Here is a 57,671-nt window from a genome sequence, read left to right on the forward strand (position 1 = left end):
AAATATAGTTTTTAATCAAAACGGAGGTGGTCATTTTGCTCCGGAATTAGGTGGTCATTTTGAACTGGAATCAGGTGCTCACTTTAAAACGGAATGGGGTGATCAATATAACCGGAATTTGCACTTCTAACCTCGAACCTCTACCAATAGCATGAACATGAAAACTTGGATTTCTCAAACCATTTGATTTTTTTGAAATTATTCTCGTATCTAAAGTGTCCCATTTTAGATCACTGCGTAAATCAGATTCACTTACAAATTGTTTTTTAGGAGAGTCGGTTACTGGAAAATTGTCTTTTTTCCATCCTAATGATGTTAATAATTCAGCTCTTTCAGGATTCAAATCGATATCAACAGTTTCACTTTTTTTAAGTTTACTTTCGCCTGGAATTAAAGTATTATTTATGTTTTTAAAACTGTACTTATTTTTATTTGCAAAAAAAACAACTTCTATCGTTGAAGAGGTATAATCATCTGAACTTAGTTGATCTACATCACTTAGGATTGCTAACGTCCATTTGAACGATGTCGAACCTTGGTCGATTGTTTCATCCCAAGGAATTGCAAATTCAACATATTTGCCAGCATCTAATTGCCCCTGATAAATAACTGTATATGATTTATCTACACAATTTACTATTTTATCAATATCCTCATTTATAATTCCATGCCCTAATTCATTGGTATGAAATTTAGCTTTCTCTGTTGTTGAATGAATTATTAATGATTTTGCTATTAAGGCACTAATATTTCCATTTGACTCACCAATTAATCTACCTGCAACAGACGCTACAATTGGACTCGAAAAGCTTGTTCCTGCACTCAGCACTTTGGTTGCATCTGCACTACCAATTAGGTGAATCGGATAATTATCACATCCTCCGAATGCTGACACATCCGGCTTCATTTTACCACCTTCTCTGCCTGGCCCTATACAACTATAAGGCGCACGTATTTCTTTATCTCCTGATTTTGTATAAGCTCCAACTGCTAGACAATTAACAGAATCAGAAGGAGATTGAATTCGATCATAACCAGCTACTTCACCATCATTTCCAACTGCAACACAAAATAAAACTCCATATTCATAACTCAACAGATCACATGAATAAGTAAATCGAGAAATATTATCATCTAAAATTGGTCCACAAGGACCTAGGCTTAAATTATAAACTGATATATCTCTATTTTCAGGCACTAACTTCTCTATTGCATCTATAGCTTCATATAAATCTGGATCATTAGTATCAGAAGAAAGCACTCCAAAACTTTTAACGGAAATAGAAGGCTCAATCATTACATCAGTGTTTTTATACTTATTTAACGCTCCATATAGCACAACACCAGATACTTGTGTCCCATGATTTACATAGCTGGGAATTGGGTTTCCTGAAACCGAAAATTCAGACTCAATGTAATTCTTTAAAAAGGGATTTGAAATATCGGCTCCGCCATCAATAACTCCAACTACAATAGGGGACTTTTTTCTAAATACAGGGGCTTTCGGACCATTTGTGGCTGAAAACGCTCTGTCAACACTAGGAAGTTCTCTGACTTTTAAAGGATGAATTGTTCTCAAAGGGTTATAACCTGCAATAGATTTTAAAGTTTCTCTATTCCCATCAAAGCTCACAAATGTCACCCCGCTGTGATATCGCTTATATTTTATTGATTTTTTATCAACTCCATTAGCACTAATCTTTTCTAAGAAAAGAGTCAGACTACTTTTGCTATCAATAGCAAAAGGATGCAGAACGGCTTCTAATTTTCCTTCAGTCCAATCATTTGACATACCTAAAATCTGATCATCCGAATCCAATAACCCTAAAGAGGATATTTTTCTAATATCTTCCACAAATCCTTTTGTTAACGAAGATGTGCGGGAATTCAAATGGCTTTCCAGTTTCTCTAAGCTCCCTTCTGTAGTACGGATAAAATACATTTTTGAAGTTCTATCGCCGTTATTTTTAGGCTTCCATACTCTAGATCCAATTTCTTGAATACCAAACTTTTCAGAACCATTATTATCAAACAATGAAGCAGGATAGTATGATTTTGCAGTAAATTCAGGTTGCACTACAAGACTTAAAATTACCTCATTAGGCATTCTCTGCGAATCAGACAACTTATTGATCATTGATCTAGTTGAAGAAATATCATTGAGAAGATTTTCTTTAGCATCTTCATAAGTGTATGGTACTGATTTAGTGCCAAAACCTGATTTTTTTGTTATAGGCTTTGAGTAAACTTCGCCATTATACAATATTGGTCTTCTTTTGTTGTTTTCATTTATGATTTTTTGTTTTTGAAATATGATGATTAACTCCGCTTATACTTAATCCAGTCAGTTCGGACAATTCTCTCATTGTCAAGTCGCTTCCTAACAAGTCTTTTGCTATTACGCAAAATTTTGCTCTCAATTTTTTATCATTCTGAAAGTCTTCAATTTCATTTAACAAAGAGTTTAAAGGTTTTTCATTTTTCAATATTGCTCTTCTTTTAACATTGTTAGAATACTTACATAAATCTGCTGCACTTTTATCATCGAACATTTCAGATATTGGTTTCAATATTTCCGATGATGTATTATTCTTAATCAAAAAATCTTTTAATTCATCTTCCAAAATTTTTAGCCTAAGATTCTTATCTGGTGTTGGAAACTCTAAAGTATGATCAAACCTTCTCCATATTGCTTTATCTAATAGCTCTGGATGATTTGTTGTAGCAATAAAAACCGAAGAAATTGGCCAGTCTTCAAGTTCCATTAATAATATATTCACAACTCTTTTTATTTCTCCTAAATCAGTAGAATCATCCCTCTTTTTTGCAATAGCATCAAATTCATCAAACAACAATATGGAAGCACTTTGTTTAGCATATTGCAAAACTCGTTTTAAATTTGCTCCTGTCTTCCCCATCAAACTTGATACGCTAGAAGATAAATCTAAAATGATCAAATTTTTATTAAGAATGGAAGCTATATGTTTAGCTAACATTGTCTTACCTGTACCTGGCTGTCCAACTAAAAGCAAGCTTGTTGATGGCTTAATGTTGTTTTCAATAAGAATATCTATTTTATTCCTTTCATCAATAAAACTATTGATCCTATCCATTAAAAATGCTGGAAGCACTGGCAAAGGATTTTGTTCGATATTGGGTTCGTAAATAGTTGCCATTTCCATTTTTGAATCACCGTCAGTAGGGATCGGAGCAGAACCTGCACTTCTAATATTTGCACCTCCTGTTAATGAATAAGAAGCTAAAGTATTTTTAATATTATCAAACATCTCTGGACTTTCATCTTTGACTGATCTAGCTAAACTAAGCGCAGCCAATTCGACTCTTTTTGTTTCTCCAATTAAGCCAGATTGGATTAAATCAATAATTATTTTCTTTTCAGTAGGTTTCATTTTTTATTGTTTTATCTATTAAAATACAAATACAGAAAAACAAAAGTACTTATTTTTAAGGATAAAAAAATATATTTTTTCTGTTTTTTATTTTTTCACAAAAAAACAGAAAAAAAATGAAATAGGAATTTAACCAAGACAAAACTATATCTTAATAATTAAAAGCAATTACGGTTTTCCGTAATTGCTAAATAAAATTCCGTACCGATGAAATTTCTTAAATGAAAATGTGTTTTTAATTCTTTACTATACAGTGTTTGGATTAATACATTTTTTTTCTCTCTTCTTCTTCCTCTTAATTAATGGCTTGTTAGTTTTTTTTATTCCATAAATTATATAATCATTATTAGTTAACGCTTAATTTAAATGGCATTATGAAATTTGATAATCAATATCAAATTATAATGAAACCAAAGCGTAGTAAGTTGTTAAAAAAGGTAGAAGAAAAAAGAATGAAGGAGGGAAGAGAAGCTGTTATAGTTAGATGGTTTGTAAAGGTAATTGTAGCACGTACATTAAAAGAGCTTGAAGAAAAACAAGAGAGAGGATTGAAAGATGAAACTTCAAATCTGTAAAGAAAAAACAAATCTGTTGAATGCTTTTTTAAAATGTTGCTTTAAGGTGTTCGATTCCTGTTAACTACTTTTTTTGTTTTTAATGTTTTCAGTATGTTGGAAAGTAGTTTTTGTTAAAATAACAAAAATTATGCTGTTTTATAGTTGAAAATAGAATATTTTTTGAGAATTAAATAAAAAAGGAAGGTGTTCGATACCTTCCTTTTTGTGGAGTCGCCGGGAATCGAACCCGGGTCCAAACAAGCAACTAAAGAGCTTTCTACACGTTTATTCCCTGATTGGATTTTCGATGTTGAGCCAGGTCAGGAACAACCACTCAACACTTATCTTCTTAATTTCAATCTCCACCCGAAGCTCATGGAAATCTAGGTTTATTTTTACGGTTCCCCTGTACTGACCGCCACAAACCAAGGCTTTCAAGGAGAATCCAGCTTTCCTACCTGGTAGGAACGTGGCGCAATCGTACTATAATTCGGATTATGCAGCTAAAGCGTAGTTATTTTCGCCGTGTAAAATTGTAAGATCTTATATTTACGAGCAAGGTCTCAATGCTCGACGTGCTTACTTTTCAATTCGACTTGCTGTCAAAACCAGTCGACCCCAAAAATGAGTTTGCAAATTTATACTATTTGAAGTTAGTTTTGTAATAAATCTTTCAGAAAAATAACATTATTCTTCATCCTTGAAATTAAACGGATAATCACCAAAAATTGGCGCCAGTTTACGAACGGCATAGGTATTTCGAGTCATTTTGTTCGACAACGCGATAATCGTAACATGCTCTTTCATCAAAGTAATGTACGATGAGGTATTGCCGTGCCACCAACCGTTGTGAAAATAAAAATTTTGCCCGGTTTCCCAATTGATCATTCGGATGCCTAAACCGTAATTTTTAGTTCCCTTACGCTCATTACTGTAGCCGGTATAAACTTGTTTAAGTAATGCCGGTTTTAAAAAGTCAGGTGAATTTCTGGCGCGGTCAAACTTTAAAAGATCTCGCACGGTTGAAAATATATTTTTATCCCCATAAACATTATCCAGATAATCAAAACCAATTTCTACACCATTACCTTTATAAGAAGGAACAATTTTTTTTCTGTCCTTGTCATCGTCAAAAACATAAGTGTGTTTCATTCCCAGAGGTTTGAAAATCATTTGAGACATGGCTTCTTTATACGTTAAGCCCGTAATTTTTTCAATAATTAAAGCGAGCATCGCATAGTTGGTATTGCAATAGCTAAAACGTGTTCCGGTTCTAGATTCTAAACCAATATTTTTGGTAGCCAAAATATCCAGGATATCTTTATTGGTAAGCTGATTGTGCCTGTCCCATACTGATTTGTCGCGGTCTGTGAAATAAGCATAGTTGCGCATTCCGGTACGATGGTCAAGCAACATTCTTATCGTACATTCTTCGTATGGAAAGGTTTTTAGAATCGTATTTACTTTTTGATCTAAATCGATCTTACCTGCATTTACAAGTTTCAAAACAGCAGTCGCAGTTAGAACTTTACTCACGGAAGCAATTTGTACAGGAGTTTCTGCAGTTATTTTAGTGCCTTCGTTTTTATTCGCGAAACCATTGTAACGTTCAAAAATAATCTGACCGTTTGTGGCCACCAAAAAACTCCCGTTCATACTATTGTTGGGCCAGTTTTTGTTGTAAAAGTGATTTATTCTTCCGGTTACTGAATTTATATAGGCTTGTGAAATTCTTTTTTCCGGGCCTAACGGTTTCATTTTGGGTAAAGTATCTTCTATCGTTGAAGCAGTATCTGCGGTTGTTTTTTTATCTTTTCCACAAGAACTTAAAACTAATACTAGAAGAAGTATTTGTGGTATCTTTGTTTTTTTAAGGAAGCTCATTTTCATCATTCTTTAAAAACAAATATATAGAATTCAATAGTTATGTTTTGCCGTTTTGAGATACTCCAAAACCGTTATTTAACAAAAAATTAAGGTTTTGTTTAATTAATTGATTGTTTGTCAGCTTTTAACGGTTTTTAAATATTCTAAATTGTAATTCTTCATGAAAACTTTAACTAAATTTGTTATATTTGAAACAAATAAGATGTAAAAAGTTATATTAATAATTATTTTAAACCCGTTTAAATGAAATTTGGAATCATAAAAGAAAGAAAAAACCCGCCGGACCGCAGAGTTGTTTTTGCTCCTAATGAACTTACAAGACTTAAACAGCTTTATCATGAAGCCGTAGTGGAGGTAGAGAGTTCTGATATCAGGATTTTTTCGGACATGCAGTACAAGAGTATGGGAATCACAGTTACCGAAGATGTTTCAAATTGTGATGTGTTATTTGGTGTAAAAGAGGTTCCGGTTGAGAATTTGATTCCTAATAAAGCCTATTTCTTTTTTTCGCATACGATTAAAAAACAGCCTTATAATAGAAAATTGTTGCAGGCTATTTTAGAGAAAAATATTGATTTATATGACCATGAAACTATTGTAGATGCTCATAACCGTCGTTTAATAGGTTTTGGCAGGTACGCTGGAATGGTGGGAGTTTACAATGGAATTCGCGCTTTTGGAATAAAGTTCGAGTTGTTTAAATTACCAAAAGCAGAAACGCTTGACGGAAAAGAGGCTTTAATCAAGCAGTTGAAGCGTATTACAATGCCGGCTCTAAAATTTGTTATTACCGGAACAGGTAAAGTAGGGAGTGGTGCCAAAGAAATTTTGGATGCTATAAAAATAAAAGAAATTACAGTTGATAATTATCTGACGAAGAAGTATGCGCAGGCCGTTTACGTGCAGTTGGATGTTTTGGAATATAACAAACGTATTGACGGTGAGGTTGTTGATTTTAAAGATTTCGTAGCACATCCGGAAGCGTATGTTTCAGATTTTGAAAAGTTTACGAAGGTGACGGATATTTATTTTGCGGGTCATTTTTATGCGACAGGAGCTCCGATGATTCTGACGCGTGAAATGTTGAATGCAAGCGATTGTAAGCTAAAAGTAGTTGCCGATATTTCGTGTGATGTTAATGGTCCAATTGCGTGTACTGTGCGATCTTCGACTATTGCAGAGCCTTTGTACGGTTATTTTCCTTTGGAAGATAAAGAAGTAGATGTATTTCATCCGGCGGCAGTAGTGGTAATGGCTGTTGATAATTTACCATGTGAAATTCCAAAAGATGCCAGTGAAGGTTTTGGAGAGCAATTTATGGAGCATGTGATTCCGGCTTTTTTCAACGGTGACAAGGATGGAATTTTAAAACGCGCTAAAATAACGGAGAAAGGAAAACTAACAGAAAGGTTTAGTTACCTGCAGGATTATGTAGACGGGAAATAGAACTTTGTTTCAGGTTTCAAGTTTGATGTTATATAAAAAGGAGAAAATTTAAAATTTTCTCCTTTTTATTTGTTTCAAGTTTTAACCTGAAACCTGAAACTTGAAACAAAAAAATTAAACCATCTCCTCCGGCTTCACCCAGGCGTCAAAGTCTTCCGGGCTTACGTAGCCTAAACGAACTGCTTCGTCTTTAAGAGTAGTTCCGTTTTTGTGGGCTGTTTGTGCAATTTCGGCAGCTTTGTAATAGCCAATTTTTGTATTTAAGGCGGTAACCAGCATCATCGAGTTGTCGACCAATTCTTTAATGCGTTTGTAGTTTGGTTCGATTCCTTGTGCGCAATGTTCGTCAAACGAGATGCAGGCGTCACCTAATAATCGTGCCGATTGCAGGAAGTTTGCGGCCATAACCGGTTTGAAGACATTCAGTTCATAATGCCCCTGCATTCCGCCAACTGCAATTGCCATGTCGTTTCCAATTACTTGTGCACAAACCATTGTCAATGCTTCACACTGGGTTGGGTTTACTTTTCCGGGCATGATAGACGATCCCGGTTCGTTTTCCGGAATATGAATTTCACCAATTCCTGAACGAGGTCCTGAAGCTAACATTCTCACATCGTTTGCGATTTTGTTTAGGGAAACGGCCAGTTGTTTTAAGGCTCCATGAGTTTCTACAATAGCGTCGTGTGCTGCCAGGGCTTCAAATTTGTTTTCGGCCGTCACAAAAGGATGGTTGGTAAATTTTGCAATATACTCGGCTACTTTTACATCGTATCCTTTTGGAGTGTTTAATCCGGTACCTACTGCGGTTCCCCCCAAAGCGATCTCGGATAAATGGGCGAGTGTATTTTTAAGCGCTTTTAATCCAAAAGACAATTGAGCAGCGTATCCTGAAATTTCCTGTCCAAGTGTTAAGGGGGTGGCATCCATAAGGTGGGTACGGCCAATTTTTACCACTTCCTTAAATTCGGTTGCTTTTGCAGTTAATGTCGCATGAAGTTTTTCGACTCCCGGAATGGTGGTTTCAATCACCATTTTGTAAGCTGCAATGTGCATGGCTGTAGGGAAGGTGTCGTTGGAAGATTGCGATTTGTTTACGTCGTCATTGGCTTTAATAAACGGTTCGCCTTCTCCGATATTGAATCCTTTTAAGACTTGTGCACGATTGGCTATTACCTCGTTGACATTCATGTTGCTTTGTGTTCCTGAACCGGTTTGCCAGATGACAAGAGGGAATTCGTCATTTAATTGTCCTGCTAAAATTTCATCGCAAACGGCTGCGATGGCATCTCTTTTTTCGAAAGGTAAAACGCCTAAGTCGGCATTGGCGTAAGCGGCTGCTTTTTTTAGATAAGCAAACCCTTCAATGATTTCCTGCGGCATAGACCCAGCTGCTCCAATTTTAAAGTTGTTTCTCGAACGTTCTGTTTGTGCTCCCCAATATTTGTCGGCAGGGACCTGCACTTCGCCCATCGTGTCTTTTTCTATTCTGTATTTCATTATGTGGTATGTAAAAAGTTATTTGTAAAATGTGAAATGTTGTTTGTGAAATGTAAAATGTTTGCTGAAAACTGAAATTTCTTATGAAAATGAGAGAACTAGCCCTGATGGCAGCGGCATCCTTTTGTGCCGGGGTTTGGCGCAAAAGATAGAGCGGACAGCAGGAATTAGCTTCTGAAAACTCTCATGTTCTTGTGCTTGAGATTGTTCAGTAAAAGGACGGTTATCCATAAGAAAAAAAGCTTATTTAAAATGAGTATAAATATAAGCATAAATGTTATTTCCCGAAAATTGATTTGGATTTTATTGCTAAGGAAAAATATAAGGCTTACATTTGTCCTTACATTCAAAAATTCCGGAAAACATGTTTGAATTTTCACAGTACTTAGGTTTTTTACTTTTCTTGACCATACTAACTATAGGGTTTTGGTTGATGTTTTTCTTAGTAGGTTTCGTATCTTATTGGGTTACGGGTGCTAGCTGGGAAATGTTCAAAGAGAAAAGAGCAAAGAAGAAACAAGAACAATCAATTTAATTTTAAGTTGATTTCATAAAAAAGGACCCGTTTTTACGAGTCCTTTTTTTTATGCGATAAAGTGAAGTTTTAAATTCCAAAACCCAAATTCCAAATTCAAAAAAAAATCCAAATTCCAATTAAGTTTTACAAAATTGGAATTTTTTAGTTTGGATTTTAACCTATAGTGTTATCCAGGGAATTCTCCACCGCCGTCACCATCATTTTTAGGTGCTCCCGGTTTTTCTCTGTCGCTTTTCGGTTTGTTGAAACGGTAGGTAAACGATAGATTGAATTGACGTCTACGGAACTGCATTTCGCTGTAAGATTTTTGACTTTCAAGAGTGGTATCATTTTGAAGGTAGGTGTACGATCTCATGACTCTGGAGTTAAAAATGTCACTGATATTAAAGGCAATTGTCGCTTTGTCTTTCAATACATCTTTACTGAAAGCGGTATTCATACCAAATTGGTCTAAGATTTTACCTTGTGCTGTTTTTTGCTCGCCATTGAAGGTGCCGCTTAACTGCCAGTCAATTTTGTAGGGTAACGTAACTTTTGAGCTGATTCTAGCAAACCAGGTGTTGGCCTGATTGTTAAGGTTTTGCACAATGGTTTTACCTTCGGTATCTACATAAGTGTTTTCTCCGGTTGTTTTTACATTGTAAAGGTTGAAGTTACTGTTTAGTCTCCACCATTTATACGGACTGTAGTTGAAGGTGAATTCGAAACCATATTTTTGCTCTTTTCCTAAGTTAATAGGACGGCTTAGAATAACAGGAATTCCGTCTACATTGTCTCCATTTGGAGTTCTGACAAAGCTGAAAACATCTTTTGTGTTTTCGAAATAGGCAGAAGTGCTAAAGGTTACTTTTTCCCATCTTTTGATATAGCCTACATCAAATTTATCCGTTAAGGACGGATCCAGATCGGGATTTCCCTGAAAAATATTAATGTTACTGGCGTAGTTAAGAGCCGGATTCATGAAACGTCCTCTAGGTCTTGATACACGTTTGCTGTAGCTGGCGGTAAAATTACTCTGATCTGAAATTTCATAGCTAACAAAAGCACTTGGAAACAAGTTGTTGTATTTTTTGGTATTGAAAATACTGTTGTCTAATAGGTTTACCTGAATATTAGTGTCTTCCCAACGCAAACCAAACAAATAAGAGAATTTATTAACTTTCAAACCATATTGAGCGTAAACGGCATTGATGTTTTCTTTGTATTCTAAAGTGTTTGATTTTTTTGGATCTATAACATAGTTTCCATTGATGAGGTTGGTAACGTTGTATTCGTTGTTTAAGTCTCCAAAGTTTCCTTTATATCCTGCCTCAAACTGACTTCCTTTTCCTAATGGAAGAACGTAATCTGCCTGAAGTTGTACTTGTTTTTGTACCTGATCGTTTAGCGTAGTATTAGAGGTCGGTAATGCTGTAATCATACCGTCACTGTCGTCTGTATTTCTTGAAATCGATAAATCGGCAGTAAGTTTGTGTCCTTTATCGTTGAAATTTTTGATTAAGTTCGAAGTAAATTCTACGTTTTCGCTTCCGGTGTCGGCATTGTTTAAACGAGAAGTTGTTCCTGTAAAAGCACGAGCGGCATCAAAGTTATTGTAGTTGATATAATCTTTGTCCTCACCTGAGTTTTTTTGATAATTAATGGCATTGGTCCAGAAAGTGTTTGGTGCCACTGTCCATTCCATTCCGGCTCTTGCGTTAAAGCCGTTTCTAATTCTTTTAGTGTCGCGATCTTCGTCTAAATAACCTTTTGGAGATCCATCAGCATTATAGTAGGAAGTATTGGTTAGTCCTCGACCTTCATTGGTTCTGTAGTTGTAACCCGCTGTTGTAAAATAATTGAATTTTTCGGTTTTATAATTTAAGTTGGCACTTAAACCATAAGTTTCAGGAAGTCCGGTTGAGGCGATAAAAGTTCCGTTAAATCCCTGGTTTTTTCCTTTTTTAAGAATAATATTGATGATTCCTGATCCTCCCTCTGCATCATAACGTGCCGATGGGTTGGTGATTACTTCTACTTTGTCAATAGCATCGGCTGGAAGCTGACGCAAAGCTTCGGCTACATTGATGGCGTTTGAAGGTCTTCCGTCAATTAAAATTCGGATATTGTCACTGCCTCGTAAGCTTACATTTCCTTCGGTATCTACAGAAACTGAAGGTACATTGTCTAAAACGTCACTTACAGTTCCACCTTTTACCATCATGTCCTGTCCAACGTTGTAAACCTTTTTGTCCAGTTTTATTTCAACGCTTGATTTTTCGGCACGAACGACAACTTCACTTAATTGCGCAGCATCTTCCGATAGATTAACAATACCTAAAGAAGTGTCTTCGGAAATCGTTTTTCCTTTGATTAAAGAGGATTTGAACGAAATAAATTCAACTTTTATATCGTAAGTCCCCGGTGCAACAGCCACGTCAAATTCCCCTTTTGGATTGGTGATTCCACCAGCTATAACTTTGGTGTCATTTGGTGCAGTGAACGAAATGGTAGCATACTCAAGAGGCTGTTTACTTATTTTTTCGAAAACTTTCCCGGTAACTTTTACCTTGTTTTTAGCAGGTGGCGCCTGTTGTGCATAGTTGTAGAAACTTGTAAGAAAGGATACAAGTAATACAGCAAATTTGATTTTCTTCATTGTGATTTTTGGTTTCAATTACTCTTTAGACGGCAAATGTAGCTTTTGGTTTAAAGAGAAAAATCACAAAAATATGTTAATATGGTTCTTTATAATTGATCTAAAAAAGAAGCTACCAAATCCGGATCTCTTCCAATGATTGCTTTGCCGTCTTTTACAACAATCGGGCGCTCGATTAAAATAGGATGTTCCACCATAGCGGCTATAATTTGGTCGTCGGTCAGAGACTTTCCTTTGTAATTTTCAATCCATACTTTTTCTTTAGTTCTGACCAATTGCAGGGGCTGAAGGTTTAGTTTTTCGAGTAGTTTTTTTAACTCATTAAAGTCCGGAGTTTCGGTCAGATAAGGAATGATCTGATATTCCTGCTTTGTTTCTTCAATAAAAGCCAGACAGGTTCTTGATTTTCCACAACGTGGGTTATGATAAATTTGTATCATTTTGATATATTTAAATTGCTGTAAGATAATTAAACTAAAAATAGGTATTTTAGCAGTTCCAAAAATAAGATTTAGTTACTGAATCGAATTCTCATTTTTTAAATTTTTGTAAATATGTTTTTAGAACAAGGAATTAAACCCCATAATAAGTTCTGGTTGTATCTTTTAGGATCGTTTTTTATCATTATAGCGTCATTTATTGGTCAAATTCCTTTTTCTGTTGCCGTGTTTTGTAAAAGTTACATGTCCGGGGAGCCTTTTCCTGTTGATAATGGAGCAGTAATGCGTATGTTTGAACTTAATCTGACCTTGTTTTTGGTGATGATTTCTTTTGTTTTTGCGTTTGCCGGAGTGTATTACGTGGTAAAGTATTTGCACCGTCAGACATTTTTGTCTGTTACGACTTCTAGAGCAAAGGTAGATTGGAAACGGATAAGCTTTTCTTTTTCACTATGGGCTTTGTTCTCTGTTTTGAGTTTTCTGGCGCTTTATCTGAATGCTCCTGAGAAGTTTGTTTGGAATTTTAAACTTGTCCCTTTTCTAATTTTAGTGGTGTTAGCGACGTTATTAATACCGATACAAACTTCTACCGAAGAATATGTTTTTAGAGGATACCTGATGCAAGGATTTGCTAATCTGGCTCAAAACAGATGGTTTCCGCTTCTAATGACTTCGCTGATATTTGGTACGATGCACATTTTTAATCCCGAAGTTGAAAAGATGGGCTATATAGTGATGGTGTATTATATCGGAACTGGTTTGTTTCTGGGTGTAATTACCTTGATGGATGAGGGGATGGAATTGGCGTTAGGTTTTCATGCGGCAAATAATTTAGTGGGCGCTTTGTTAGTGACTTCGGATTGGTCTGTTTTTCAAACGCATTCGCTTTTTAGAGATATCTCAGAACCTTCGGCAGGTTGGGATGTAATACTGCCAGTAGTGGTGGTTTATCCTATTTTGCTTTTTATCTTTAGCAAAAAATACAAATGGAACAATTGGAAAGAAAAATTAACGGGTAAAATAGTTGTTGTAGAATCTTCAAATTAAAACATACAGTCATGTCAAAACTAACACACAAAAATGTCCATAATTATTTTAAGTTGAATGGTTATCATTTAAATGGAAAGGATTTATGCCGCATAGGGTATAGTTACATCAAAGAAGGGGATGTGTACGAGAGAGCCATTGGTGAGTTTTTACTGGACTGGTTCGATAAAAAAGACTTTATTGAAATGACAACTTCGGGTACAACCGGGCTTCCGAAATTAGTGCGCTTAGAAAAACAGGCTATGATTCAGTCGGCTTTAGCAACGGGTGATTTTTTCGGTCTGAAGCCAGGTGACAAGGCATTGCTTTGTTTGCCAACACAGTTTATAGCCGGTAAAATGATGCTGGTTCGCAGTTTAATTTTAGGTTTGGATATTGATGTGGTATCACCTAGTACTGCGCCTTTGGCTTTAAATAAAACACAATACGATTTTGTTGCCATGGTGCCTTTACAGGTTCAGAATTCTATAGCAGGATTAAAGAATGTTAAGAAGTTAATCATTGGTGGTGCTAAAATCGACAGTGCCCTGGAAGCGCAATTACTGCCCTTAAAAACGGAGATTTACGAAACTTACGGCATGACGGAAACGATCACACATATCGCTGCTAAAAGAGTGGGAGAAAAGGCGTTCTCGATTCTTCCGAATGTGAAGATCAGCAAAGACGATCGCGATTGTCTGGTTATTCACCTGCCTTCGGTTTCTAACGAGCCTATCGTGACCAATGATTTGGTGGAATTGGTGAATGAAAACCAGTTTGTGTTTTTGGGACGAATCGATAATGTAGTGAATAGTGGAGGGGTGAAGTTGATTCCGGAGCAAATAGAAAGTAAGCTGATAGGAAAAATTAACAGTCGATTTTTTGTAACCGGAGTTCCTGATACCGTTTTGGGAGAGAAGTTAATTTTGGTGATAGAAGGAGAGAAGCAAGAGTTTGCTGCCGATTTTTTTGATGTATTGGGAAAATATGAAAAACCAAAGGAGATTGTTTTTGTCCCGAAGTTCAAAGAAAATGAGAACGGGAAACTGTTGCGTAAGCCTAGTTTGGTGTAGAAAAAATACTTCGTCGAAAGTAAGAAAAATTGGCTATATTTATAAGGTATTAACTTTAAAACCTAATAATTATGAAATTTATCTTAAATCTAACAAATGTTGAGCAATTGAGTAAGAGCGAATTAAAGCAAATTAAAGGCGGTGATTTTATTTACTATTTAAATGGCTACCAATTGCGATGTTCCAAGCAGTTAACACAACCGCCAACCTGTGGCAACATCCCGCCATATTGTTTGATTTCACCAGATATGTGTCCAAATTGATCCTTGGTAAACAGTAGAAAAAAGAAATTCCAAATTCCAATTGTATCGATTGGAATTTGGAATTTTTAATTTGGAATTTTTTTTATAGTAATTAAACCTTTCTCTCCAAAAGCGCCATATAGAATCCGTCAAATCCAGATTCTGAGGCTAGTATTTTACGATCTTTAATGAATGTAAATTGCTTTCCGATTTCGGTCTTTAAGAATTTCTCCACCTGTTCCTGATTTTCAGATGGTAAAACGGAGCAAGTAGCATAAACTAATTTCCCACCCGGTTTTACAATTTTCGAATAGCTTTCTAAAACTTCAGACTGAACTTTACGAATGTTATCGATAAACTCCGGTTGTAATTTCCATTTTGCATCAGGGTTTCTTTTTAAAACTCCTAAACCGCTACAAGGTGCATCAATTAAAACGCGGTCGGCTTTTTCATGCAACTTTTTGATCACTTTTGTAGTGTCAATAATACGGTACTCAATATTAAAAGCGCCATTTCTTTTGGCTCTCAATTTTAATTGTTTCAGTTTGCTTTCGTACAAATCCATTGCGATCAATTGCCCTTTGTTTTCCATCAACGAAGCAATGTGTAATGTTTTTCCTCCGGCTCCGGCACAGGTATCTACCACACGCATTCCTGGTTTTACATCCAGAAAACCAGCCACCAATTGTGAGTTGGCATCCTGAACTTCAAATAAACCTTGTTTAAAAGCATCTGTCAGGAATACATTGGCTCTTTCTTTTAAAACCAAAGCTTCAGGCTGATCTTTTAAATATTCGGTTTCGATATTTAAATCCATCAAGGTGTTTCTTAAGCTTTCCTTAGTACCTTTCAGCGTATTGGTTCTTAAGATAACTTTCGCAGGTTGATTTTGAGCCGCAATTTCTTTTGACCAAACAGCCTCTCCTAATTCTTTCACTCCTAATTCATCCATCCAGTCCGGAATAGATTCTCTAAAAGCTCTGGTTTTAGAAAGTTCGTCAAAACGACCTTTTATTTTTCTCTCAGGAGTTCCTTCCAATTGTCTCCAATCCGGAATAGGGTATCCTCTTAAAACAGCCCAAACCGCAAACATTCTCCATAAATTATCTCTGTCGAACGGTTCTTTAACTTCTGCAATTTCTGCGTATAATCTTTTCCAACGAACAATTTCGTATATTGTTTCAGCAACAAACTTCCTGTCAGAACTTCCCCAACGTTTGTCTTTTTTTAAGGCTCTGGCTACCACTTTATCCGCATATTCTCCTTCATTGAAAATTGCGTTTAAAGAATCGATGGTAGTATAAACTAAATTTCTGTGTAATCTCATTTTAATTATTTGAGTTGCAAAGGTACTATTAATTGATTGAAAGTTAAATTTTTAATTTTGATTGTTATTTAACTTCTTTTTTAAAAGAAAAAAAACACTCTAATAAAGTTTAAAAGAGTGTTTTCTGAGTATGTTTTTAAATGCTTTATTTTGTAATTCTTGTCAGTCCAATATTCTCCGGAGCGTGAAGCACCATTGGGAATTTCTCTATTTTTACCGAACTACTGTCTAAACCAAAAGCTCTTTCTTCAGATAAACTCAGTTTTTTAATGAAGAAATAAGAGTTCATAATGATGTTTTCATGCCATCTTAAATCGTTGTCATTGGATAAAAACTTCTCTGACAGTACAAATTTAAAGTCACCAATAATATTGTTTTTGTTTAAAGATTCGTAACGGCTGGTGATGTCTACTTCGCCACGTTTTACCATATCACGAATTACTTCTCTAAACATTAAATTGATTTTGGTAGGCTCTCTGAATCCTAAATTAAAATCGATTCTGTAAATATCGTCTTTAGCAATTTCGGTAACCTTGTATTGTGTTTTGTACGGTTCTGTTAAAATGTTTACGTGTACAAACCAGTATATGTCAGCTCTTTTCGGGCGTTTTTGTAAAATTGAATAAATTACTTTTTCTTCTAATTCATCAACACGATTGGCGTTGGTCATATACACCAGGTGCGTTGCGTATTTTGGGATCGATAAGTCTTCACTCAATTCCATTAACACCTTCTTATAATCGTCAATTTTGATGATTTTGGTGTAGCTTTTATTAATTTTCTTAGCCAGGTACCAGATGGTCATGATCGAGATCAAAAGGATCGCAATGATTAGAGTTACGTAACCACCTTCGGCAAATTTAGTAATGTTAGCAATCAGGAAGCTGAATTCAATCAGTAAATAAATCGTGATTAACGGCACCATCAGGTACAATTTTACACGTTTCATGATCAGATAATAATTCAGTAAAATCGTGGTCATAATCATACACAGGATAATCGCAAGACCATAGGCATGTTCCATATTTCCTGATTTCTGAAAGTGTAAAACGATTCCAACACAACCAAAAAACAACAACCAGTTGATTGATGGGATGTACAATTGTCCTTTTACTTCTGTAGGATATTTAATTTTAACCTTTGGCCAGAAATTCAAACGCATTGCTTCGTTGATCAAAGTAAATGATCCACTGATAAGTGCCTGAGAAGCAATTACTGCAGCCAAAGTAGCGACCACAATTCCGAAAGGAAGAAACCAGTGTGGCATGATTAAATAGAACGGATTTCCATTTTCTCCACCTAGTTGTTGCAGCGTACTGCCTTCATGATGAATTAAATAAGCAGCCTGTCCAAAATAGTTTAATACCAGAGTCGTTTTTACAAATACCCAGCTGATTCGGATGTTTTTTCTTCCGCAGTGCCCCATGTCAGAGTACAATGCTTCGGCACCTGTTGTACATAAAAATACAAAACCAAGTACGAAGAAACCATCAGGATGGATAGACAATAAATGATAAGCATAATACGGATTTACCGCTTTAATAACTTCTGGATGCTTTAGGATTTGAATTGTTCCCAACGTTCCCAACATGGCAAACCAGATTAACATCATTGGAGCGAAAAACTTTCCAACGAGCTTGGTTCCAAATTGTTGTATGGTAAAAAGAATGAATAAGATTCCGATAACGATGTAAACAATGGTCTCTGTTTGCATGGTTGGATAGAAGGCTCTGATTCCCTCTACAGCAGAAGAAATCGAAATGGGCGGCGTTATAATTCCATCGGCGAGTAAGGCACTTCCTCCGATGATGGCGGGCACAATGAGCCACTGAATTTTAGTTTTTTTGACCAGTGCATATAAGGCAAAAATTCCACCTTCCCCATGATTGTCGGCACTTAAGGTAATAAGTACGTACTTAATCGTAGTTTGTAAAGTCAAAGTCCAAAAAACACATGAGATTCCGCCAAGAACAATATCAGAATTAATGGCATAATCACCAAGTATGGCTTTCATTACATATAATGGAGAAGTACCAATATCTCCATAAATAATTCCTAATGTTATCAATAAACCCCCTATAGACAACTTACTATGTAAGTTTTTATGCGATGCGCTCATGTATATTTTTATAAAAGACGGTTGCAAATTTAGTGTTTTAAAACAAACTAACCTCAATTATAGGTAAAAAGATAAAAAAAAGCACAATCGTTAAATTGTGCTTTTGATTTTTATAAGGAAATGCAATTTTTACATTAAATTCTTCTACCGCCACTGCTTCTGCCGCCTGAACCGCTTTCTCTTTGTGGTTCACTGCTTCTGGACTCCTGACTTGCTCTTGGAGCTTCGTAACGTGGCGTGCTTTGAGAGCTTTGCTGTCTCGCTGAATTTCCTCTGTTGTCAGAATAATTTCTGGAAGATTCTGTTCTTTGTGGAGTCGAAACTCGCTCTGTGTTTCCGTAGGTTTGTGAATTTCCTCTGGAAGTATTTGAATTGTTTTGACTGTAATCTCTTCTGTTTTCACTTCTTCCTGAATTTTCAACTCTCACAGGAGTTGTGTTTGCACCTGAGTAATCTCTGTTTGAAGAAGCAGTACGATTCGTAGTATAATTTCTGTCGGAAGAACTTCTGTTCTCCGAATAGTTTCTATTGGTCGTACGGTCATTTGTAGTAGATACTCTATCTGAAGTAGATCGATTTGAAGTGTACGTATTTTGATTTCTTCCGTACTCTCTCGTTGAAACACGTCTTTGATCCAGATCGTATCGGTTGCTGGCGTTAGAGTTTCTCTGAGCAAAGCTGTAGTCAGGACGTCTCGTTTCGTAACCATAAGTACGTCTTGTTTCATACAAAACTGGAGCTCTGTAACTTCTTCTTGTATTTACATAGTTGTAGCTGTTGTTTACATTGATACACAGATTGATGTTGTTTCTGTATCTGTAAATAGGGTAAGGTCTCCAGGCACTGTAATATCTTGGATAATAGTTCCAGCCCCAGGTAGAGCAATATGGTCTGTAATTGGTAACCCAAAACGAAGTATAAATTACAGGAACCGCATGGTAAACCGGTTCGTAAATATAATTGGCACCATACAAGTAGCTGTTCCCAACAATTTGTACACTCACTTTATTGTAATTGTCTCTTTCGACATCAATAGTTGCAATATCCTGATAAACATCGCGATCTAAAACCGCCTGAATAATCACAACGTGCGTTCTGCTTTCGACAGATTCGATTACACGCAGATAATCAACCTGATTATCATCATTTAAATCAAGATTTGAGATTTGATATCTCGGATCATTCAAACGTCTTTCGAAATCTTGCAAATTAGCCGATTCTCCAAACATAGAAGCCACAGCTCTTAAATCTAAATTATCGCTTATATCTGAATTCTTTGCATATACCGTAGTTTGACCTTGTACTTGTACAGTACTCAAACCTATTGTGAGGAGGGCTATAAAAAGTAGTTTAGTTTTCATTTTTAAATCATATTAAGATTAATATTTGGAGGTATCCAATTACTGTGCCAGAAAAAAGAGGGAAACTTATTTCAGGTGTTATAAATAATTGTATTTTAGCGCTAAAAAACTAGTTTGTATGAGAAAAGTAATATTATTTTTTGGTGTTTTAATTTTGTTAATGTCTTTTAAAACGCTGAATAATAGTGGAAAGGGAATTTTTAACACGGGTTTTACATCAATACAGATAGATACTTTGTTTCAGGATAAAATTAGTATCAGAGCCATTGTAATCGACAAAAATAAAATTTGGTATGGTGCCGATAACTCCCGTTTTGGGTTTTATGATTTAGATAAAAAAGAGAAGTTTGAAGATCATATTTATCGTGATACTTTGAAGCTGGAATTCAGAAGTATTGCTCAAAATGCAAACAATATCTTTTTGTTAAGTGTAGGGAATCCTGCATTGCTTTATCAGGTTTCTAAAAAAACGCAAAAAGTAAAATTAGTCTATAAAGAAGTTAATCCGAAAGTGTTTTACGATAGTATGCAGTTTTGGAATGATAAAGAAGGAATTGCAATTGGAGATCCTACAGAGGATACTTTTTCAATTATTATCACACGCGACGGAGGAGAAACGTGGACGAAAGTGTTATCGGATAAATTGCCTACAAATGCTGAGGGCGAAGCAGCCTTTGCCGCCAGCAATACAAATATTGTGATAAAAGGAAATGATACCTGGCTGGTTTCCGGAGGGAAAAAAGCACGTGTTTTTTATTCGGCAGATAAAGGAAGAACCTGGAAAGCCATTGAAACCCCAATCGTACAAGGGAAAACCATGACTGGTATTTTTACAGCTGATTTCTATGATTCGAAACACGGATTTATTGCCGGTGGTGATTACGAACTTCCAAATCAAAAAAAGGACAATAAAGCTTTTACTACAGACGGAGGGAAAACCTGGCAGTTAATTGGTCAGGGCATGGGTTTTGGATATGCTTCGTGTGTGCAGTATGTTCCGGGAGGAAATGGCAAAGAAATTATTTGTGTAGGTTCTGAAGGGATACAATATTCGCAGAATGGAGGTGAAAACTGGACACAATTATCAACGGATACCAAACTTTTTACCATTCGTTTTGTAAACAGAAATACTGCAATTGCTGCTGGTCACAATAAAGTAATCCGAATCCGTTTTAAATAACAAGAACCCCAAATAATAAAGTAAGTATTATTATATGGGGTTCTCGCTGCTGTTGTTTTGTTATTAGTTTTTGCCGGCTTTGTCGCGATATTGTTTTAAAAGTTTGCGATTAAAGTCGTCTTCCGATTTCTTAAGCTTTAATATTTTTCGGGCTGAAAGTATCTTTTTTAAATTGCTGTTGTATTTGTCGCGAAGGACGTACAATTCTTTGTCTGCGCTTTCTATTTGCGAGAGGAGTGCAGCAGCTTCTTTTTCAGACATGGTACTGATGTTGTCGTCGTCTAATTTACGCAAATACATTTTCATCTTTTCGTGACGCAATTCATATTGCTTGTCGTCGTATGTATTGTAGATAGGCCAGAATTTCTCTGCTTCTGTTGAGGTTAGCTCAAGTTCTGTCGTTAAGAAAGAAACTTTATACGCTTTAATCTTTTCCCGCTTTTCATCCGTTTTATCGTTCTGGGCATAAAAGGAGAAGGTAATAAAGAATAGAATTATCGGTAGTATATTTTTAATTTTCATCTTTTGAAATTTTTGTTTTATTCTGAAATTAAATTTTCGAGATTTGGGTTGGTCGCTAGTATGTCTTCAAGTGTTTCCTGTTCGAGCGCAACATTTTTATTGAGTTTATCAATGTCTTTATCATCCAGTTCGCGAATCAAATCGTATTGATTCAAATTGGACTGATAGGACAGGTACGTTTCCAAAGTGTCTTCATCAAGGTCTTTGGATGTTTTGTTGTAGTTGTTCGCTATAGGAATCATTAAAGCTATAAAAACAACTGCAGCAGCCACGATTGAAAGGACTTTTTTGCGTTTGTAAATCGGAATTACTTTTACTTCTTTCTTTTCGTTTATTTGTTGTAAAACCTTTGTCGAAAAATCATCAAAATAATTTTCCGGAGTCTTAAATCCAGTTTTTATTTTCGGTTCGTTTTCTAATTTAAATGTTTTCATAATAGCTATTAGACAGTTGTTGTTACAAAAGGTTTAATTTGAGGTAACATATATTTCAATTTTTTTTACAGCGTGATGATAAGATGCTTTCAAAGCACCAACAGATGTCCCGAGAATCTCGGCAATTTCTTCGTATTTTAATTCTTCAAAATATTTCATTTTAAAAACCAGCTGCTGCTTTTCGGGCAGGGTTACGATCGCTTTTTGAAGTTTGATCTGAATTTCGTCTCCGTCAAAATAAACATCCGCTTTTAAATTGTCGATGGTTTTATTTTGTAACGCTTCAGAAGTTAATCCGCTAAGTTTTGCTTTCTGACTTAAAAATGTCAAAGCTTCGTTGGTTGCAATTCGATACATCCACGAGAAAAGTTTGCTTTCTCCTTTAAAGTTTTTTAAATACTGAAAGACTTTTACAAAAGTATTTTGCAAAACATCGTCTGTATCGTCATGGTTCAAAACAATGTTTCGAATATGAGAATACAGTGGTTTTTGATAATCAGACACGAGTTTTTGAAACGCAGTATTTTGCGTTGCAGGATTTAATAATTGTTGAATAAATTCCTTCTCGTCTGCCAAATTCCTTTATTTATGGTATTAGAATGAATTTTAAACAAAAGGTTTAATGCACCTTTAATTATTTTAGAATTCCGATTCTTCTTCAGGTGTTTTAGGGGTTTCTGCAGGTTTTACGGCTGCCGGATCGGTAGTAGCAGGTCTGTAAACAGGAACTTTGGCTACCGGAATTACTTTAGGTTTTGTTGGATAGTAAATTTCGGTCATTAGCTTCGACGGGCTTTTTACATCCAGTTTGCTCAAGGTTAAAATTTCAAGATGCGACCAGCTTAAATCAGGAGTGATTTTTTCGTTGTTGATAAAAGCGGTTGTTTTTTTAATGGCTTCGTTAAGATGTGTGTAATCGCCTTTTAAAGTGGTTTTTACCGCTTCAAAGCCATTTAGTTTTCCACCGGAAATGTCACTTCCTGATGTGGTTAGGATTTCTCTAATCGTAGGCAAACAGATCGAAATTTTAGCCAGTCCGGTTGTGGTGTCGTAGGTGTGGTAAATGATAAAAGGTTTGCCATTGGTCGATAAACCATTGTTTTTGCTGAACGTTATCAGTTTCGGAATAACGATTCGGGCATTCTTGCTTATTTTTCCAATTTCACTAGTAAACGTTTGTCTGATATACGGAGTTTCGATTTTCTTTACCAGACCGTTTACTTTTATAGAGTAGGTTTTGGTTTCGTAATCTAAGTTTTTATCAATGTTTGCGAGACTTTTTTCGTAAATGGTTCCAATCACTTTGTCAGAACCTCCGTTTAGAGCGGTGTAGATTTTAAATAAAAAACTCATGGTTCCTGATGCTTTCCAGGTCACTTTTGTTTTTCCGGCCAAAGTATCTTTAAAAGTCCAGTTTACATCAGCTTCCGTTCCGTCATATTTCATTTTTTGCTGAATGCTTTCTCCATCCTTTGTTTTTAAGGTAATAGCATTTCCATTTCCTTCAGAACTTGTCCAATAAAAAGAGGCGCCGTTTCCGACCGTTTTATTAGGGAATGTCATTTTGATGGAAGAATCTTCAACAGACCAGGATTCAAAATCTTCATAATTTCTAAAATCATTGAGGTAATTGTATACCGTAGCTTTTGGTGAGTTGATTACTTTGCTTCTCTCAACAGAAAAGATTCCTTTTTGAGTAGCGACAAAAACAGTAAGGGCAACAAGGCTTAATAATAATAGAAGGAATAAGTATTTAAGAATCTTCATTGGGCTGGTTTATTTGGAGTCGTAAAGTTATAAAATTTATTACTAGTCGCACTAATAACAGGGTGATAAAAGTATATTTTATACAATTGTCCTCATCCGGAAAAGTTCCTGATAAAACGTTCTAAAAGCTCTTTAATTATATAACCTCAAAAGAATATTGTGGTGTGCAATGTTGCTGTGTATTGAAATTACAGCTTTCTGGCTAAAATCAGTTGTGTTCCAATAGTGAAATTCCTTTTTGGAATTATCTTTTGAAGAAAAATTTGATCACAAATAAAATGGCGATAAAAAGTAAGAAGACCAGTAGTACCTTATAATTTCCCTTGTAAAAAACCTTGTGTAAAGCAAGATCCTTTCGATAAGCGAATATCATTACGATTACGAATGCAATAAAAAAACAGAGTCCGAATATTAATTGTCCTTGACTAAACATAGTTAAAAATTATTTTTGGCAAATTTAGAGAATTGTATACGAATTGTTGCTAATTTGCCATTTCATTTAATCAAATAATATCATGAAGAAACAACTTGATGCAGTTACTGAATTTCATACTGCTTTTAGAATAGGACATAGTCTGGCGCCAATTGCTGATTTGGGAGAGACCAAAAAGCTGCTTCGTTATAATTTAATGAAAGAGGAAAATGAGGAGTACCTGGAAGCGGTTCAAAACAATGATTTGGTTGAAATTGCTGATGCTCTTGGAGATATGATGTATATTTTGTGCGGAACCATTATCGAGCACGGTTTGCAGGATAAAATTGAAGCTGTTTTTGATGAAATTCAGCGCAGTAATATGAGTAAGTTGGGTGAAGACGGTCAGCCCATTTACAGAGAAGACGGAAAAGTGATGAAAGGTCCTAATTATTTTAAACCTGATTTTTCAAAATTACTTTAAATAATAAACCCGACAGGTTTCAAAAACCTGTCGGGTTTGTTTTATAGAGGTGTCTTTGCTTACTGTACTTTTACAGTCCAGCCAAAAGTATCTTCTGAAAGTTTGTTTTGAAGACTTGTTAGTTTTTCTTTTAATAAAGAAGCGTAAGAGTTCTCAAGTGGTGCCATTTCGTAATACACATCCTGATAAGAGAAACCTTTAATTACGCTTATCACAGCAGCAGTTCCCGCTCCGAAAATTTCTTTTAATGCTCCGCTTTTTGCAGCTTCTACCAATTCTGATACCAGAACCGGACGAACATCAACTTTAAGGCCTTCTTTTTCTGCCATAGCAATCAAACTTTTTCTGGTAATACCATCTAAAATTCTTTCGCTTGTTGGAGCAGTCAGTAAAGTGTCGTTGATTCTGAAGAAAACGTTCATTGTTCCTGCTTCTTCCAGTTTTGTGTGAGTCGCATCATCAGTCCAGATTACCTGTTGGAAACCGTCTTTGTTGGCCAGGTTAGTTGGGTAAAACTGTGCTGCGTAGTTTCCGGCAGCTTTTGCAGCTCCAATTCCTCCATTTGCAGCTCTACTGTAATGTTCAGCGATAATTACTTTTACTTCACCAGCATAATAAGACTGTGCAGGAGAAAGTAAAATCATAAATTTATATTCGTCAGAAGGATTTGCTACCACACCAGCACCGGTTGCAATCATAAATGGACGGATGTACATGCTGCTTCCGTTTCCTTTTTGAATCCATTCCTGGTCAATTTTCAATAATTCATTCAAACCGTCCATGAAAATACTTTCCGGAATTTCTGGCATTGCCATACGAACCGCAGAGGCGTTAAAACGTTTGAAGTTTTCATCAGGTCTGAACAACCAAACATCGTTATTGTCATCTTTGTAAGCTTTCATTCCTTCAAAAATCGCTTGTCCGTAGTGGAAGACTTTTGAAGAAGGATCCATCAAAATAGGAGCATAAGGTTTAACGACAGGGTTTTGCCACTCTCCGTTTTTAAAATCACATTCGAATAAATGGTCTGTAAAAACAGAACCAAAGCTTAGGTTTTGAAAGTCTACTCCGCTTATTTTTGACGAAGTTGCTTTTCTGATTTCAATTTTGTGTGTTTGAGTTGTACTCATAATTAATTATGTAAAGTTTTTTTAGGTAATTATCATTAATAGCACAGAAAATCTAAAGCAATGATCTGCTGTGATATAGATTTTACTGAATGCAAAATTAAGTAAAAATATATAATTTACTTAGTAAAACTGCATTATTTACGGGCTTTAACTGAGATTTATTTATCTTATAATAAAGTGAAAAAATTAAGACATTTTTATAAAGAATTTATGAAAAATGAACCGTTTTTTAAGGCTTTACGCATTTGTTTTGACTAAATTTGGCACTTAAAACGGTCGAAATACCAGTAGAAACGGATTGTAAATTCTGAAAAAGGTGAGAAGAGAAATAATTAAAACGCTAGATGGTTCAACCACAATTCATTTGCAGGAGTGGGATGAGTGTTACCATTCAAAACACGGAGCAATTCAGGAGGCGAAACATGTCTTTATAAAAAATGGTCTTTCCTTATTCGGCGATGCTCCGGTAAGTATTCTGGAAATTGGTTTCGGAACGGGTTTGAATGCTTTTATTACTTTTTTAGAATCCAGTCAAAAGCAACAGCCAATTGATTATGTTGGAGTAGAAGCTTACCCGGTAGATGCAAAAGAGGTACTAGCTATGAATTATGTCGACGAATTGGAGGCTTCGGTTTATAAGGAGGTTTTTGAGAAAATGCACGAATGCGAATGGAATCAGAAAGTAGCCATCACCAACGATTTTGCCTTAACCAAAAGGAAACAATTTTTTGATGAAATTGATGATTTTGAAATTTTTGATTTGATTTACTTTGACGCCTTCGGATATCGGGTGCAGCCGGAGCTGTGGAGCACCGAGATTTTCAGGAAAATGTACAATAGTTTAAAGCCAAATGGAGTGTTGGTAACCTATGCAGCTCGCGGAGTTGTTAAAAGAAGTATGATTGAGGTTGGATTTACAGTCGAAAAATTGGCAGGACCTCCGGGAAAGCGTGAAATGTTTCGGGCCTTTAAAAAGGTTTAAATGAGTTGTTTAGAATGATTCCAGATTGATTTATATGCATTAAGAAATCGTATTCGTTGCTAAAGTTTTTAAAATAATAAGTTAAAATCGGTACTCGTGAATGATATTTGTTTAAATTTGTTGCGAGTTTGAAAATATAGATAACCCCCAAAAAATCTTATTTTATTATGTCAAAAATGATGTTTGATTACACGAAATCAATACTTGAGAGAGTAAGTTTCGACCCGATACTTTTCTGTAAAGAATTAGAGAAAGCTATCAAAACACTGTTACCGTACGAAATGGAACAATTGCAAGAATGGTTATTAAATTTCATTATTGAAAAACCAGAACTAAAACAAAGTCTACTACTAATCAAAGTATAAAAAAAAGGAGCCACTTGGCTCCTTTTTTATTGTTATTTCTTTTGTAGCGGACTTATGATCTGAACGTTCTGAAAAACAATTGCTCCTTTAACCACTCCGGCAATTGTAGATCTGAGGGCGTCAATGATCTGCATTTTTAATTCGCTCTTCGGGTAAATCAAACTTACCTCACGAGCTGGTTTAGGTTCCTTAAAGTTACGTAGTTTCTGTTTGTCGGAATCTTTTAAGTCTAAGGTGTGCAGGTACGGAAGTAGCGTTGTACCCAAACCTTCGTCGGCTAGTTTAATTAGCGTTTCAAAGCTTCCACTTTGAATCTGAAAATTATTCTGATCGAGGTCACTGGCATTTTTACACAAATTTAAAATCCCGTCTCTAAAACAATGTCCGTCCTGAAGCAACAGGATTTCGTTGATATTTAAGTCGGCAACTTCAATTTCTTCTTTTTGAAAACTGGCGTGATGCTCGGGTATATAAGCCACAAAGGGTTCAAAATACAATACAATTTCTTTGATTTTCTCATCTTCAAGCGGAGTAGCAGCAATAGCAGCATCCAAATGACCATTTTTTAATTTCAGAATAATTTCATCTGTATTAAGTTCCTCAATCAATAGTTTTACTTTTGGATATTTCTTGATGAAGTTGTTTAAAAACATGGGCAAAAGTGTTGGCATAATGGTCGGAATAATTCCCAGACGGAATTCTCCTCCAATAAAACCTTTTTGCTGTTCTACAATGTCTTTAATTCGATCCGCTTCGTTTACAATATTCTTGGCCTGGTTTACAATTTTCTGACCGATATCGGTAAGCTGAATGGGCTTTTTGCTCCTGTCAAAAATCAGAATATTTAATTCTTCTTCGATTTTCTGAATCTGCATACTCAGTGTTGGCTGGGTAACGAAACACTTTTCGGCAGCAAGCGTGAAATTTTTATGTTCGGCAACGGCTAATACATATTGCAATTGAGTTATAGTCATCTTGATAGTAATTTTTGATGCAAAAATAAGAAAATATAATTTTTTTTTATATTATTTTAAAAGAAGTTGTTTTAAATTTGTAGTAATCATATTATAAAATGAAAACTATGAAGACAAATATCTTAGGATTACCGGTAAAAGAATCAGAATTGTTAGTAAAAGAATTGAATATTCTGTTATCCAATTTTCAGGTATATTACCAAAATTTAAGAGGAATACACTGGAACATTCGTGGGAAGCGTTTTTTTGATCTGCATGTAAAGTTTGAAGAATTGTACACGGATGCTCAGTTAAAAATTGACATGATTGCAGAGCGTGTTTTAACTATTGGAGGAACTCCTTTACATACTTTTGATGATTATATTAAAAATAATAAATTAACTGTTGGTAAGAATATTTCAAATGACGAGAAAGCGGTTCATTTAATTGTAAACTCGTTATCTGACTTGTTAAAAATTGAAAGAGAAATCTTAAAACAGTCGGATGAAATTAACGATGAAGGGACAAATTCTATGATGAGTGACTTCATTGCCGAGCAGGAAAAAACAATTTGGATGATGAATGCATGGCTTGAAGAAGAGCTGTAATGTGTTGTTCCTAAAATGATTACTATAGCAGAATGGTCGGGTTTGACCATCCTGCTTTTTTATGTTTGTTAAATTTGTATAAATTTTTTGGCCTCTCGCTTTGATTTTATTTGTTTAACACTATTTTTGTTCCAATGAAATTAGTCGCTCGCATATTATTATTCATATTTATTGCATTCTTGTCTACCCCGACGATCGTTACGGTGATGAAGAAAAGCAATGATGCGTCGCTATTTTTTAGTTTCTCAGAAGAAGAACATTCACATAAAGAACTTAAGGCTGCTGTTTATCCGGCAATACTTCAACATGAAGTTGTTATGCCCGTTTATATTGAAAAAAAGACCACAGTGTCTGAAAATATTGTAAAACTAGACAATATTTCTCCGAGCATTTTTGCTCCACCTCCCAACTTGGCATAATACTTCCGATTATTTTGAATTAAACTGCATTTTTAATAAATGTGGTCAATCGTTAATGAATCATTTTTTAGTATTGTATTATGACAAAAAAAATCAATCTTTTTGCCAACCTTAAATCTGATTTCGCTTCGGGTTTAGTGGTTTTCTTGGTGGCTCTTCCATTGTGTTTGGGTATTGCAATGGCTTCTGGAGCACCTTTGTTTTCAGGAATTATTGCAGGTGTAATTGGGGGTATCGTTGTAGGGTACCTAAGCCAGTCACACATTAGTGTTTCCGGACCAGCGGCTGGGTTAACAGCTATTATTTTAACCGCTATTACTGATTTAGGTGCTTTCGATGTGTTTTTAATGTCTGTTTTTATTGCTGGATTAATTCAATTAGCATTAGGGTTTTTGAAGGCCGGAAGTATCTCAAATTATTTTCCAACCAACGTTATTGAAGGAATGTTGGCCGGTATCGGAATTATCATCATCCTGAAACAATTGCCTCACGCTTTTGGTTATGATGCTGATTTTGAAGGTGATCAGGCTTTTATTCAGAATGACGGAAGCAATTCCTTTTCATTCTTGTTTGATGTCTTGAATCACATACACTTAGGAGCAGTTGTAGTTTCAGTTATTTCCTTTGTGATCTTACTTTCCTGGGAGAAAGTTCCTTTTTTAAAGAGACTGAAATTAATTCCGGGAGCACTTGTTGCCGTTGTTGCGGGAGTAGTTTTAAATGAATTTTTTATTTCAACAGGAAGCCCATTGGCAATTGCAAAAGAACATTTGGTTTCTTTGCCAGTTCCAAAATCTTTTGATGAATTTAAATCGATTCTGATTACACCAAATTTTGCTGCGGTTACCAATCCGCAAGTTTGGGTGGTTGCTATTACAATTGCTATTGTGGCTTCTATTGAAACATTATTGTGTATTGAAGCTGCTGACAGAATGGATGTTCAAAAACGTTATACCAACACCAATGTCGAGCTAAGAGCGCAAGGAATTGGTAATATAGTAAGTTCTTTATTAGGTGGTTTGCCAATGACATCGGTTGTGGTTAGATCATCTGCCAATAACAATGCAGGAGCAAAGTCTAAAATGTCGGCTATTATTCATGGGGTACTTTTGTTAATTAGTGTATTGTCAATCCCTGCATTATTAAACAAAATACCATTGGCAACTTTGGCTACTGTTTTAATTTTAGTGGGTTACAAATTAGCTAAACCTGCCACTTTCAAACATTTCTGGGAGAAAGGAAAGTACCAGTTTGTACCGTTTATTGCAACTTTGGTATTTGTTGTAGCAACAGATTTACTTAAAGGAGTTGCGTTAGGAATTGTGATCAGTATTATTTTTGTACTGAGAGGAAATCTGAAAAGAGCGTACAGTTTCAAAAAAGAAGAATACGAAGATGGAGATGTTATTCATATCGATTTGGCACAGGAAGTTTCATTTTTAAACAAGGCAGCGATTAAACTGACTTTAAATGAAATCCCTGAAAATTCGAAAGTGATTATCAGTGCTGCAGATACAGAGTATATTGCACACGATGTTTTAGATTTGATTCGCGAATTTAAAGAAACAAGAGCCATCGATGAAAATATTAAAGTGAAGCTGAAAGGATTCAAGAAAGCCTATGAGCTTGAGAATTCACCGGATATCAATAATCATGTCTCTATTGAGCATTATTATGATGTTGCCAAAAGGGCTTTAGTTCAAAAAGAAAAGGTAAAAGGAGATTTTAAATAAAATTATATTAATTAAGGTATTTCTTGATTGTGAGAAGTATTAAAATTAGATAACTTTACAGTAGAGTTGTTTTTAATATATTTAAACATCGGGTAATACCATTCAAAAAACAAAAAAATGAGAGAGTTTTATAAGCAGTTACTTGAAAACAATAGACAATGGGTTGAAAAATCATTGGCATTAGATCCAAATTATTTTGCTGATTTGGCTAAAGGACAAACACCGCCATTATTGTGGATTGGATGTTCAGACAGCCGTGTTCCTGCAAACGAAATTATTGGAGCTAAACCGGGTGAGGTTTTTGTACACCGTAATATTGCCAATATGGTGGTGCACTCCGATATGAATATGTTGAGTGTTCTGGATTATGCAGTAAACGTTTTGAAAGTAAAACACGTTATTGTTTGCGGACATTACGGTTGTGGTGGTGTAAAAGCAGCTATGGGAAATCAATCTGTTGGAATCATTGACAACTGGATTCGTCACATTAAAGACGAGTACCGTTTACATGATAAGTACCTAAACTCGATTGAAGATGAAACGGAGCGTTTTAATGCTTTTGTTGAAATCAATGCTAAAGAGCAGGTTTACAACTTGGCTAAAACGTCTATTGTACAGGGAGCCTGGAAAAACGGACAGGATTTAATGCTTCACGGATGGGTTTACGGTTTGAACTCCGGTTTTGTAACCGATTTAAATGTAAACATCAGTTCGAACGAAGAACTAGATGAGGTTTATCAGTTAGACCTTTAATATAAAAAAGAAAATCGCCTCAAAAAGGCGATTTTTTTTTATTCGTTTTCGTCCAGATTTTCGTTAAAAGCAGACGGTAATAAAGTTGGAATAAATTTTATAAGAATGGGTAACAACAAACTTCCTCCGGGCAGTAAAAAGATCGTTAGTGACGGAATCGTTTTACAGATGTCTAAAAGCTGTTTTTTTACTTTCTTCTTTTCCTTGGCATCCAGATCTCTGGTAGTTGAATAAGCCAGCAGAACCATTAATTCTTTGCTTTGGATGATTTCCTTAACCAATCTGTTTTTGTTTCTTACAATCAGTTTTACCACGCTGTGGGTCATTTGATCGTAAAAATGTTTTACCGGATTGGAATAGTTGAAGTAAGGAATCTTCTTTTTATGCGTAGTGATAAAGGTATTCGTGGTTTCAATACTCTTCGTCACAAAATCGTCTGAAACACCCATCATCGAACCTAAAGAGTACAAAAAGTAGGCTTCTTCATTTTCAACAACACCATCACTCCATAAAGCCATTCCGGCCATATCGATTAAGTAATAATACTCAAGTTGGTTGTTGTAATACTCCAGCTGTAAGGTTTCTAAAGTATCAACCGTTACTTTTGAAAATTTAGAATATCGGATGGAAGCTTCAAAAAGTTTAATCAGCAAATCGTCGTGCTGCGATTTTATGGTTTTGGTTTTTAAAGCCAGAGCCACAATACCCAGTACTGTTTCTTCGATTCGTTTTAAGTATTTTTCAGGAATTGAACCATGTTCTAAATACTGTCTGAAAGCCAGAACATCAATAAACAAAAGCGCATTGGTTACCAAATGCGAAAAGTTTTTACTGATAATGCTGTCGTTCGTCTGAACCCTTTGGTCTATGATATTCTCTAAAGAAAGGGAAGGGGTATCCTTTGGAAGTAAAATTTTGAACAAACTAAATCCTTCCGGACTCATTTCTTTATAAAATTTTAAAACTTCTGCGATAAAATTATTGGGTTCCGAACTTCTTTTTTCCAAACAAAAAACACCGTACAAAGTGTTTAGTAAGGCTACTTTTGAAATTTCGGTTTTGAACCAGCCTTTTATAGGGATGGGAACCTGTGAATCAATAGAAATGATATGACCGTAAATAAAACCGGTCTCTCTGACTTTATTGTAGAACGACGCTGCAGTCTCAAAAGGTATAGCCTCTGAAAACTTCTGTTCGCTAAAAAACTTGTCTATCCAGCCTGGTGCCGATGGGTTAATCATTAACTTTTAATTTATAGCTGCAAAGCTATATCTTTTTCTTGTTTTAGGATAAAATTTAAATGAAATAACCAGCAGATTTTGTGAAAATCTGCTGGTTACTCTTTTTTTATTTAATGATTCCGGCACAAGCTGCTCTTCCGCCTGCATTTCCGGTAGGTTGTGTGGTAAAATCATCAGTTCCCTGATGTACAATTAAACCTTTACCCAAAATATCTTTGGTTGCATCGCCACAGCCAATACACCATTCGTCAGTAGTTAAGGTTATTGATCCGTTACCTTTAGCATCAGCCGTAAAGTTTCCGATATCTCCTTTGTGGTATTCTGCAACACCCCATTTTCCATGTTTTTTAAAGGTAGGATTCCAGTGTCCACCTGCTGAACTTCCGTCGGCAGCAGTACAATCTGCTTTTTCGTGAATGTGGATGGCGTGAACTCCCGGCTGTAAACCGGTCATTTTTGCAACAAAAGTTACTTTACCGTTTTTTTCGGTGAAAGTAGCAGTTCCGGCCACTGTACTATTACTTTTTGGCTCTAAAGTTACAGTTAAGTTTTTAGCATCACTTGATTTTGTACTGGTCTTACAGCCAACGATTAAGGCTGTAATTATAGCGAAGGAAACGATTATTTTTTTCATAAAGGAGGCTTTTATATTAAAGATTAAGTAAATTTAACATAAAATTCCGACATGGATTGGAGCTAACAGTTAAAAAAATCTAAAACTATTGATCGTAATTTAATGGGACTTTAAGCGATGAACCCAAAAATATTGCGTAAATTCGTAGGGCTCCGAAGTAAAAAATGAAAATCAATACCTAATTATTTTCTAATTTAATCCTAAATATTATGATCAGGAAAATTTTAACTTTAGTTTTTTTGGGAGTTGTTTTAATCTCCTGCAATGCCTCTAAAACATCAACAGGAGATGCCGTTTCTAAACTTGAAGGAACCTGGGTACTTGACTATATTAGCGGTCCGAGAATTGCTTTTGACGGTTTGTATCCGAATAAAAAACCAACCATTAACTTTAATGTAAAAGAGAATCGCGTGTCTGGAAATAATGGCTGTAATTCTTTTAACGGAGCGTTTGCCGTGACAGGAAACAAAATTGATCTGACACAGCCTATGGCCACAACCAAAATGATGTGTAAAGATGCTCAGCAGGGTGAACAGGTTTTTATGAGCACTTTGCCTAAAATAACCTCCTACGATGTTACGGATGGAGGAAAAACATTGCACTTTATCTCTGGAGATATTGCCATGATGCGATTTACCAGAAAATAGCAGTTCCCTTTTTTAACCCTCTTTAATTTGTATTTTATGAAAACTAAATTATCTATTATATTGGTGTTATGCTGTTTGGTAACGATTTCTGTTTTTGGACAGGAAAAGACAAAAAAAGAAATAAAGGCAGAAAAAGAACTGCAGCAACAAAAAGAAGTTGAAGCGCTGGTTGCTTCTAAAAAGTTTGATTTTGAAGCACAAAAAATGACTCCGCAGGGAGGGAACTTTATTATCCTCGATTACAATACTTATTTTTTAAGATTTAATACAGATAAGACCACTTGTGATCTGCCTTTTTTTGGACGTGCATTTAATGCCGACTATGGAGGAGATGGAGGAATTAAATTTGAAGGGACTCCGGAAGATATTAAAATCGAGCAAAAAAGGAAAAGTTATATTGTCAAGGCTACCGTTAGAGGGAAAAATGATGTGTACCTTTTGATGTTTTCTATTTTTTATAATGGAAACACGACCCTTAGTATTACCAGTAACAATAAAGCATTTATTTCGTATGATGGACTGATAAGAGCTCCAAAAGTAGTCGAGAATAAGAAATAATCCGTTTAGTTTCAATTATTGTCTGCCAAACCCTTTTATAGGTGAATTGGTAAGACTAAAATTAAAATATAGTTTGAAACTTTTACGATAAACAAAACGGTAGCTATTTTGATTAGCTGCCGTTTTTTATTGTTTAAAACCTCTTTCTATATGTTTCTATGTGTTAGAATAATTGCCACTAAAAGGATTAGAAAGATTAAAAAATCTGCCAGATCTGCGAAATCTGCGAGAAAAATTATTTAGCCGTTTTAACCTCGTAAATAGTATTGACCATTCCGTTTCGCGTAGCGTCCAGCGGAAGTTCCCAAAACATAATTCCGCCCAGGTTTTTAGCTTTAACGTATTCTGCTTTTGCTTTTATAGACGTTAGATTGTCTCCTGTAGCAAATGTTTTTTCTTTTTCATTGTACCAGAAAGGTGCTTTGGCTTTATCGTCCCAAAAGTATTTCCAGCCATTAGCTTCTGTGTAAAAAGGCGCATAGTCTTTAAAAGAAACACCCTGAACATGTTCACCAGCCTGATACAAACCGTTATTGATGTTTTCGACATTCTTCCAGGTGCGGGTATAAAAAGCTCCTCCAATCACTAATTTTTCTGCCGGAATTCCCAGTTTCAATAGATATGCAACGGCTCTGTCTGTCGATTCTTCTTTTGGGTTAGTGCTGTATAAAGGTGTATGGTGCCCTGTAACTTTTGAGTATCCGTTTACCAGATCATAACTCATAATATTAACGCGATTTACTAAAGGCATTACTGTTTTCCAGTCAATTGATTCGTCCAGAAATTTTTGAAAACCTCCGGCAGCAAAGCTCAATTCGTATTTTTTACCTAAAGTAGAACGCAAAATTTTGATTAATTCTGTGAAATTTGGTTTGTCGGCTGGTTGAAACAAATGTCCTGGCAGTCCCTCAATTGCCGGATATTCCCAATCTAAATCTAAACCGTCTACTTTAAAATAATCACTGACTTCTTTTACCGATTTTGCAAAAGTAAGTCTTCCTTCAGCTGTTGAAAATGCAGCAGAACAAGGCTCACAACCTCCCCAGCCACCAAGCGAAAGAATAATTTTTAATTGGGGATTTGATGCTTTTAGCGAAACCAAATATTTGATCGTAGTAGAATCTTTTGCAGAATCAACGCTTAGTTTTCCCTCTTTTAAATGGCAGAAACTGAAGATAATTTGGTTTAGTTTGCTTACTTCGTATTCGTTAATTAGCTTGTCATCACCTGTGTAATAGGCTATGATGTCCATCTTTTTGCTTTTTTGCGCAAATACGCTTGTGGTAAAGTTGCACCATAAAATCAGGGCAATCAGGTTAATTTGTTTCATTTTATGTTTTTTAGAGTTTTTAGATTGCTAAATATAAAGCAATACAATCGATATTTAACTATTTTACAGTGGTCTCAATGTTAATTTTAACGAATATTTTGCAAATGGTTGCAAAAATATTGCGGGCACTATTTTGGTAAACCGTCTGATAAAAAACAAAAAAAATAAACCCGCACTGTTTCGGATTAGTGCGGGTTTAAACAAATTAAAAGCTAAAAACTATTTTTATATTAGAAGCAGTATTCGTTTTCTGCAACTAATTTAGATGTAATAACCTCTCTTAAGGCTACAACATTTGGATTGTTTGTGTATTTTGTGAAACGTTTAAGTCCCATTAACATCATACGTTGTTCGTCACCTTCAGCAAAAGAAATAATTCCTTCTTTTCCTCTTGAGTTAACAGTATCTACCGCTTTGTACAAGTATAATTTTGCCATAGCAATTTGTTCCTGTACTTTAGCCTCACCTTGATTTTTGGCTAATTTCTCAGTTCTTAGAATTGTACTTTCTGCCATGTAGATTTCGATTAAGATATCAGAAGCAGCCATTAATAACTGTTGGTGTGAATCTAAATCTGGTCCGTATTTCTGAACAGCACTTCCGGCAACCATCAAGAAAACTTTTTTCAGGTTAGCGATGATTCCTTTTTCTTCAGCAAATAATTCAGAGAAATCAGGAGTGTCAAAAGATGGGATTCCCATTAATTCTTCCTGAACTTTCATAGCAGGTCCTAATAAATCAACGTGACCTTTCATAGCCTTTTTGATTAACATTCCTACTGAAAGCATTCTGTTGATTTCGTTAGTTCCTTCGTAGATACGAGCGATACGGGCATCTCTCCAGGCACTTTCCATTGGAGTGTCCTCAGAGAATCCCATTCCTCCAAAAATTTGAATTCCTTCATCAGCACAAGATTGTACGTCTTCAGAAACGGCTACTTTCAGGATCGAACATTCAATAGCATATTCTTCAACACCTTTCAATTCAGCTTCCTGATGAGAAGTTCCTTCTGCTTCACGAGCAGCGATTCTGTCTTCGATATCTTTTGCAGCACGGTAAGAAGCACTTTCTCCGGCATATGCATTAGTAGCCATTTCAGCTAATTTAGAACGGATAGCTCCAAAAGATGAAATTGCAGTGTTGAACTGAATTCTTTCGTTAGCATATTTTACAGCATTTGAAGTAACTCTTCTTTGTGCATCTAAACAGGCAGCAGCCAATTTAATACGACCAACATTCAAAGCATTCATAGCGATTTTAAAACCGTTTCCTCTTTCAGACAACATGTTTTCAACGGGAACTTTTGTTTCGTTGAAGAAAACCTGACGAGTAGAGGAAGCACGGATTCCTAATTTATGCTCTTCTTCGTTCATAGAAATTCCGTTTGACGGATCGTTTTCTACGATGAAACCTGTAATGTTTTTATCATCACCAATACGGGCAAAAACGATGAAAACGCTGCAGAAACCTGCATTCGAGATCCACATTTTTTGTCCGGTGATCGAGTACGATTTTCCGTCTTCAGATAAAACAGCTTTTGTTTTTCCTGAGTTAGCATCAGATCCTGCGCCTGGTTCTGTCAAGCAATAAGCTCCAAACCATTCTCCGGAAGCCAATTTAGGAACGTATTTTTTCTTTTGTTCTTCAGTACCATAAAGTGTGATTGGCATAGTTCCAATTCCGGTATGTGCACCAAAAGCAGTTGAGAAAGATCCTGTAGCTCCAGAAATGTAGTCACAAACTAACATTGTAGATACAAATCCCATTCCTAATCCGCCGTATTCTTCAGGAACTGCAACTCCTAAAAGTCCTAGCTCACCTGCTTTACGCATAGAAGATTCTGTGTAGGCATAATCTTTTTTCTCAAAACGATCTTTATGTGCCCATAATTCTTTGTCAACGAACTCTTTTACAGAGTCACGCATCATTAACTGCTCTTCCGAAAAATCTTCTGGTGTAAAGATATCTTCGCATTTTGTTTCCTTAACTAAAAACTGACCACCACGGGTTACGTTTTTTTCGATTGTATCTGCCATTGCTTTTGTTTTTTGTATGTCTTTTTATTTTTATAATTGAGTCTCTAATCTTGTCATTTCGACGAAGGAGAAATCACATCCAGTATTTCTACACAGTGCGTTCTCAGCGTTTGTGATTTCTCCTTCGTCGAAATGACAAACGAGACGTATCAGTATCTACAACACTTCGTAAATCCCCGCAGAACCTTGTCCGGTTCCTACACACATCGAAACGATTCCGTATTTGTTGCCTCTGCGTTTCATTTCGTCGAACAACTGAACAGAAAGTTTAGCTCCTGTACAACCCAGTGGGTGCCCTAATGAAATTGCTCCACCATTTACGTTTACGATTTCCGGGTTGATGTTTAATTCACGGGTAACTGCCAAAGCCTGAGAAGCAAAAGCTTCGTTCAACTCGATTAGTTCAATATCGTTTAGTATTAATCCTGCTTGTTTTAATGCTTTCGGAATTGCTTTTACAGGACCGATACCCATAATTCTTGGCTCAACACCAGAAGAAGCAAAGTTTACCAAACGTGCAATTGGCTCAAGGTTTAATTCTTTTACCATTTCTTCGCTCATGATTAAAACAAAAGCAGCACCATCACTCATTTGAGAAGAGTTTCCGGCAGTAACACTACCATCGGCAGCAAAAACAGGTCTTAAACCGGCTAAGGCAGCAACAGATGTTCCGGCTCTTGGGCCTTCGTCTTGTTTTACAACGTATGATTTAGTTTCTTTTTTACCATTTTCATTGATGAAAGTCTGCTCAACAGTAATTGGAACAATTTGTTTGTCAAATTTTCCTTCTGCCTGCGCTTTTAAAGCTTTCATATGAGAGTTGTAAGCAAACTCATCCTGATCTTCTCTGGAGATTTTGTATTGGTTGGCAACCGCTTCAGCAGTTAAACCCATTCCCCAATAGTAATCTTCATGACCTGCAGCAGCCACTTTATAATCCGGAGTTGGTTTGTAACCTCCCATCGGAATAAAACTCATACTTTCAGCTCCACCGGCAATAATACAATCTGCCATTCCGGATTGAATTTTAGCAGTCGCCATTCCGATAGTTTCTAATCCGGATGCACAATAACGGTTAACTGTTACACCAGGAACATCTTCTACTTTTAATCCCATCAAAGAGATTAAACGTCCAACGTTAAGTCCTTGTTCTGCTTCCGGCATGGCGTTTCCAACCATAACGTCATCGATACGTTTTTTGTCGAAATTAGGCAACTCATCCATCATAAACTGAATGGTTTCTGCTGCTAATTCGTCAGGTCTTTTAAATCTAAAAACCCCTTTTGGTGCTTTTCCTACCGCGGTACGGTAAGCTTTTACGATATATGCTGTTTTCATTTGTTTTGTTTTTTTAAGATTTATAGAATAAGAGGCAAAAGAAAAGACAAAACTTTGTTTTGAAATCTTGCTTCTTACATCTTTCTTCTACTTATCTAATTTCTAAGTGGTTTTCCTTTAGTCAACATGTATTGAATTCTTTCTAATGTTTTTCTCTCTGTACAAAGAGATAAGAAAGCTTCACGTTCGATATCCAATAAGTATTGTTCAGATACTAAAGTTGCTTCAGATAAATCACCACCAGCCATTACATAAGCCAGTTTGTTAGCGATTTTTTTATCGTGTTCCGAAATGTATTTTCCGGCTTCCATCTGATCTGTTCCAACTAAGAACATCCCTAAAGCTTGTTTTCCTAAAACTTTAACATCAGTTCTTCTGATTGGCTGTGTATAACCTGCTTCTGCCATCAACAAAGCATGTTTTTTAGCTTCCGCAATCTGACGGTCTTTGTTAACCACGATAATATCTTTTCCATGTTGTAAAAGTCCGGTGTCAAAAGCCTCATAACCCGAAGTCGAAACTTTTGCCATAGCAATGGTTAAGAAATACTCCTGAAGAACGTTCAATTCCACATCATTTTTGCGGAATAAATCAGAAGCTCTCAAAGCCATTTCTTTAGATCCACCACCACCTGGAAGTACACCTACACCAAATTCAACTAATCCCATATAGGTTTCAGCAGCAGCAACTACTTTATCAGCGTGTAAGCTCATTTCGCATCCACCACCAAAAGTCATTCCGTGAGGGGCTACGATAACTGGAATTGAAGAGTAACGAACGCGCATCATGGTGTCCTGGAACAATTTGATCGCCATGTTTAACTCGTCGTATTCCTGCTCAACCGCCATCATGAAAATCATTCCGATATTAGCTCCAACAGAGAAATTCGCTGCCTGGTTACCAATAACTAAACCTTGATATTCTTTTTCAGATAAGTCGATTGCTTTATTGATGGCTTGTAGTACATCGCCGCCAATCGTATTCATTTTAGATTGGAATTCTAAGTTCAAAATTCCATCTCCTAAATCCTCGATGATTGCACCACTATTGCTCCAAACTTTTTTGCTTTCGCGAATGTTGTTTAGGATAATAAAGGAATCTTGTCCAGGAACTTTAAGTTGTGATTTTGTTGGAATATTATAGAAATAGGTTGCTCCTTCTTTAACAGAGTAGAAACTTTCGCTTCCTGAGGCTAACATTTCAGTAACCCATGCAGCTGGTGCTAAACCTTCTGCTTTCATGATTTCAATTCCATTGGCAACACCGATAGCATCCCAAATTTCGAATGGACCATTTTCCCATCCAAAACCGGCCTTCATAGCGTCGTCAATTTTGTATAATTCGTCTGAGATTTCAGGAATTCTGTTTGACACATAAGCAAACATTCCGGCGAAACTCTTACGGTAGAATTCTCCTGCTTTGTCTTTCCCTTTTACTAAAACTTTAAAACGGTTGATTGGTTTATCGATTGTTTTTGTAAGTTCAAGTGTAGCAAAATTTGCTTTTTTTGCAGCACGGTATTCTAATGTATCTAAGTCTAAAGAAAGAATATCTTTATCTACTTTTTTGTAAAAACCTTGTCCTGTTTTGCTTCCCAACCAGTTGTTTTCCATCATTTTGTTGATGAAATCAGGAAGTTTAAATAATTCGTGTTGTTCGTCGTTCGGGCAGTTTTCATAAATACCGTTGGCAACGTGCACCAAAGTATCTAAACCAACAACGTCAACAGTACGGAACGTAGCCGATTTTGGACGACCGATTACAGGACCAGTCAATTTATCAACTTCCTCAATTGTTAATCCCATTTCTTTCACTAAGTGAAATAAACTCTGGATTCCGTAAATACCAATTCTGTTTCCAATAAAAGCCGGAGTATCTTTGGCAACAACCGAAGTTTTTCCTAAGAATTTAGATCCGTATTCGTTTAAGAAATCCAATACTTCTGTTGAAGTTTTTGGACCAGGAATAATTTCAAATAATTTTAAGTAACGCGCAGGGTTAAAAAAGTGTGTTCCGCAGAAGTGCTGTTGGAAATCTTCGCTTCTTCCTTCACTCATAAAGTGAATTGGAATACCGGAAGTATTTGATGTAACCAAAGTTCCTGGTTTACGGAATTTTTCGATTTGTTCGAATACCAGTTTTTTAATATCCAAACGCTCCACAACAACTTCAATAATCCAATCAACATTGGCAATTTTTGCCATATCATCTGTCGTATTTCCTGTAGTAATTCGGTTTGCGAATTTCTGACTGTAAATAGGAGATGGTTTTGATTTTAATGAATTCGCCAAGTGCTCGTTTACTATTCGGTTGCGAACAGCTTTACTTTCAAGCGTTAATCCTTTTTTGGCTTCAGCTTCTGTCAACTCGCGTGGTACGATGTCAAGCAGTAAAACTTCAACACCAATATTGGCAAAATGGCAAGCTATTCCTGAACCCATAATTCCGGATCCAATTACAGCGACTTTTTTAATTGTGCGTTTCATAGTTAATATTTTGTTTTTTATTTGATTTGAATGGGCCTTTATTAATTAAGGTTATTCATTTTCTAATTTTTCTGTTTGATTGAATATGTTTTTATCCTGAATTAATTCGTTTATGATTTCAGATACTTCGATAAAATGTTTTAGCTTCTCGTCAGAAACATGTTTTCTTACCGTTTCATTAAATTTTAAAACTGTATTTTTAGATAAATCTCTTTTTTCTTTTCCAAATTCAGTCAGGTAAATCAAAACACCGCGACCGTCTGTTGGGTTTTTTTTGCGAACAATCAAACCTTTGTCTTCCATTGATTTTAATGTTCGGGTTAGGCTTGTGGCTTCCATGCCCATTCTTGGTCCCAAAGCTGTTGATGGGGTGCCTTCTTCCTTATCTATACTTAAAAGAGCAAACCCGGTGGCCATTGTGGCATCGTATTTGGCAGCCTCTTCGTTGTACATTCTTGATACAGCTTGCCATGTAGCACGCAAAATATAATCTATTGTTTTCTCTTTCATATGTAACTATATCGATTTCAAATATAATCAAAAAATACTATGCATGCATATGATTTTTTAATATTTTTTTGGTTAGTTAAAAAAATCCTTTGATTTATAGGGGTTTATGCTTTAATTTTAATTGAAATATACTATTCTTTTTTGATGTTTTAACAAAATTTATGCTGTAAAAGTTGTTTTGTCGTTTTAAATTAAGATAAAATTCTGCATTTTGTAAAAAATTATGGCTTTAATTCAATAGGATTTTCGGGTTCGTATCGCGAAATTGCCTTTTGAAGTATTGTTTTCATCCTGTTTCGGAGGTTTTCGGGTTTAATGACTTCGATACCATTGCCAAAACCCAGAAGAATGCGTTCCATTTCATAATTTGGAGTGATGAACAAATGAACGATGATGCTTTTATCCTCATTTTCTTTAATCAGTCGCTGCGTTTGATGCAGGGGTTTGGTTAAAACATAAGGCGCGTTGATTGCATCAATCCAGAGTTCAATCTTTCGGGGTTGAGAACCGGTGTTTACCGTAACGCCAATTACATTTTTGTAAAAAAGTTCCGCATCAAAATCTTCTTCTAAATAAGGGAGGTTAAAATCATAATCAATGGCGATAATTCTGTCGAGGGCCAAATTGGTAATAGGCTGCGAACCTTTTTTCTTTCCTACGAGAAACCATCGGTTGTTGAATTCCTTTAAAATAAAGGGATGGAAATTAAATTTGTTTTCCTCCCGGGATTTAAATGATTTATAGGTAATGACCAAAGCCACCTTTTTGATAATGGCCTGATAAATTTCATCTAAATAGTGAAGCCCTTTCAGCTTTTCATTTTTGTCCAGATAGATAACGGGTTTTGTATGTGATTTTTCAGCGTAGATTTTATCCTCCAAACGCTGTAGAATATCCGATACATCATTAAAGAGAGAGAAATCTTTAAACTGCTTTAACATCGATACGGTTTCAGTCAGGACATTCATATCAGTTTCTGTTAACGGAATATCGGTTATGGTGAATTCGTCGTCTTCATATTTATAGTACTTTTTATCGTATACTACAATTGGGGCATTATAGCCCAGTTTTTCACTTCGCATGAGCTGAATATCCATTTGTATGGTTCGCTTGCTGATTGGATTTGCACGGCCCTCGTATTCAAACAAAGCATCAGAGCAGCATTCGATGAGGTCGTCTAAAGTCCATTGCCGGTATTTGTTCTGGAGACATTTGTCGATGGTTTTATACCGAATTAAGGCGTTTTTGTTTTGTGACATAGTTTATGTTTTTTTACTCGTAAAGGCTCAATGTGCAAAGTTTTTTTAGTCACAGATTAAAGGATTAAAATGATTTTACTCATTGCTATGTCATCCTGGGGAACGAAGAATCACAACAGTGTATAAGTAATACTTTAAAAAAACTTTGCGATTCTGCGTCTTTGCGTGATCATTTTTTTTCTAAAATGCTGATCTCTCTTTCAATATTGCTCCTGGCTTTTTCTTCGTATAAATTCCGGAACTCATTAGTTTGAAAGATAAATTCGTTTTCCAGAAAATGTTTCAGTGCTTTTGCGCGTCCGGGTTTGTAGAGGAAATCAGGATAAATGCGGTATTCTTTTCTGATTTGTTCATAATAGATTTGATAGGCTTCCCAATCCCGGGCCAGAATTTTTAAATCAAAATCAATTAACCAGTTAATATCTTCAATTGTATTATGGGCATGGAGTTGTGTGGCGCAGATCGCATCAAAAATTAATTGTTTATCCAGGCTGGTGTTTTCAGGTAAAATCGATAGGGCATACTCGGCACTTTTGAGTTCATTGTCTTTTTTACTGCTCTGATAAATATAATCATGGTAAAAAATAGAAAATAATATTTCATTGGGGACTCGAAGCCTGTTCTGATAAATTTCAAAACTTTCAATTATATCCTTTATATGTGTCAGATTGTGGTAATGCCTTGATTTTTTTGAATAAGCTTTTTCTAAATTCGTCCAGTTTTGCTGAATTTCATTTAATGGAAAGCCAATGTTCAAGAGTAATTCAGAATAGATTTTTTCTAAATTCATATGGTATTTTTTATTTAAATCTTATTAGAAGCTCTGTAAGAGCTGAATATTTATAACCAAATTATAACACCGAATCAAAAGCTCCAGCAGAGCGACACCTTTATTTTCCTTTCATTGATAGAATATGTCGCCCCGCTGGGGCTTTTGAAATTTATCTGTAAAAAAGCTATCAATATACCGTCCCTTTGGGACTTACATGATTTTGGTAAATCAATATTTACTCAAATATAAAATTCTTTTTTCTACTGCGCAAAATAATTGCGTAGTACTATCGAAATCTTTGCTCAGGAAATAAGAACAGACGTTCATTGAAATAAAAATTGAGTTAACACGGTCAAGTTTGAGTTACTTCGAAAAACTTTCCACGTACACACTTACACCATTACCGGTTAACACAATTTATCAGGAGGCAGTAGCTCAGCGGTTAGAGCAGGTAGTTTTGAAATTATCGTTAAAAGGTCAATCAAAACTTACTTCGTACACTTTTAATGTCCGGGTCGTGGGTTCGAATCCCATCTGCTTCACTATTTATGGTCAATTCAAACTTACGTCAGAACATTGGTATTTCCGGTTCGAGTCCGGCAAGTTTTAAAATTATCATGAATAATCAAAGAGGGTCAAGATTAACTTACTTCGGGGGAAACCCACCAAACTGTCACTTTGAATCAGTTAATCCATTACACTCTAATTTCAGGTCAAGTGTTTCTTACTTCAAATCTTTTAGGTAGAATCAGAAACACAATTATCTAAATTTTAAAAATTAAAAAAAATGAAAACAACAACATTATTAAAAATCAGTCTGCGTCAAAACGCAATTTACATTCCATCAGAAATGATAACGAATGACATCAAAAAATTATCAGCAACAACATCGGTTTTGGCAGCCAATGTTTCCAAACTTGGTTTTACATTTTCAGAATCGTTATTACACGCTTTAAATAATGTAAGCCCAAACTATAAAGTTGATTTTTTAGAAGTTCTGAAAGAAGTTTTAGGAACGGATAAAAACTGGACTCCTTTGGTGAAAGAATGGCACATCCCAACAGGTGAATCTGTTTTTGATCATGTGGCTACATTTTTCGCAAATGTTTTTAAAACCAAAAATGGAACAACTTTGCAATGCGGACATATTATTCCGGAGCATACTTTTCCGTTGGAAAGATACAATGGATGTCCGTTCTGCGGAACTCCGTTTGAATTTGGTAAAATCGAAAAATACGGACAAGGAAGCAAATTGAAAGTTCTGGAATTGTGGACAGAAAAAGACTTAAATGATTTCTATTTATCGTTATTGCAATCGAAAACAGTTTTAGATGCTACGCAGGCAGATAGTTTAAAAGCGGCGATGAAATATTTGCCTTTGCCTAAAACCGATGTGGCTATGAAGGAAACTTTAATGCTTGTTATGGATCTTTTGATCGAAAATGGCAAAGAAGAGGAGGCATCATCATTTTTAAAAACACCAACTGATATTTTAAGATATTTATGGTTTAAGAATACAGGATTGTTGCAAATTATCGAGCCAAAAACTATTATTAAAAGAACGGCTAAAAACGCACAGCATTTGCATATCAGTTTAGACACAAGTGCACAGGCCAAAATCGCTTCTCAGAAAGATTTGAAACTTAAATATTCCCGAAAAGAATGTTTAATGGTGGCAAATTGGTTGAATACTATGGATATGGAAGTAGAAGCCATGTGTGAAATCATGCATCCAAAAAGAGGAATGTGGGTTCGTGTGATCAGAGCGTTGCGTTTGGCAGAATACAGCAAAAGAAAAGGTTTTGAAAAATTAGCTTTTTTGATGGACGTATTTTACAACCAGGTGTATGATGTTTGGCAAAGTAAAGTAAACACGTCACGATTGAAAATGGATGCAGATAAAACATTTGCATTATTGAAACAACGTCCGGGATTGTTTGCCCGTTCCTTATTTTCGAATATGCTTTGGTTTGGTGCCGATGAAACGGTGGCAAATTTTACGGAGATTATTGATAAAGTTCCGGCTCGACTGGTGTTTACGTTAAACATGTATGCTCAGAACTATTTTGATAAAAACATCCAAAGAAGTGTGAAACCTTTAGGAGGAACTAACAAACGAATTGCGCCAAATGCATTGTTGAATTTGTATAATGAAGAGCAATTAGAGGCGATGAAAAGTCAAATCGAAGAATTGTGCTTTTTAGTAATGAAGAAACGATTTGCTGCAATTGCAAATCCAAACAAGACTATTTACATAGATCCGCAATTGTTTAATATGCCCGTTTCTATTGGAGATCGTAGCGATACGCTTCAGGATTTACCGGTGGCTTTAATGGGAACACGTTTTCCGGTTGAAGGAAACGAAGTGCGATTGTTTATGCAGTGGGGTGCAGGTTTACCAGCACAGCATTTAGATATGGATTTGAGCTGTCATATTGCATACGAAGAGAAATCGGATATTTGTTCGTTCAGTCGATTGACGACCACAGGTTGTCAGCATAGTGGTGATATCAGAAGTATTCCGAATAAAATTGGAACTGCGGAGTACATCAACATCAATATCGACGAATTGGCCAAAGCCAATGCAAAATTTGTGACTTTTACCTGCAATGCGTACTGTAACGGAAGTATCACGCCAAATTTGGTTGTTGGTTGGATGAATAGTAAACACCCGATGAGAATTTCGGAGAAAACCGGTGTAGCTTACGATCCGTCGTGTGTAGACCATCAGGTTCGTGTAACGCAGAATATCGCCAAAGGTTTGGTTTTTGGAGTTCTTGATGTAGCCAAAAGAGAAATCGTTTGGTTAGAGATGACTTTTGGAGGTCAGGTCGTACAAGGTTTGGACTTTAAAGGAGTTCAGGCATTATTGGCAAAATTGAACAGTAAATTGAATATTGGTAGTTTGTTACAGCTTAAAGCGGAAGCTCAGGGATTGACAATTACCGAAGATAAATTTGCCGATGAGGTTTACGATGCAAAATGGGCAATAAATGCTGCGGCAGTGACACAATTATTAATTGATTAAATTTAAGCCACGGATTCATAAATGGATTCGTGGCTTTTTGATGTTTTTAATTGGTTTGGTTAAGATACAGACCTGACAGGTTTTTAAAACCTGTCAGGTCTAATAATAGAGATTAGAGTTAAAAATATAAGTTCCGTAGGAACGTTTTTAAATTGTAGCAACGGATTTTAATCCGTTGAAAAATATGCGATAACAAAATAAAGTTCCGTAGGAACGGCAAATATTTATAGATTAGAAAATCCCATTTTTAAAAATCATGACAATAAAAGAAATAAAATATAAAGCGGAAAAAAACTTCAAAAGAATAAAACTTAGAGAGGATGTTTATGGATTTCAAATACAGCCCAATGCTAAATTTTTAAAAGGAATAAGCAGAAAAGAAATTGATGCCTTGCAAGTATTATTTGGATTTGATTTCCCTTGGGATTACAGAGAAATGCTTTTAACTTTTTCGAATTTAGACACTGATTTGATTTCAATTAATCCGGAAGACAAATCAGATATTGAATATGCCAGTGAAAACTTTTTTCACCAATATCCTGAAGATTTTGAAAAATCAAGACGACTTATTGACGAAATTAATGAGAATAAATTTGAAGCAGAATTGGCTCTAACTGAAGCTGGTTTTGATGTTTCAAAAATAGTGGGTTACATTCCCATGCACAACCATCGTGCTCTTGTGGTTTTTGAAGATAAGTATCTTTCGCCGGTTATTTCAGTTATGCAATCCGATATTATTATGTTCGGAAATAATTTAAGAGAATATCTCGAAAATGAACTTTTAAGAATTTAGGATACGATGCAAGATTGTTAGGGTTTTCAATTTTATAGACCTGACAGGTTTAAAAACCTGTCAGGTCTAATACGAAGAGTAGAGTTAAAAATATAGTTCCGTAGGAACGTTGTTATTTTGTAGCAATGGATTTTAATCCGTTGAAAAATATACGGCGACAAAGTAAAGTTCCATAGGAACGAAAAATATCTATAGATTAGAAATGCCCATTTTTAAATCTATTTTTAGTACGCAAAATAACTGCGCACTAGTTTTTGAATCTTTGTTGAAAGATAAGAACTAATGAATACAACGCTTTTAAAAGAGATGCTTTCAAAAAATTATGTAAAGGTGAACAAACATCCGGAGCATGATTTATACATTTATAATTACACTCAAAATGCACAATTCGAGAAAGTTTGGAATGAGGTGACATTAGCCTGCAGAGGATTGATCTTAGATGAAAATGATACTGTGGTGGCAAGGCCTTTTCCTAAGTTTTTCAATTTAGGCGAAATGGAAAATCAGGTACTGCCGGCTTGTACTTTTGAAGTCTATGATAAAATGGACGGCTCGTTGGGAATTTTATATTGGATAGATGAGGTTCCTTTTATAGCGAGCAGAGGATCTTTTTCGAGCAATCAGTCGGATAAAGCGAATGAAATGCTGCATGGAAAATACAGAAATTCCTGGGCGCTTCTGGATAAAGCGAAAACCTATTTGTTTGAAATTATTTATCCTGAAAACCGAATCGTTTTAGATTATGGTACAGCGGAAGAATTGGTTTTGCTGGCGATTATTGACACAGCATCCGGTGAAGAATTTCCGTTGGAAGATCTTGGTTTTCCTATGGTTGAAAAATTCGATGGAATCAAAGATATTCTGCTTTTAAAAGAAATGGACGTTGATAATAAAGAAGGCTTTATCATTAAGTATGCAAACCATTTTAGGGTGAAAATTAAATTTGAAGAATACCTTCGTTTACACCGAATCATTACGGAGGTTTCTAACCTGAATATCTGGGAATATCTGAAAACAAATCAACCGATGGAAGAAATTCTGGAGCGTGTTCCCGATGAATTTTTTGATTGGGTAAAACAAACTAAAGATGATTTAGAGAAGCAATATCAGATAATCGAAAACCAATGCAAAGCCGATTTTAAAGTATTAGAATCTCGAAAAGAAACCGCCTTGTACTTCCAGACTTGTCAATATCAGGGCGTATTGTTTGCCATGCTGAACCACAAAGACTATTCGGTAATTATCTGGAAAATGATCCGGCCAACATTTGAAAAACCGTTTAATAGAGAAGAAAAATAAAATTTTAATTTAACTGCGCAAAATAATTGCGTAGAGGCAAAGATATATTTGCCAAACAAAAAATAAACACAATGATTATAAAACTTAAATCAGAGAACAAACACTTTTTAGACGTTCTTTATAAAAATCCAAATACAGATCAGGGTTTGTATTTGAAGGAGTTAAAGGAAGGAATCGTAATTGGAAATGTGATTTCTAACAACGAATATCACTGTGTTTTTTTAGATGGTAAGAACAGTTATTTACCTGAAGAAGGAAATCAAATCGATTTTCAAAGTTATTGCAGTCCGTTATTGGCTTTAAATATAGCAACTGAATTATTTAATCATTTGTATAAAGAAAATTTAGGTTTGAGTGAGACTGTAATTTCTTGGTTAGGCAAGAATTATAACGAAGTTGATACTGAAAAATGTACCATTGAAGTTGCAACTTTTTTCATCGATTCCGGATGGTATAAAAATGAAAATTATCTTTTATCAAAATACATTGGCGGAATTTTACTAAAACATAAAATTGGAAATAATTACGAATTAAAGATTGAAGGGAAAACGGTTAGAGAGGCATTGCAGAAATTTTCGCTTGTAGCTTTGTTTTCACACTTTACCAATAAATATGCGGTTTATACTTATATAGACGATTACTTTATTCAAAAGCACATCACAATGTTAACCAATATTTCGGGAATTCCGTATTTCGTATTTTATCTTTTTATAAAAAGAATCATGCGTTCTCCGGTACAATTTGAAAAGTTCAAACTTCAGTTAGAAGCTTATTTTGATAACGAAGTACAGTTTGTGTTTACAGATACACATCAATCGAGAAAAGAATTTATTTGCAGTAAAATCGATTTTGAGGAACCGGTTCTAGATTTTGGTTGTGGTGAATTGCAATACTATAAAATGTTACTCAAAAAAGGATTCTCGCAGGAATATCATGCTTATGATGAGGTTGATTTTAAGCATGTCGCAGATAAAATTACTGGATTAGAAAAGGTTGATAATTTGCGATGGATTGAAAACCTTGAAGAAATTAAAGGCTTCGAAGGGCAGGTTATTTTGAGCGAAGTTATTGAGCATAATTCTCTGGCAGAAGCAAAAGAAATACTCATCTGGATTCGCGATAATACAGAATTTACTCAATTATTTGTGACAACGCCAGACAAAGATTTTAATGTAAATTATGAAATGACAGAAGAATTCAGACATGACGATCATGATTTTGAGCTTTCGAATGCAGAGTTTATAGAATTGATCAACGAAATTTTTCCAAATTCTAAATCATTTTATGGAGTAGGGGATTGTGTAAAAGGAGTTTATCCAACAAGTGCGGTAATCATTCAAAAAAAGTAAAAAATGTTAGACTATAAAGTAAGAAATAGAATAGAGTGGTTTTGTAAAAATAAGATAAATGATTTTTCGCCAACCATTTCGCCAGCGCCGAAAAGCAAGATAAGAAACGAAATAGAAAGCATTGAAGAAGCTGTAAATTATTATATAGAAAAAGGGGTAACCGAATTTGTGGTTCAGAAAAAATACATGGGGTCTTACTGTACTATTTATCTGAAAAGAAACCTCGAAGAAACCTATTTTGTTTCCAGAAATGGGTTTAGAATGGATCATATTGATATAGAAAAAGCCATAAGCAGTTTAAAAGATTTACACGCCAAAATGGTAATTACTTTCCCTGATTTCGAAACGCTTTTAATTGCTTCAGAATTATTGCCATGGAAAGTTTTGGGGGCAGGATTAATCGAGAAAGAATTTATAGGATACTATGACGCCTTAAAAACGCACAATGAATATTTGAAATCTTCGGAATTAATAAAAAAAATAAATAGTGTAAGACAATCAGGGGCGTTCACAACCTATATTTCGGATAAAAAGCAGCTTAGCAAAAAAGAATTTGGAGGTAAATATAAAACGCATATTGTCCGTCAATACGAAGCGTTGGGCAGTGTGAAAATTCCAGATGCAATAAAGCAGGAAGAATCATTGCAGGTTTTTAAAGGTCAGATTGATACTTTTGGAAAGGAAACGGAATTGCACTTTAAACCCTTTACCATTTTAAAAGTAGTAAAAAAGTCAGGAGAGGAAATACTACCAAATAGCAATTTGACTTATAAAATGGTAAATGATGATGCTTTTTTACACTTGGAAATTACAACTTCTAATAAAGAAGAACAGTTAAAAGAAATGTATTCATTTTTCGAGAAACTGACCAATGATAACGAAGAAGGTATTATGATTAAACCGGTTCAGAATTATATTAAAAATTTGCCACCGTGTTTTAAGGTGAGAAATAACAATTATCTGACAATGATTTATGGGGTAAATTTTCATCAGGATTTTGATCATTATTTAGGAAAAAGAAGCATAAGACAAAAATTAGAGCAATCTGTAAATGGTTGGGAAATCAATCAAAAAATGCTTCAGATTCCTTATAAAGACTTAGAAGAAGAAAATTATCTCATGCGGTTGTTGCTTTTGAAACGAATCAATAACGAAGAAATAGAAAAAACATTAGATCCAAGATTATAACAAGATTAACAAAATGAAAAAAACACCAACATTAACAATCCTTATAGGTTGTCCGGCATCGGGAAAAAGTACTTTTGCAGAGTGGAAGGTGAGAACTGAACCAAAAACGATGAGAATAAGTCGTGATGAAATCAGGTTTTCACAATTTCAGGAAGTGATGGATCCGGCAGTTGAAAGTATGATTTCGAAAATTGTTAACGGACAAATTAAAACGTTGCTTTCAAATGGATGGAACGTTATTCTGGATACCTGCAACGTAAAATCAGAATACATTAAACAGCCAATAGACGATTTTGCTGAAATGGCTAATATTGAGTTCAAAATATTTGATTTACCACTGCAGGAACTTTTTGTGAGAAACGAAAAAAGAGATCGAAAAGTACCGAAAAAAGTAATTGAAAACATGTATCATCAATTGCAAAAAACAAAAGAGAAGTTTGATTTTGGTCCGATAAAGAAGATTAATAAAAATCTCGAATACTGCGTTCAAAACCCGGACTTACCTAAAGCTATAATTTGTGACCTTGACGGAACACTAGCCTTAATGAACGGACGAAATCCATTTGATGCAAGTAAATGCGATGCTGACGAAATCAATACTCCGGTGGCAAATGTTTTGAGAAATTACAAAAAGTTGGGGTATCAGATCCTATTGGTTTCAGGAAGAGAAGACCAATACGAAGCACCGACTTTGCGTTTCCTTGAAAAACACGAAATCGAATACGATGCCTTAATCATGCGTAAAACAAAAGACAGCCGAAAAGATTCGATCATAAAAACCGAAATCTACAATGAGTTTATTAAAGACCACTATTTTGTAGAATTTATTTTAGACGATAGAAATCAGGTTGTGGATACCTGGCGAAATGACTTAAAGTTACCTTGTTTTCAAGTGTACTACGGAGATTTTTAATGAGGAGGTGCAGAGGTGCAGAGGTTCAAAGGGACAGAGTTTTTTAAAGTAGTAATTTCTCATTTTATGTCATTTCGACCGAAGGGAGAAATCACATGCGCTGAGCACACACTGTATGGAATGCCGGGTGTGATTTGCTTCGCCAGTTCGCTATCGCTCGAGTCTCCCTTCGGTCGAAATGACAAGCTCTGTGTAAAAAACTTTACGCCTCCAGTCTTCACGAGATTAAAAGCAGCTCCAAGACTAAAAAAATATGTTTTACCGCCTTAGTGGTAAAAAAACAAAACAAAACAAAATATAACAGAAAGACTCAAATGGGAAACTTCTGAACCCTTGTCTCTTTGAGCCTTTGAAACTTAAAAAAAAATGAATACATATATAGATATCGGAATTAATTTAACCAATAAACAATTCCATAACGACATAGACGATGTCGTACAAGATGCACTCGACGCCGATGTATCACAAATGATACTAACCGGCACAAGCTTACGAAACAGCGAAGCTTCATTAGAAATTGTAAAACAATATCCGGGAGTGTTATATTCCACTGCTGGAATTCACCCGCATGATGCGAAGAGTTTTGATGCACAGAGTATTTCAAAACTGCGAAATTTATTAAAACAGAAACAAGTCGTTTCGGTCGGTGAATGCGGACTCGATTTTGATCGTGACTTTTCGCCTAGAAATGTACAGGAAACGTGTTATAGGGCCCAATTAGAATTGGCGATCGAAGTGCAGAAACCTTTGTTTTTGCATGAAAGAGCTGCTTTTACAAAATTCATGGGCATTACAAAAGAATATTTACCCCAATTGCCAAAAGCCGTCGTGCATTGCTTTACAGGAACGCTTTCCGAAGCCAAAACCTATCTCGATAATGGATTCTATCTAGGCTTTACCGGAGCGATATCCGACAGTAAACGTTTCAGTCATTTAAAAGAAGTACTTCAGTACGCACCGCTTGACCGAATGATGATCGAAACTGATGCACCGTTTATGCTTCCTAAAAATGTCCCGAACAGTCTTTTGAAGAAATACCACGAACGCCGTTGTGAACCTGCTTTTTTGCCGTATGTGGCCGGAACAATTGCACAGTTTAAAGGTATTACTTTAGATAAAGTGGCAGAGGAAACGACTCGTAATTCTAAAAGCTTTTTTTGTATTTAGGTACAGAGAGGCAAAGGTTCAGAGGAACAAAGGTTAAAGCTTAAAAAACTTGATGCTTTTGTAGAAAAAAACAAGTGTTTTTACGGGGTCTAAAAGCTATTGTTTAATTTATATTTGAAAAGTCATGAATGAAAAAATACTCAAAAAACTAAAAGAAATAGAAAAACAAAAAGATGTAAAAATACTGCTGGCTGTAGAATCCGGAAGCCGTGCCTGGGGATTTGCCTCGCCGGACAGCGATTACGATATTCGTTTTATATACAAACACAAACCCGAGTATTATTTGTCGCTTTGGGAACAACCAGACGTAATCGAGTTCATGACCGAAGACGATCTTGACGGTTCTGGTTGGGATTTACGGAAATCCATAAAATTATTAGCAAAATCTAACGCACCTTTGATCGAGTGGTTGTTTTCGCCTGTTGTGTATTTTCAGGATGATGCTTTTGCAAAACAAATGCGGGAGATGGCTGTAGAATGTTTTTCGCCCATAGCGGTTTTGCACCATTATTTAGGAACAACTAAAAATTTCATGGAAGTATGCGAAATGGAAGAAGTAAAACTAAAAAGTTATTTCTATGGCTTACGCACCGCATTGGCGGGAAAATGGATTATAGAAAACAATACATTTCCACCCGTTGCCTTTACCGATTTATTACCAATAGCACCACAAAACATACAAGACAAAATAATAGAATTACAAACAATAAAAGCCAGCCAGGACGAAAAATACCTGCACCCAAAGGAAGTTTTAATAACTGATTTTTTACTAGAGACGGTACAATTTAATCAGGAGAATGCGAGTAAGTTGGGAATTGGGAAAAGGATGAGTGAAGGATTGGAATTGTTTTTTAGAGAAATGATTGTATAAAATAAAAAGTATAAAGTAAAAAGTATGAAATTAGAATCTGTATTAATTAGAAATTTTAGACTTTTAAAAGATTTAAAATTAGATTTAGAGAAGGATCTTTCGCTCGTTTTGGGCAAAAATAATTCTGGGAAAACATCAATATTAAGTGTTCTGGATAAATTTATAAATCAATCTGAGAATAAGAAAATTTCGGCGGATGATTTCAATTTATCTTATAAAGAAGAAATTAAAAATTTGATAGAATCACCAGATGAATTGAGTGAAGAAGATTTTAATAAGGATATAAAGGGAATTACTATAAGATTAATCGTTTCGTATTCTGATGAAGATGATTTTGAAAATATATCAAAATTAATGATGGATTTAGATCCGGATAATAATTATTTGGTTTTAGGATATGATTATTCTATACATTTTAATGAATATCAATTATTTAGGCAAGATTTTAAGGTTTTTAAGATTGAAGAACAAAAAAAAATAAATGAATCTTTGATTAGAGAAAAAGATAAGCCACAAAAAGAAAGAAAGCTGTACAGAGAAAAAGGATTTGATGCTTTTTTTAAGTTGTATCATGATAAGTATTTTTTTTATAAGAAAAAATCTATAGCTGTAGATCATATAAATGGAATTATACTTGAAGACCAATTTATTGATTTAGATAACAGTTCAACAAAAGTGAATTTGAAGAATGTCATAAATTTTAAATATATAAGTGCAAGTAGAAGTGTAACTAATAAGGAAGCAGATAAAACTCTTTCTTCACAAACATCGCAAATTTATGAAAGAAGTGAAAAAAATGAAGAAGATACCAAAAGTATTGAGGAGTTTAAGGAAACTTTAATCGAAACAGATGAAACGCTTACGAACGTTTATACTTCTCTTTTTGAAAAAATAGTTGGAAAAGTTGAGAGATTTGGAGGAATAAAAAAAGGAGAATCAGTTATAAAAGTTATTTCTTCATTAGAAAGAAAAGAGTTGCTTAAAGGAAATACAACAGTTATTTATGAGCATGATTCCTCTAACTCTTTACCCGAGTTTTATAATGGTTTAGGATATATGAATCTTATAAGTATGATTTTTGAAATTGAAATATTACTTCAAGAATTTAAGAGGAATAAAGATGAAAAACCAGCAGATATAAATTTACTATTTATTGAAGAACCAGAAGCACATACACATCCACAAATGCAATATGTATTTATAACTAATATACAATCACTCTTGGAAGAGGGAATTATAAAAGGAGGATGTGCAAAGAAAAAGTTGCAATACATAATATCAACTCATTCTTCACATATTGTTTCAAATTGTAAAGATTTTAATTCAATAAAATATTTGAAAAAAGAAAGCCTAAATAGTATAATGGCTAAAAATCTTAGAGATTTAGAGAGTGAATATACCATAGCAGGTGAAGAACAGAATTATAAATTCCTAAAACAATATCTAACATTAAATAGGTCTGAGTTATTTTTTGCAGATAAAGCTATTTTTATTGAAGGAGATACAGAGAGAATTCTTGTGCCTGCAATGATGAGAAAAATTGACTTAGAGGAAGAATTAGTAGGCAATGAGCTTGAATTGCTATCGCAAAACATATCTATAGTTGAAGTGGGAGCGCATTCTTTCATTTTTGAAAAGTTTATCGATTTTATTGGAGTTAAATCTGTAATAATTACAGATATTGATAGTTATTATCAAAATTCTGATCTTGATGATAAAGGTGAGAAGCAGTATCATAAAAATGGCAGCGAGAAATTATTAACTTTTAAATGTCCGTCAAGTCATGATAAAGCCGCTTTAACAAATAATAATTCATTAGCTTTTTTTCATAAAGGAAACAGAGATTTAAATTATTATAAGTCATTAAAAAATGATTGGAAGATTTTGAGAAAAAATCGAAATAAGCAATGGAATTCAAACAGAAAAGGTAAATTATTAGTTGCTTTTCAAACGGAACAATTAAGTTATCATGCTAGAAGTTTTGAGGATGCATTTTTTCATATTAATTATGATTTTATTTGTGAAGAGAAGGATGTTGAAGATAAAAAAGGATCATTAAAAAAAGAATTTAAATTTGGTTCTTTGACAAAGAAATGGCTTAAAGATTTTAAAAAGGATAAAGATAGCTTTAAACTAGCAGAATATGGAGTAGATAGTAAGCCCGCTTTTGCTATAGAAATATTATTAAATAGTCAGAGTGATGGAGAAAAAGAATTTATTAACTGGCAAATTCCAGACTATATAAAAGAAGCATTGATATGGTTACGAAAAGAATAGATTTAGATTTAGAGGTTCAAAAAATATTTGAACATATCGATAATGGTAATGATTTCTTGTTGAGCGGTGGAGCGGGGAGTGGTAAGACATACTCTTTAGTACAAGTAATTAGACAAGTTATAGAAGAAAATCCATTTGTTAAAGTCGCTTGTATGACATATACAAATGCAGCTGTAAAAGAGATTGAAGAAAGAGTTAATCACAAGAATTTAAGTGTTACCACAATTCATGATTTTCTATGGGATAATATAAAAAATTTTCAAAAAGAATTGAAATTAGCTCTAATTGATCTTGCGAAAAATGAAGAGATAACTAAAATTGTAATTGAAAATCCAATAATTGAACAGTTTGAAGATGGGATTCAGTATAAAGAGTATGTTAGATTAAGAGAAGGTATAATATCACATGATGAATTATTAATTATCGCAGATTATATGTTTAATAATTACATTAGACTAATTGATGTTGTAAAGGATAAATTTAAGTTTATTTTTATTGATGAATATCAGGATACAAATGAAAATGTAATAAAGATCTTTTTAGAGCATTTTAAAAAATCGAAAAAAACAGGAATAGTTGGTTTTTTTGGAGATGCAATGCAATCTATTTATGATGATGGGATAGGTAATTTAAAAGCATATAAAGGAGAAGAAGACGGACAAGTTCGTG

48 protein-coding genes, 1 tRNA gene and 1 other RNA gene (1 of these 50 running past the window's edge) are annotated in these 57,671 nt (G+C 35.1%); 25 read left to right on the forward strand and 25 right to left on the reverse strand.

Going from position 1 to position 57,671, the window contains the following annotated elements:
- Positions 1 to 70: 70 nt before the first annotated feature.
- Both ACN1CN_RS15495 and ACN1CN_RS15500 read right to left on the reverse strand, forming a co-directional pair.
- The gene (locus ACN1CN_RS15495) at positions 71 to 2,263 is read right to left on the reverse strand and encodes a S8 family peptidase (protein ID WP_419136274.1); all 2,193 of its coding nucleotides are present in this window, start codon (positions 2,261 to 2,263) and stop codon (positions 71 to 73) included.
- A 22-nt stretch (positions 2,264 to 2,285) separates the two neighbouring features.
- Positions 2,286 to 3,410: an AAA family ATPase gene (locus tag ACN1CN_RS15500; RefSeq protein ID WP_419136275.1), complete on the reverse strand. Its 1,125-nt coding sequence runs from the start codon at positions 3,408 to 3,410 to the stop codon at positions 2,286 to 2,288.
- A 374-nt stretch (positions 3,411 to 3,784) separates the two neighbouring features.
- On the opposite strand from ACN1CN_RS15500, the gene ACN1CN_RS15505 reads away from it, so the two are divergent.
- Positions 3,785 to 3,985, forward strand: coding sequence for a hypothetical protein (locus ACN1CN_RS15505; protein WP_419136276.1), 201 nt, complete (start codon positions 3,785 to 3,787; stop codon positions 3,983 to 3,985).
- Positions 3,986 to 4,190: 205 nt separating this feature from the next.
- On the opposite strand, the gene ssrA is transcribed toward ACN1CN_RS15505, so the two are convergent.
- Together ssrA and ACN1CN_RS15515 are read right to left on the reverse strand one after the other, a co-directional pair.
- Positions 4,191 to 4,587: a transfer-messenger RNA gene (ssrA, locus tag ACN1CN_RS15510) on the reverse strand.
- Between the two features lie 67 nt (positions 4,588 to 4,654).
- Positions 4,655 to 5,857 carry a serine hydrolase domain-containing protein gene (locus ACN1CN_RS15515; protein ID WP_419136402.1) on the reverse strand — a complete coding sequence of 401 codons (1,203 nt, stop codon included), beginning with the start codon at positions 5,855 to 5,857 and terminating at the stop codon, positions 4,655 to 4,657.
- A gap of 240 nt (positions 5,858 to 6,097) precedes the next feature.
- On the opposite strand from ACN1CN_RS15515, the gene ACN1CN_RS15520 reads away from it, so the two are divergent.
- Complete coding sequence (locus ACN1CN_RS15520) at positions 6,098 to 7,300, forward strand: NAD(P)-dependent oxidoreductase (protein WP_291286982.1); 1,203 nt, start codon at positions 6,098 to 6,100, stop codon at positions 7,298 to 7,300.
- Between the two features lie 114 nt (positions 7,301 to 7,414).
- Here ACN1CN_RS15520 and fumC read toward each other — a convergent pair whose 3' ends face one another.
- From fumC to arsC, 3 genes are all read right to left on the reverse strand, one after another.
- Positions 7,415 to 8,800, reverse strand: a complete 1,386-nt coding sequence (gene fumC, locus ACN1CN_RS15525; protein ID WP_419136277.1) for a class II fumarate hydratase — start codon at positions 8,798 to 8,800, stop codon at positions 7,415 to 7,417.
- A gap of 704 nt (positions 8,801 to 9,504) precedes the next feature.
- On the reverse strand, positions 9,505 to 11,976 hold the full coding sequence (locus ACN1CN_RS15530) for an outer membrane beta-barrel family protein (RefSeq protein ID WP_291287988.1): 2,472 nt from the start codon (positions 11,974 to 11,976) through the stop codon (positions 9,505 to 9,507).
- 89 nt (positions 11,977 to 12,065) lie between these two features.
- The gene (gene arsC, locus ACN1CN_RS15535) at positions 12,066 to 12,416 is read right to left on the reverse strand and encodes an arsenate reductase (glutaredoxin) (RefSeq protein WP_419136278.1); all 351 of its coding nucleotides are present in this window, start codon (positions 12,414 to 12,416) and stop codon (positions 12,066 to 12,068) included.
- 114 nt (positions 12,417 to 12,530) lie between these two features.
- Here arsC and ACN1CN_RS15540 point away from each other — a divergent pair, with 114 nt between their 5' ends.
- Together ACN1CN_RS15540 and ACN1CN_RS15545 are read left to right on the forward strand one after the other, a co-directional pair.
- Positions 12,531 to 13,463, forward strand: a complete 933-nt coding sequence (locus tag ACN1CN_RS15540) for a lysostaphin resistance A-like protein (RefSeq protein WP_419136279.1) — start codon at positions 12,531 to 12,533, stop codon at positions 13,461 to 13,463.
- An 11-nt stretch (positions 13,464 to 13,474) separates the two neighbouring features.
- Positions 13,475 to 14,515 (forward strand): AMP-binding protein, encoded by a 1,041-nt coding sequence (locus tag ACN1CN_RS15545; RefSeq protein WP_419136280.1) that lies wholly within the window; start codon positions 13,475 to 13,477, stop codon positions 14,513 to 14,515.
- A gap of 354 nt (positions 14,516 to 14,869) precedes the next feature.
- On the opposite strand, the gene ACN1CN_RS15550 is transcribed toward ACN1CN_RS15545, so the two are convergent.
- The 3 genes from ACN1CN_RS15550 to ACN1CN_RS15560 form a co-directional block, all read right to left on the reverse strand.
- Complete coding sequence (locus ACN1CN_RS15550) at positions 14,870 to 16,084, reverse strand: RsmB/NOP family class I SAM-dependent RNA methyltransferase (protein WP_419136281.1); 1,215 nt, start codon at positions 16,082 to 16,084, stop codon at positions 14,870 to 14,872.
- 145 nt (positions 16,085 to 16,229) lie between these two features.
- Positions 16,230 to 18,203: a KUP/HAK/KT family potassium transporter gene (locus ACN1CN_RS15555; protein WP_264524770.1), complete on the reverse strand. Its 1,974-nt coding sequence runs from the start codon at positions 18,201 to 18,203 to the stop codon at positions 16,230 to 16,232.
- A 134-nt stretch (positions 18,204 to 18,337) separates the two neighbouring features.
- A complete protein-coding gene (locus tag ACN1CN_RS15560; RefSeq protein ID WP_419136282.1) occupies positions 18,338 to 19,564 on the reverse strand; it encodes a hypothetical protein in 1,227 nt (408 codons plus the stop codon).
- 118 nt (positions 19,565 to 19,682) lie between these two features.
- On the opposite strand from ACN1CN_RS15560, the gene ACN1CN_RS15565 reads away from it, so the two are divergent.
- Complete coding sequence (locus ACN1CN_RS15565; RefSeq protein ID WP_419136283.1) at positions 19,683 to 20,744, forward strand: VPS10 domain-containing protein; 1,062 nt, start codon at positions 19,683 to 19,685, stop codon at positions 20,742 to 20,744.
- Positions 20,745 to 20,807: 63 nt separating this feature from the next.
- Here the strand turns inward: ACN1CN_RS15565 and ACN1CN_RS15570 are convergent, their stop codons facing one another.
- From ACN1CN_RS15570 to ACN1CN_RS15585, 4 genes are all read right to left on the reverse strand, one after another.
- Positions 20,808 to 21,266, reverse strand: a complete 459-nt coding sequence (locus ACN1CN_RS15570; RefSeq protein WP_419136284.1) for a sensor of ECF-type sigma factor — start codon at positions 21,264 to 21,266, stop codon at positions 20,808 to 20,810.
- 17 nt (positions 21,267 to 21,283) lie between these two features.
- A complete protein-coding gene (locus ACN1CN_RS15575; protein ID WP_419136285.1) occupies positions 21,284 to 21,700 on the reverse strand; it encodes a hypothetical protein in 417 nt (138 codons plus the stop codon).
- Positions 21,701 to 21,733: 33 nt separating this feature from the next.
- Complete coding sequence (locus tag ACN1CN_RS15580; protein WP_419136286.1) at positions 21,734 to 22,276, reverse strand: RNA polymerase sigma factor; 543 nt, start codon at positions 22,274 to 22,276, stop codon at positions 21,734 to 21,736.
- Positions 22,277 to 22,339: 63 nt separating this feature from the next.
- Positions 22,340 to 23,467 carry an SRPBCC family protein gene (locus ACN1CN_RS15585; RefSeq protein ID WP_291285970.1) on the reverse strand — a complete coding sequence of 376 codons (1,128 nt, stop codon included), beginning with the start codon at positions 23,465 to 23,467 and terminating at the stop codon, positions 22,340 to 22,342.
- Between the two features lie 515 nt (positions 23,468 to 23,982).
- Between ACN1CN_RS15585 and ACN1CN_RS15590 the strand changes: the two genes are divergently transcribed.
- Positions 23,983 to 24,363, forward strand: a complete 381-nt coding sequence (locus ACN1CN_RS15590) for a nucleoside triphosphate pyrophosphohydrolase family protein (protein WP_291285971.1) — start codon at positions 23,983 to 23,985, stop codon at positions 24,361 to 24,363.
- A gap of 59 nt (positions 24,364 to 24,422) precedes the next feature.
- On the opposite strand, the gene ACN1CN_RS15595 is transcribed toward ACN1CN_RS15590, so the two are convergent.
- Positions 24,423 to 25,493, reverse strand: a complete 1,071-nt coding sequence (locus ACN1CN_RS15595) for a branched-chain amino acid aminotransferase (RefSeq protein ID WP_264524762.1) — start codon at positions 25,491 to 25,493, stop codon at positions 24,423 to 24,425.
- A gap of 316 nt (positions 25,494 to 25,809) precedes the next feature.
- Here ACN1CN_RS15595 and mnmD point away from each other — a divergent pair, with 316 nt between their 5' ends.
- Positions 25,810 to 26,475, forward strand: coding sequence for a tRNA (5-methylaminomethyl-2-thiouridine)(34)-methyltransferase MnmD (gene mnmD, locus ACN1CN_RS15600; RefSeq protein ID WP_419136287.1), 666 nt, complete (start codon positions 25,810 to 25,812; stop codon positions 26,473 to 26,475).
- A gap of 167 nt (positions 26,476 to 26,642) precedes the next feature.
- Positions 26,643 to 26,840 carry a hypothetical protein gene (locus tag ACN1CN_RS15605; protein ID WP_017496117.1) on the forward strand — a complete coding sequence of 66 codons (198 nt, stop codon included), beginning with the start codon at positions 26,643 to 26,645 and terminating at the stop codon, positions 26,838 to 26,840.
- A gap of 32 nt (positions 26,841 to 26,872) precedes the next feature.
- Here ACN1CN_RS15605 and ACN1CN_RS15610 read toward each other — a convergent pair whose 3' ends face one another.
- Positions 26,873 to 27,814, reverse strand: coding sequence for a LysR substrate-binding domain-containing protein (locus ACN1CN_RS15610; RefSeq protein ID WP_173967804.1), 942 nt, complete (start codon positions 27,812 to 27,814; stop codon positions 26,873 to 26,875).
- A 107-nt stretch (positions 27,815 to 27,921) separates the two neighbouring features.
- Between ACN1CN_RS15610 and ACN1CN_RS15615 the strand changes: the two genes are divergently transcribed.
- From ACN1CN_RS15615 to can, 4 genes are all read left to right on the forward strand, one after another.
- Positions 27,922 to 28,401, forward strand: coding sequence for a Dps family protein (locus tag ACN1CN_RS15615; protein WP_264524760.1), 480 nt, complete (start codon positions 27,922 to 27,924; stop codon positions 28,399 to 28,401).
- 134 nt (positions 28,402 to 28,535) lie between these two features.
- Entirely contained in the window at positions 28,536 to 28,820 is a 285-nt protein-coding gene (locus ACN1CN_RS15620) for a hypothetical protein (RefSeq protein WP_419136288.1), read from the forward strand.
- 80 nt (positions 28,821 to 28,900) lie between these two features.
- Entirely contained in the window at positions 28,901 to 30,553 is a 1,653-nt protein-coding gene (locus ACN1CN_RS15625) for a SulP family inorganic anion transporter (RefSeq protein ID WP_264524759.1), read from the forward strand.
- A 117-nt stretch (positions 30,554 to 30,670) separates the two neighbouring features.
- Entirely contained in the window at positions 30,671 to 31,306 is a 636-nt protein-coding gene (gene can / locus ACN1CN_RS15630; protein WP_264524758.1) for a carbonate dehydratase, read from the forward strand.
- Positions 31,307 to 31,344: 38 nt separating this feature from the next.
- Here can and ACN1CN_RS15635 read toward each other — a convergent pair whose 3' ends face one another.
- Positions 31,345 to 32,547, reverse strand: coding sequence for an LETM1-related biofilm-associated protein (locus tag ACN1CN_RS15635; RefSeq protein ID WP_264524757.1), 1,203 nt, complete (start codon positions 32,545 to 32,547; stop codon positions 31,345 to 31,347).
- Between the two features lie 106 nt (positions 32,548 to 32,653).
- The gene (locus ACN1CN_RS15640; protein WP_264524756.1) at positions 32,654 to 33,181 is read right to left on the reverse strand and encodes a superoxide dismutase family protein; all 528 of its coding nucleotides are present in this window, start codon (positions 33,179 to 33,181) and stop codon (positions 32,654 to 32,656) included.
- A gap of 209 nt (positions 33,182 to 33,390) precedes the next feature.
- Between ACN1CN_RS15640 and ACN1CN_RS15645 the strand changes: the two genes are divergently transcribed.
- Together ACN1CN_RS15645 and ACN1CN_RS15650 are read left to right on the forward strand one after the other, a co-directional pair.
- Positions 33,391 to 33,828, forward strand: coding sequence for an META domain-containing protein (locus ACN1CN_RS15645; protein WP_419136289.1), 438 nt, complete (start codon positions 33,391 to 33,393; stop codon positions 33,826 to 33,828).
- Between the two features lie 36 nt (positions 33,829 to 33,864).
- Entirely contained in the window at positions 33,865 to 34,386 is a 522-nt protein-coding gene (locus tag ACN1CN_RS15650; protein WP_419136290.1) for a DUF4251 domain-containing protein, read from the forward strand.
- 235 nt (positions 34,387 to 34,621) lie between these two features.
- On the opposite strand, the gene ACN1CN_RS15655 is transcribed toward ACN1CN_RS15650, so the two are convergent.
- From ACN1CN_RS15655 to ACN1CN_RS15685, 7 genes are all read right to left on the reverse strand, one after another.
- A complete protein-coding gene (locus ACN1CN_RS15655) occupies positions 34,622 to 35,716 on the reverse strand; it encodes a glycoside hydrolase family 18 protein (protein ID WP_264524753.1) in 1,095 nt (364 codons plus the stop codon).
- Between the two features lie 230 nt (positions 35,717 to 35,946).
- Entirely contained in the window at positions 35,947 to 37,752 is a 1,806-nt protein-coding gene (locus ACN1CN_RS15660; protein ID WP_264524752.1) for an acyl-CoA dehydrogenase family protein, read from the reverse strand.
- Between the two features lie 156 nt (positions 37,753 to 37,908).
- On the reverse strand, positions 37,909 to 39,090 hold the full coding sequence (locus tag ACN1CN_RS15665; protein WP_419136291.1) for a thiolase family protein: 1,182 nt from the start codon (positions 39,088 to 39,090) through the stop codon (positions 37,909 to 37,911).
- Positions 39,091 to 39,185: 95 nt separating this feature from the next.
- Entirely contained in the window at positions 39,186 to 41,576 is a 2,391-nt protein-coding gene (locus ACN1CN_RS15670) for a 3-hydroxyacyl-CoA dehydrogenase/enoyl-CoA hydratase family protein (RefSeq protein ID WP_419136292.1), read from the reverse strand.
- A 51-nt stretch (positions 41,577 to 41,627) separates the two neighbouring features.
- Positions 41,628 to 42,086 carry a MarR family winged helix-turn-helix transcriptional regulator gene (locus ACN1CN_RS15675; protein WP_264524748.1) on the reverse strand — a complete coding sequence of 153 codons (459 nt, stop codon included), beginning with the start codon at positions 42,084 to 42,086 and terminating at the stop codon, positions 41,628 to 41,630.
- A 221-nt stretch (positions 42,087 to 42,307) separates the two neighbouring features.
- Positions 42,308 to 43,345: a helix-turn-helix transcriptional regulator gene (locus ACN1CN_RS15680; RefSeq protein ID WP_419136293.1), complete on the reverse strand. Its 1,038-nt coding sequence runs from the start codon at positions 43,343 to 43,345 to the stop codon at positions 42,308 to 42,310.
- A 169-nt stretch (positions 43,346 to 43,514) separates the two neighbouring features.
- Positions 43,515 to 44,135 (reverse strand): hypothetical protein, encoded by a 621-nt coding sequence (locus ACN1CN_RS15685; protein ID WP_419136294.1) that lies wholly within the window; start codon positions 44,133 to 44,135, stop codon positions 43,515 to 43,517.
- 406 nt (positions 44,136 to 44,541) lie between these two features.
- On the opposite strand from ACN1CN_RS15685, the gene ACN1CN_RS15690 reads away from it, so the two are divergent.
- The 11 genes from ACN1CN_RS15690 to ACN1CN_RS15740 all read left to right on the forward strand — a co-directional run.
- Positions 44,542 to 44,659: transfer RNA gene (locus ACN1CN_RS15690), tRNA-OTHER, on the forward strand.
- A 245-nt stretch (positions 44,660 to 44,904) separates the two neighbouring features.
- The gene (locus ACN1CN_RS15695) at positions 44,905 to 47,145 is read left to right on the forward strand and encodes a hypothetical protein (RefSeq protein WP_419136295.1); all 2,241 of its coding nucleotides are present in this window, start codon (positions 44,905 to 44,907) and stop codon (positions 47,143 to 47,145) included.
- A 256-nt stretch (positions 47,146 to 47,401) separates the two neighbouring features.
- Positions 47,402 to 47,938 (forward strand): hypothetical protein, encoded by a 537-nt coding sequence (locus ACN1CN_RS15700; RefSeq protein ID WP_419136296.1) that lies wholly within the window; start codon positions 47,402 to 47,404, stop codon positions 47,936 to 47,938.
- Between the two features lie 282 nt (positions 47,939 to 48,220).
- Positions 48,221 to 49,237, forward strand: a complete 1,017-nt coding sequence (locus tag ACN1CN_RS15705) for an RNA ligase (protein ID WP_419136297.1) — start codon at positions 48,221 to 48,223, stop codon at positions 49,235 to 49,237.
- Between the two features lie 71 nt (positions 49,238 to 49,308).
- Positions 49,309 to 50,586 (forward strand): hypothetical protein, encoded by a 1,278-nt coding sequence (locus tag ACN1CN_RS15710; protein ID WP_419136298.1) that lies wholly within the window; start codon positions 49,309 to 49,311, stop codon positions 50,584 to 50,586.
- Between the two features lie 3 nt (positions 50,587 to 50,589).
- Positions 50,590 to 51,774, forward strand: coding sequence for a hypothetical protein (locus tag ACN1CN_RS15715; RefSeq protein ID WP_419136299.1), 1,185 nt, complete (start codon positions 50,590 to 50,592; stop codon positions 51,772 to 51,774).
- Between the two features lie 13 nt (positions 51,775 to 51,787).
- The gene (locus tag ACN1CN_RS15720) at positions 51,788 to 52,687 is read left to right on the forward strand and encodes an AAA family ATPase (protein ID WP_419136300.1); all 900 of its coding nucleotides are present in this window, start codon (positions 51,788 to 51,790) and stop codon (positions 52,685 to 52,687) included.
- Between the two features lie 366 nt (positions 52,688 to 53,053).
- Positions 53,054 to 53,854, forward strand: coding sequence for a TatD family hydrolase (locus ACN1CN_RS15725; RefSeq protein ID WP_419136301.1), 801 nt, complete (start codon positions 53,054 to 53,056; stop codon positions 53,852 to 53,854).
- Between the two features lie 124 nt (positions 53,855 to 53,978).
- Positions 53,979 to 54,725 carry a DNA polymerase beta superfamily protein gene (locus ACN1CN_RS15730; RefSeq protein WP_419136302.1) on the forward strand — a complete coding sequence of 249 codons (747 nt, stop codon included), beginning with the start codon at positions 53,979 to 53,981 and terminating at the stop codon, positions 54,723 to 54,725.
- 24 nt (positions 54,726 to 54,749) lie between these two features.
- Entirely contained in the window at positions 54,750 to 57,002 is a 2,253-nt protein-coding gene (locus ACN1CN_RS15735) for an ATP-dependent nuclease (protein ID WP_419136303.1), read from the forward strand.
- Positions 56,984 to 57,671: the 5' end (the start) of a UvrD-helicase domain-containing protein gene (locus ACN1CN_RS15740; RefSeq protein WP_419136304.1), read on the forward strand. It continues 1,193 nt past the right edge of the window; only the first 688 of its 1,881 coding nucleotides appear in the window; the start codon lies at positions 56,984 to 56,986; its stop codon lies off the right edge, out of view. The genes ACN1CN_RS15735 and ACN1CN_RS15740 overlap by 19 nt, the downstream gene beginning before the upstream one ends.

The organism is Flavobacterium sp. T12S277 (assembly GCF_048514875.1).
Classification (GTDB): Bacteria; Bacteroidota; Bacteroidia; order Flavobacteriales; family Flavobacteriaceae; genus Flavobacterium.

Bases quoted from the DNA above. Each gene is read 5' to 3' on its own strand.
- ACN1CN_RS15500 (WP_419136275.1), bottom strand. From the start codon at position 3,410: ATGAAACCTACTGAAAAGAAAATAATTATTGATTTAATCCAATCTGGC.
- ACN1CN_RS15505 (WP_419136276.1), top strand. From the start codon at position 3,785: ATGAAATTTGATAATCAATATCAAATTATAATGAAACCAAAGCGTAGT.
- ACN1CN_RS15515 (WP_419136402.1), bottom strand. From the start codon at position 5,857: ATGAAAATGAGCTTCCTTAAAAAAACAAAGATACCACAAATACTTCTT.
- ACN1CN_RS15520 (WP_291286982.1), top strand. From the start codon at position 6,098: ATGAAATTTGGAATCATAAAAGAAAGAAAAAACCCGCCGGACCGCAGA.
- fumC (WP_419136277.1), bottom strand. From the start codon at position 8,800: ATGAAATACAGAATAGAAAAAGACACGATGGGCGAAGTGCAGGTCCCT.
- ACN1CN_RS15530 (WP_291287988.1), bottom strand. From the start codon at position 11,976: ATGAAGAAAATCAAATTTGCTGTATTACTTGTATCCTTTCTTACAAGT.
- arsC (WP_419136278.1), bottom strand. From the start codon at position 12,416: ATGATACAAATTTATCATAACCCACGTTGTGGAAAATCAAGAACCTGT.
- ACN1CN_RS15540 (WP_419136279.1), top strand. From the start codon at position 12,531: ATGTTTTTAGAACAAGGAATTAAACCCCATAATAAGTTCTGGTTGTAT.
- ACN1CN_RS15545 (WP_419136280.1), top strand. From the start codon at position 13,475: ATGTCAAAACTAACACACAAAAATGTCCATAATTATTTTAAGTTGAAT.
- ACN1CN_RS15550 (WP_419136281.1), bottom strand. From the start codon at position 16,084: ATGAGATTACACAGAAATTTAGTTTATACTACCATCGATTCTTTAAAC.
- ACN1CN_RS15555 (WP_264524770.1), bottom strand. From the start codon at position 18,203: ATGAGCGCATCGCATAAAAACTTACATAGTAAGTTGTCTATAGGGGGT.
- ACN1CN_RS15560 (WP_419136282.1), bottom strand. From the start codon at position 19,564: ATGAAAACTAAACTACTTTTTATAGCCCTCCTCACAATAGGTTTGAGT.
- ACN1CN_RS15565 (WP_419136283.1), top strand. From the start codon at position 19,683: ATGAGAAAAGTAATATTATTTTTTGGTGTTTTAATTTTGTTAATGTCT.
- ACN1CN_RS15570 (WP_419136284.1), bottom strand. From the start codon at position 21,266: ATGAAAATTAAAAATATACTACCGATAATTCTATTCTTTATTACCTTC.
- ACN1CN_RS15575 (WP_419136285.1), bottom strand. From the start codon at position 21,700: ATGAAAACATTTAAATTAGAAAACGAACCGAAAATAAAAACTGGATTT.
- ACN1CN_RS15585 (WP_291285970.1), bottom strand. From the start codon at position 23,467: ATGAAGATTCTTAAATACTTATTCCTTCTATTATTATTAAGCCTTGTT.
- ACN1CN_RS15590 (WP_291285971.1), top strand. From the start codon at position 23,983: ATGAAGAAACAACTTGATGCAGTTACTGAATTTCATACTGCTTTTAGA.
- ACN1CN_RS15595 (WP_264524762.1), bottom strand. From the start codon at position 25,493: ATGAGTACAACTCAAACACACAAAATTGAAATCAGAAAAGCAACTTCG.
- ACN1CN_RS15605 (WP_017496117.1), top strand. From the start codon at position 26,643: ATGTCAAAAATGATGTTTGATTACACGAAATCAATACTTGAGAGAGTA.
- ACN1CN_RS15610 (WP_173967804.1), bottom strand. From the start codon at position 27,814: ATGACTATAACTCAATTGCAATATGTATTAGCCGTTGCCGAACATAAA.
- ACN1CN_RS15615 (WP_264524760.1), top strand. From the start codon at position 27,922: ATGAAGACAAATATCTTAGGATTACCGGTAAAAGAATCAGAATTGTTA.
- ACN1CN_RS15620 (WP_419136288.1), top strand. From the start codon at position 28,536: ATGAAATTAGTCGCTCGCATATTATTATTCATATTTATTGCATTCTTG.
- ACN1CN_RS15625 (WP_264524759.1), top strand. From the start codon at position 28,901: ATGACAAAAAAAATCAATCTTTTTGCCAACCTTAAATCTGATTTCGCT.
- can (WP_264524758.1), top strand. From the start codon at position 30,671: ATGAGAGAGTTTTATAAGCAGTTACTTGAAAACAATAGACAATGGGTT.
- ACN1CN_RS15635 (WP_264524757.1), bottom strand. From the start codon at position 32,547: ATGATTAACCCATCGGCACCAGGCTGGATAGACAAGTTTTTTAGCGAA.
- ACN1CN_RS15640 (WP_264524756.1), bottom strand. From the start codon at position 33,181: ATGAAAAAAATAATCGTTTCCTTCGCTATAATTACAGCCTTAATCGTT.
- ACN1CN_RS15645 (WP_419136289.1), top strand. From the start codon at position 33,391: ATGATCAGGAAAATTTTAACTTTAGTTTTTTTGGGAGTTGTTTTAATC.
- ACN1CN_RS15650 (WP_419136290.1), top strand. From the start codon at position 33,865: ATGAAAACTAAATTATCTATTATATTGGTGTTATGCTGTTTGGTAACG.
- ACN1CN_RS15655 (WP_264524753.1), bottom strand. From the start codon at position 35,716: ATGAAACAAATTAACCTGATTGCCCTGATTTTATGGTGCAACTTTACC.
- ACN1CN_RS15660 (WP_264524752.1), bottom strand. From the start codon at position 37,752: ATGGCAGATACAATCGAAAAAAACGTAACCCGTGGTGGTCAGTTTTTA.
- ACN1CN_RS15665 (WP_419136291.1), bottom strand. From the start codon at position 39,090: ATGAAAACAGCATATATCGTAAAAGCTTACCGTACCGCGGTAGGAAAA.
- ACN1CN_RS15670 (WP_419136292.1), bottom strand. From the start codon at position 41,576: ATGAAACGCACAATTAAAAAAGTCGCTGTAATTGGATCCGGAATTATG.
- ACN1CN_RS15675 (WP_264524748.1), bottom strand. From the start codon at position 42,086: ATGAAAGAGAAAACAATAGATTATATTTTGCGTGCTACATGGCAAGCT.
- ACN1CN_RS15680 (WP_419136293.1), bottom strand. From the start codon at position 43,345: ATGTCACAAAACAAAAACGCCTTAATTCGGTATAAAACCATCGACAAA.
- ACN1CN_RS15685 (WP_419136294.1), bottom strand. From the start codon at position 44,135: ATGAATTTAGAAAAAATCTATTCTGAATTACTCTTGAACATTGGCTTT.
- ACN1CN_RS15695 (WP_419136295.1), top strand. From the start codon at position 44,905: ATGAAAACAACAACATTATTAAAAATCAGTCTGCGTCAAAACGCAATT.
- ACN1CN_RS15700 (WP_419136296.1), top strand. From the start codon at position 47,402: ATGACAATAAAAGAAATAAAATATAAAGCGGAAAAAAACTTCAAAAGA.
- ACN1CN_RS15705 (WP_419136297.1), top strand. From the start codon at position 48,221: ATGAATACAACGCTTTTAAAAGAGATGCTTTCAAAAAATTATGTAAAG.
- ACN1CN_RS15710 (WP_419136298.1), top strand. From the start codon at position 49,309: ATGATTATAAAACTTAAATCAGAGAACAAACACTTTTTAGACGTTCTT.
- ACN1CN_RS15715 (WP_419136299.1), top strand. From the start codon at position 50,590: ATGTTAGACTATAAAGTAAGAAATAGAATAGAGTGGTTTTGTAAAAAT.
- ACN1CN_RS15720 (WP_419136300.1), top strand. From the start codon at position 51,788: ATGAAAAAAACACCAACATTAACAATCCTTATAGGTTGTCCGGCATCG.
- ACN1CN_RS15725 (WP_419136301.1), top strand. From the start codon at position 53,054: ATGAATACATATATAGATATCGGAATTAATTTAACCAATAAACAATTC.
- ACN1CN_RS15730 (WP_419136302.1), top strand. From the start codon at position 53,979: ATGAATGAAAAAATACTCAAAAAACTAAAAGAAATAGAAAAACAAAAA.
- ACN1CN_RS15735 (WP_419136303.1), top strand. From the start codon at position 54,750: ATGAAATTAGAATCTGTATTAATTAGAAATTTTAGACTTTTAAAAGAT.